Origin of the sequence: Streptomyces sp. NPDC050619 (assembly GCF_040654815.1) — a bacterium.
GTDB lineage: Bacteria > Actinomycetota > Actinomycetes > Streptomycetales > Streptomycetaceae > Streptomyces.
Map to the genome: position 1 here is coordinate 227,510 of NZ_JBFAIR010000008.1, position 57,671 is coordinate 285,180.

48 protein-coding genes and 2 pseudogenes (2 of these 50 running past the window's edge) are annotated in these 57,671 nt (G+C 71.1%); 33 read left to right on the forward strand and 17 right to left on the reverse strand.

Features of this window, described 5'->3' with window-relative positions; translation table 11 throughout:
* The 11 genes from AB0I77_RS16230 to AB0I77_RS16280 form a co-directional block, all read left to right on the forward strand.
* On the forward strand, positions 1-2,751 hold the 3' portion of the coding sequence (locus AB0I77_RS16230) for a GNAT family N-acetyltransferase (protein WP_363283193.1). It extends 96 nt beyond the left edge of the window; the window shows 2,751 of its 2,847 coding nt (coding positions 97-2,847); its start codon lies beyond the left edge, outside the window; its stop codon occupies positions 2,749-2,751.
* A gap of 124 nt (positions 2,752-2,875) precedes the next feature.
* On the forward strand, positions 2,876-3,472 hold the full coding sequence (locus AB0I77_RS16235) for a DUF5998 family protein (protein ID WP_363283194.1): 597 nt from the start codon (positions 2,876-2,878) through the stop codon (positions 3,470-3,472).
* Positions 3,472-4,734: a nucleotide pyrophosphatase/phosphodiesterase family protein gene (locus tag AB0I77_RS16240; protein ID WP_363283195.1), complete on the forward strand. Its 1,263-nt coding sequence runs from the start codon at positions 3,472-3,474 to the stop codon at positions 4,732-4,734. Before AB0I77_RS16235 ends, AB0I77_RS16240 begins: the two co-directional genes overlap by 1 nt.
* 49 nt (positions 4,735-4,783) lie before the next feature.
* Positions 4,784-5,434 carry a thymidine kinase gene (locus AB0I77_RS16245; RefSeq protein WP_363283196.1) on the forward strand — a complete coding sequence of 217 codons (651 nt, stop codon included), beginning with the start codon at positions 4,784-4,786 and terminating at the stop codon, positions 5,432-5,434.
* Positions 5,435-5,525: 91 nt separating this feature from the next.
* A complete protein-coding gene (locus tag AB0I77_RS16250) occupies positions 5,526-5,909 on the forward strand; it encodes a hypothetical protein (RefSeq protein ID WP_363283197.1) in 384 nt (127 codons plus the stop codon).
* A 113-nt stretch (positions 5,910-6,022) separates the two neighbouring features.
* Positions 6,023-6,541 carry a nucleotide exchange factor GrpE gene (gene grpE / locus AB0I77_RS16255; protein WP_363283198.1) on the forward strand — a complete coding sequence of 173 codons (519 nt, stop codon included), beginning with the start codon at positions 6,023-6,025 and terminating at the stop codon, positions 6,539-6,541.
* Complete coding sequence (locus AB0I77_RS16260; RefSeq protein ID WP_363283199.1) at positions 6,538-8,220, forward strand: Hsp70 family protein; 1,683 nt, start codon at positions 6,538-6,540, stop codon at positions 8,218-8,220. The genes grpE and AB0I77_RS16260 overlap by 4 nt, the downstream gene beginning before the upstream one ends.
* Positions 8,221-8,289: 69 nt before the next feature.
* On the forward strand, positions 8,290-10,932 hold the full coding sequence (locus AB0I77_RS16265; RefSeq protein ID WP_363283200.1) for a hypothetical protein: 2,643 nt from the start codon (positions 8,290-8,292) through the stop codon (positions 10,930-10,932).
* A gap of 2 nt (positions 10,933-10,934) precedes the next feature.
* Entirely contained in the window at positions 10,935-12,020 is a 1,086-nt protein-coding gene (locus AB0I77_RS16270) for a hypothetical protein (RefSeq protein ID WP_363283261.1), read from the forward strand.
* 5 nt (positions 12,021-12,025) lie between these two features.
* Positions 12,026-13,477, forward strand: coding sequence for a hypothetical protein (locus AB0I77_RS16275; RefSeq protein WP_363283201.1), 1,452 nt, complete (start codon positions 12,026-12,028; stop codon positions 13,475-13,477).
* A gap of 8 nt (positions 13,478-13,485) precedes the next feature.
* A complete protein-coding gene (locus tag AB0I77_RS16280; RefSeq protein WP_363283202.1) occupies positions 13,486-15,735 on the forward strand; it encodes a hypothetical protein in 2,250 nt (749 codons plus the stop codon).
* A gap of 3 nt (positions 15,736-15,738) precedes the next feature.
* Here AB0I77_RS16280 and AB0I77_RS16285 read toward each other — a convergent pair whose 3' ends face one another.
* The 6 genes from AB0I77_RS16285 to AB0I77_RS16310 form a co-directional block, all read right to left on the reverse strand.
* The gene (locus AB0I77_RS16285; RefSeq protein WP_363283203.1) at positions 15,739-18,342 is read right to left on the reverse strand and encodes an NACHT domain-containing protein; all 2,604 of its coding nucleotides are present in this window, start codon (positions 18,340-18,342) and stop codon (positions 15,739-15,741) included.
* 28 nt (positions 18,343-18,370) lie between these two features.
* The gene (locus tag AB0I77_RS16290; RefSeq protein ID WP_363283204.1) at positions 18,371-19,510 is read right to left on the reverse strand and encodes a hypothetical protein; all 1,140 of its coding nucleotides are present in this window, start codon (positions 19,508-19,510) and stop codon (positions 18,371-18,373) included.
* Positions 19,511-19,834: 324 nt separating this feature from the next.
* Entirely contained in the window at positions 19,835-19,990 is a 156-nt protein-coding gene (locus tag AB0I77_RS16295) for an ATP-binding cassette domain-containing protein (protein ID WP_363283205.1), read from the reverse strand.
* Positions 19,971-20,270 (reverse strand): hypothetical protein, encoded by a 300-nt coding sequence (locus AB0I77_RS16300; RefSeq protein ID WP_363283206.1) that lies wholly within the window; start codon positions 20,268-20,270, stop codon positions 19,971-19,973. Before AB0I77_RS16300 ends, AB0I77_RS16295 begins: the two co-directional genes overlap by 20 nt.
* Positions 20,271-20,320: 50 nt before the next feature.
* A complete protein-coding gene (locus AB0I77_RS16305; RefSeq protein ID WP_363283207.1) occupies positions 20,321-21,124 on the reverse strand; it encodes a VOC family protein in 804 nt (267 codons plus the stop codon).
* 158 nt (positions 21,125-21,282) lie between these two features.
* Positions 21,283-21,423: a hypothetical protein gene (locus AB0I77_RS16310; RefSeq protein ID WP_363283208.1), complete on the reverse strand. Its 141-nt coding sequence runs from the start codon at positions 21,421-21,423 to the stop codon at positions 21,283-21,285.
* Here AB0I77_RS16310 and AB0I77_RS16315 point away from each other — a divergent pair.
* Complete coding sequence (locus AB0I77_RS16315) at positions 21,422-22,273, forward strand: sulfurtransferase (RefSeq protein ID WP_363283209.1); 852 nt, start codon at positions 21,422-21,424, stop codon at positions 22,271-22,273. The genes AB0I77_RS16310 and AB0I77_RS16315 overlap by 2 nt on opposite strands.
* A gap of 134 nt (positions 22,274-22,407) precedes the next feature.
* On the opposite strand, the gene sepH is transcribed toward AB0I77_RS16315, so the two are convergent.
* From sepH to AB0I77_RS16330, 3 genes are all read right to left on the reverse strand, one after another.
* Complete coding sequence (gene sepH, locus AB0I77_RS16320; RefSeq protein WP_363283210.1) at positions 22,408-23,451, reverse strand: septation protein SepH; 1,044 nt, start codon at positions 23,449-23,451, stop codon at positions 22,408-22,410.
* Positions 23,452-23,800: 349 nt separating this feature from the next.
* Positions 23,801-25,120, reverse strand: a complete 1,320-nt coding sequence (locus AB0I77_RS16325; RefSeq protein ID WP_363283211.1) for a D-arabinono-1,4-lactone oxidase — start codon at positions 25,118-25,120, stop codon at positions 23,801-23,803.
* Complete coding sequence (locus AB0I77_RS16330) at positions 25,080-26,318, reverse strand: MFS transporter (protein ID WP_363283212.1); 1,239 nt, start codon at positions 26,316-26,318, stop codon at positions 25,080-25,082. The genes AB0I77_RS16325 and AB0I77_RS16330 overlap by 41 nt, the downstream gene beginning before the upstream one ends.
* A gap of 175 nt (positions 26,319-26,493) precedes the next feature.
* Here AB0I77_RS16330 and AB0I77_RS16335 point away from each other — a divergent pair, with 175 nt between their 5' ends.
* Both AB0I77_RS16335 and AB0I77_RS16340 read left to right on the forward strand, forming a co-directional pair.
* Complete coding sequence (locus AB0I77_RS16335) at positions 26,494-27,621, forward strand: ferrochelatase (RefSeq protein WP_363283213.1); 1,128 nt, start codon at positions 26,494-26,496, stop codon at positions 27,619-27,621.
* A gap of 8 nt (positions 27,622-27,629) precedes the next feature.
* The gene (locus AB0I77_RS16340; RefSeq protein ID WP_363283214.1) at positions 27,630-28,445 is read left to right on the forward strand and encodes an inositol monophosphatase family protein; all 816 of its coding nucleotides are present in this window, start codon (positions 27,630-27,632) and stop codon (positions 28,443-28,445) included.
* An 82-nt stretch (positions 28,446-28,527) separates the two neighbouring features.
* Here the strand turns inward: AB0I77_RS16340 and AB0I77_RS16345 are convergent, their stop codons facing one another.
* On the reverse strand, positions 28,528-28,701 hold the full coding sequence (locus tag AB0I77_RS16345) for a hypothetical protein (protein WP_351909625.1): 174 nt from the start codon (positions 28,699-28,701) through the stop codon (positions 28,528-28,530).
* 420 nt (positions 28,702-29,121) lie between these two features.
* Here AB0I77_RS16345 and AB0I77_RS16350 point away from each other — a divergent pair, with 420 nt between their 5' ends.
* The 4 genes from AB0I77_RS16350 (at position 29,122) to AB0I77_RS16365 (ending at position 32,643) form a co-directional block, all read left to right on the forward strand.
* Positions 29,122-29,775, forward strand: a complete 654-nt coding sequence (locus AB0I77_RS16350; protein WP_007385219.1) for a response regulator transcription factor — start codon at positions 29,122-29,124, stop codon at positions 29,773-29,775.
* A gap of 4 nt (positions 29,776-29,779) precedes the next feature.
* Positions 29,780-31,015, forward strand: coding sequence for a HAMP domain-containing sensor histidine kinase (locus AB0I77_RS16355; protein ID WP_363283215.1), 1,236 nt, complete (start codon positions 29,780-29,782; stop codon positions 31,013-31,015).
* Between the two features lie 406 nt (positions 31,016-31,421).
* Positions 31,422-31,718: a DUF4193 domain-containing protein gene (locus AB0I77_RS16360; RefSeq protein WP_005481602.1), complete on the forward strand. Its 297-nt coding sequence runs from the start codon at positions 31,422-31,424 to the stop codon at positions 31,716-31,718.
* A gap of 13 nt (positions 31,719-31,731) precedes the next feature.
* Positions 31,732-32,643, forward strand: coding sequence for a hypothetical protein (locus AB0I77_RS16365; RefSeq protein WP_363283216.1), 912 nt, complete (start codon positions 31,732-31,734; stop codon positions 32,641-32,643).
* Between the two features lie 24 nt (positions 32,644-32,667).
* Here AB0I77_RS16365 and AB0I77_RS16370 read toward each other — a convergent pair whose 3' ends face one another.
* Entirely contained in the window at positions 32,668-33,129 is a 462-nt protein-coding gene (locus tag AB0I77_RS16370; RefSeq protein WP_363283217.1) for a DUF3093 domain-containing protein, read from the reverse strand.
* A 58-nt stretch (positions 33,130-33,187) separates the two neighbouring features.
* Between AB0I77_RS16370 and AB0I77_RS16375 the strand changes: the two genes are divergently transcribed.
* From AB0I77_RS16375 to AB0I77_RS16405, 7 genes are all read left to right on the forward strand, one after another.
* Positions 33,188-33,772: a PaaI family thioesterase gene (locus tag AB0I77_RS16375; protein WP_363283218.1), complete on the forward strand. Its 585-nt coding sequence runs from the start codon at positions 33,188-33,190 to the stop codon at positions 33,770-33,772.
* Positions 33,769-34,320 carry a dUTP diphosphatase gene (gene dut / locus AB0I77_RS16380; protein ID WP_363283219.1) on the forward strand — a complete coding sequence of 184 codons (552 nt, stop codon included), beginning with the start codon at positions 33,769-33,771 and terminating at the stop codon, positions 34,318-34,320. Before AB0I77_RS16375 ends, dut begins: the two co-directional genes overlap by 4 nt.
* Position 34,321: 1 nt before the next feature.
* Positions 34,322-35,080 carry a DUF3710 domain-containing protein gene (locus tag AB0I77_RS16385; protein ID WP_363283220.1) on the forward strand — a complete coding sequence of 253 codons (759 nt, stop codon included), beginning with the start codon at positions 34,322-34,324 and terminating at the stop codon, positions 35,078-35,080.
* A gap of 133 nt (positions 35,081-35,213) precedes the next feature.
* Complete coding sequence (locus tag AB0I77_RS16390) at positions 35,214-35,906, forward strand: ABC transporter ATP-binding protein (RefSeq protein WP_363283221.1); 693 nt, start codon at positions 35,214-35,216, stop codon at positions 35,904-35,906.
* 196 nt (positions 35,907-36,102) lie between these two features.
* A complete protein-coding gene (locus AB0I77_RS16395; protein ID WP_363283222.1) occupies positions 36,103-36,819 on the forward strand; it encodes a response regulator in 717 nt (238 codons plus the stop codon).
* A 46-nt stretch (positions 36,820-36,865) separates the two neighbouring features.
* A complete protein-coding gene (locus AB0I77_RS16400; protein WP_363283223.1) occupies positions 36,866-37,264 on the forward strand; it encodes an OB-fold nucleic acid binding domain-containing protein in 399 nt (132 codons plus the stop codon).
* A 3-nt stretch (positions 37,265-37,267) separates the two neighbouring features.
* A complete protein-coding gene (locus AB0I77_RS16405; protein ID WP_363283224.1) occupies positions 37,268-37,987 on the forward strand; it encodes a DUF3159 domain-containing protein in 720 nt (239 codons plus the stop codon).
* Between the two features lie 154 nt (positions 37,988-38,141).
* Here the strand turns inward: AB0I77_RS16405 and AB0I77_RS16410 are convergent, their stop codons facing one another.
* The gene (locus tag AB0I77_RS16410) at positions 38,142-38,819 is read right to left on the reverse strand and encodes a TrkA family potassium uptake protein (RefSeq protein ID WP_363283225.1); all 678 of its coding nucleotides are present in this window, start codon (positions 38,817-38,819) and stop codon (positions 38,142-38,144) included.
* Positions 38,819-39,490, reverse strand: coding sequence for a TrkA family potassium uptake protein (locus AB0I77_RS16415; RefSeq protein WP_363283226.1), 672 nt, complete (start codon positions 39,488-39,490; stop codon positions 38,819-38,821). Before AB0I77_RS16415 ends, AB0I77_RS16410 begins: the two co-directional genes overlap by 1 nt.
* Positions 39,491-39,867: 377 nt before the next feature.
* Between AB0I77_RS16415 and AB0I77_RS16420 the strand changes: the two genes are divergently transcribed.
* From AB0I77_RS16420 to AB0I77_RS16430, 3 genes are all read left to right on the forward strand, one after another.
* Positions 39,868-41,916 carry an APC family permease gene (locus AB0I77_RS16420; RefSeq protein ID WP_363283227.1) on the forward strand — a complete coding sequence of 683 codons (2,049 nt, stop codon included), beginning with the start codon at positions 39,868-39,870 and terminating at the stop codon, positions 41,914-41,916.
* A gap of 114 nt (positions 41,917-42,030) precedes the next feature.
* A complete protein-coding gene (locus AB0I77_RS16425; protein WP_363283228.1) occupies positions 42,031-43,395 on the forward strand; it encodes a TRAM domain-containing protein in 1,365 nt (454 codons plus the stop codon).
* Positions 43,396-43,869: 474 nt separating this feature from the next.
* Positions 43,870-44,121: a hypothetical protein gene (locus tag AB0I77_RS16430; protein WP_363283229.1), complete on the forward strand. Its 252-nt coding sequence runs from the start codon at positions 43,870-43,872 to the stop codon at positions 44,119-44,121.
* 1,023 nt (positions 44,122-45,144) lie between these two features.
* On the opposite strand, the pseudogene AB0I77_RS16435 reads toward AB0I77_RS16430, so the two are convergent.
* A pseudogene (locus tag AB0I77_RS16435) lies at positions 45,145-45,452 on the reverse strand (transposase); the annotation flags it as partial.
* Between the two features lie 142 nt (positions 45,453-45,594).
* Between AB0I77_RS16435 and AB0I77_RS16440 the strand changes: the two are divergent.
* Positions 45,595-47,172 (forward strand): hypothetical protein, encoded by a 1,578-nt coding sequence (locus AB0I77_RS16440; RefSeq protein ID WP_363283230.1) that lies wholly within the window; start codon positions 45,595-45,597, stop codon positions 47,170-47,172.
* 460 nt (positions 47,173-47,632) lie between these two features.
* Here the strand turns inward: AB0I77_RS16440 and AB0I77_RS16445 are convergent, their stop codons facing one another.
* The gene (locus tag AB0I77_RS16445; RefSeq protein WP_363283231.1) at positions 47,633-53,056 is read right to left on the reverse strand and encodes a hypothetical protein; all 5,424 of its coding nucleotides are present in this window, start codon (positions 53,054-53,056) and stop codon (positions 47,633-47,635) included.
* Positions 53,057-53,560: 504 nt separating this feature from the next.
* Here AB0I77_RS16445 and AB0I77_RS16450 point away from each other — a divergent pair.
* Positions 53,561-53,820 (forward strand): annotated as a pseudogene (locus AB0I77_RS16450) (transposase); the annotation flags it as partial.
* 68 nt (positions 53,821-53,888) lie between these two features.
* Here AB0I77_RS16450 and AB0I77_RS16455 read toward each other — a convergent pair.
* Positions 53,889-54,065 (reverse strand): hypothetical protein, encoded by a 177-nt coding sequence (locus tag AB0I77_RS16455; protein ID WP_363283232.1) that lies wholly within the window; start codon positions 54,063-54,065, stop codon positions 53,889-53,891.
* 650 nt (positions 54,066-54,715) lie between these two features.
* Between AB0I77_RS16455 and AB0I77_RS16460 the strand changes: the two genes are divergently transcribed.
* A complete protein-coding gene (locus tag AB0I77_RS16460) occupies positions 54,716-55,513 on the forward strand; it encodes a hypothetical protein (RefSeq protein ID WP_363283233.1) in 798 nt (265 codons plus the stop codon).
* Positions 55,514-55,748: 235 nt separating this feature from the next.
* On the opposite strand, the gene AB0I77_RS16465 is transcribed toward AB0I77_RS16460, so the two are convergent.
* A complete protein-coding gene (locus AB0I77_RS16465) occupies positions 55,749-56,645 on the reverse strand; it encodes a carbon-nitrogen hydrolase family protein (RefSeq protein WP_363283234.1) in 897 nt (298 codons plus the stop codon).
* Between the two features lie 419 nt (positions 56,646-57,064).
* Here AB0I77_RS16465 and AB0I77_RS16470 point away from each other — a divergent pair, with 419 nt between their 5' ends.
* Positions 57,065-57,292, forward strand: a complete 228-nt coding sequence (locus AB0I77_RS16470) for a GNAT family protein (RefSeq protein ID WP_363283262.1) — start codon at positions 57,065-57,067, stop codon at positions 57,290-57,292.
* Between the two features lie 337 nt (positions 57,293-57,629).
* Positions 57,630-57,671, forward strand: the 5' end (the start) of a protein-coding gene (locus tag AB0I77_RS16475) for a tyrosine-type recombinase/integrase (protein WP_363283236.1). It continues 588 nt past the right edge of the window; 42 of the gene's 630 nt are visible here — the first part of the coding sequence; the start codon lies at positions 57,630-57,632; the stop codon falls past the right edge of the window.

Here is a 57,671-nt window from a genome sequence, read left to right on the forward strand (position 1 = left end):
GTTGATGACGCCGATCGCCTGGTCAGCTTCTACGAGCAGGTCTCGGACGAGTCGAAGTACTACCGCTTCTTCGCGCCCTACCCTCGCCTGTCCGCCAAGGACGTCCACCGCTTCACGCACCACGACTTCGTGGATCGGGTGGGACTCGCGGCCACCATCGGCGGCGAGTTCATCGCCACCGTACGCTACGACCGCATCGGCGCCGATGGCATGCCCGCGGCGGCCCCCGCCGACGAGGCCGAGGTCGCCTTCCTCGTCCAGGACGCCCACCAGGGGCGCGGGGTCGCCTCCGCGCTCCTCGAGCACATCGGGGCCGTCGCGCGCGAGCGCGGCATCCGTCGCTTCGCCGCCGAGGTGCTGCCCGCCAACACCAAGATGATCAAGGTGTTCACGGACGCCGGCTACACCCAGAAGCGCAGGTTTGAGGACGGCGTCGTACGCCTGGAGTTCGATCTGGAGCCCACGGACCGCTCGCTCGCCGTGCAGTACGCGCGCGAACAGCGCGCCGAGGCGCGGTCCGTGCAGCGGCTCCTGATGCCCGGCTCCGTCGCCGTCGTCGGGACCGGCCGCGCGCCCGGCGGCGTGGGCCGCAGCGTCTTCGACAACATCAGGGCCGCCGGGTTCACCGGCCCCCTGTACGCGGTGAACAAGGCCTTCCCCGAGGAGCGCAAAGACCTCGACGGGATCCCCGCGTACCGCTCGGTGCGGGACATCGAGGGGCCCGTCGACCTCGCGGTCGTCGCCGTGCCGGCGCGGTACGTCCCCGAGATCGTCGCCGAGTGCGGGGCGCACGGCGTGCAGGGACTCGTCGTGCTCTCCGCGGGGTATGCCGAGAGCGGCCCCGAGGGGCGCGAGCGCCAGCGGGAACTCGTCCGGCACGCGCGCGCGTACGGCATGCGGATCATCGGGCCGAACGCCTTCGGGGTCATCAACACCTCGTCGGACGTACGGCTGAACGCCTCGCTGGCGCCCGAGATGCCCCGTCCGGGCCGGATCGGCCTGTTCTCGCAGTCCGGCGCCATCGGCATCGCCCTGCTGTCCCGGCTGCACCGGCGCGGCGGCGGCGTCACCGGGGTGACCGGTGTGTCGACGTTCGTCTCCTCCGGCAACCGGGCGGACGTCTCCGGCAACGACGTACTCCAGTACTGGTACGACGACCCCGACACCGACGTCGTCCTCATGTATCTGGAGTCCATCGGCAACCCGCGCAAGTTCACCCGGCTCGCCCGGCGGACGGCGGCGGCGAAACCGCTGGTCGTGGTGCAGGGGGCGCGCCATGGGGGCGCGGCGCCGCAGGGGCATGCCGTACGGGCGACGCGGTTGCCGCACGCCACCGTGTCCGCGCTGCTGCGGCAGGCCGGGGTGATCCGGGTCGACACGATCACCGAGCTGGTCGACGCGGGCCTGCTGCTCGCGCGCCAGCCGCTGCCGACGGGGCCGCGGGTGGCGATCCTCGGGAACTCCGAGTCGCTGGGGCTGCTGACGTACGACGCCTGTCTGTCCGAGGGGCTCAGGCCGTTGCCGCCGCAGGATCTGACGACGGGCGCGTCGCCGGAGGACTTCCACGGGGCGCTGTCCCGGGCCCTGGCGGACGACGCGTGCGACGCGGTGGTGGTGACGGCGATTCCGACGCTGGGGGAGGGGCCGGCGCAGGACGGGGAGTTGGCACAAGCCCTGCGGTCCGCCTCCGCGCGGGCCCCCGGGAAGCCGGTGCTGGTGGTGCACGTCGAGCTCGGAGGGCTGGCGGAGGCGTTGTCGGCCGCGGCGAGCACGGCACCGCGGGCGAGTGCGCCGGTGGCCGGCTCCGTCGACCGTCCCCACCCCTTCCGCCCCCTGGACCGACTCTGCGCGACGACTGCGGAGGACCTGTCCGCCCCCGAGAACTCCTCCCGCCTCATCCCCGCCTACCCCGCCGCCGAACGCGCCGTCCGGGCCCTCGGCGAAGCCGTCAAGTACGCGCAGTGGCGACGGGAGGCCGCCGAGCCCGGGAAGGTCCCCGCGTACGAGGACATCGACGAGAAGGGGGCCGCCGCGCTGATCGGCGGACTGCTCGCGCGAGGGCAGGGGCTCACCCTCGGCGTCGACGAGACGCGCGAGCTGCTCGGGAAGTACGGCGTGCACGTCCACGGCGCCCTGCCCGCGCCCACTCCCGACGCCGCCGTCGCCGCCGCGCGCACCCTCGGCTACCCGGTCGCCCTCAAGGCCACCGCCCCCCACCTGCGCCACCGCGCCGACCTGGGCGGCGTACGCCTGGATCTCGCGGACGAGGAGCAACTGCGGCGGGCGTACGCCGAGTTGACCGGGCTGTTCGGGAAGCCCGAGGAGCTGCGGCCGGTGGTGCAGGGGATGGCGCCACGGGGAGTCGACACCGTCGTCCGGGCCGTCATCGACCCGGCGGCCGGGGCCGTGCTGTCGTTCGGGCTGGCCGGGGCCGCCTCGCAGCTGCTCGGGGACATGGCGCACCGGCTGGTTCCGGTCACCGACCGGGAGGCCGGCTCGCTGGTCCGGTCGATCCGGACGGCGCCGCTCCTGTTCGGCTGGCGCGGCTCGACGCCGGTGGACACACCTGCCCTGGAGGAGCTGCTGCTGAGGGTGTCGCGGCTGGTCGACGACCACCCGGAGGTCGTCGCGGTCACCCTGGAGCCGGTCGTCGTCGCCTCGCGCGGTCTGAGCGTCCTCGGCGCCTCCGTCCGGCTGGCACCACCGCCCGCCCGCGACGACCTCGGCCCGAGGACGCTTCCGGCGTACTGACGGCATGCGCGCACGTCGTACCGAGACTTGCCGCGAGTCCTACACCGAGTCCTATACCGAGTCCTGTACCGAGTCCGATTAAGACAGTCGTGAGCGTGCCTCGCAGTCAGTGGGTCCCCGTAGGATGGGCGTCATGGCCAAGACCAGTACGACGACCCAGGGGCTGCGCTCGGCGATCGAGCGCAGCGGCTACTACCCGGCCCTCGTGGCCGAGGCGGTGGAGGCCGCTGTGGGCGGCGAGCCCATGCGGTCGTTCCTGGTCCACCAGGAGACGACGTTCGACCAGAACGAGGTGCGGCGGCATGTGACCGTGCTCGTCCTCACCGGCACCCGTTTCATCGTCAGCCATACCGACGAGCAGAACGCGGACACCACCTCGCCGACGCCGTACGCCACCACCTCCACCGAGTCCGTGAAGCTCGGCCGGATCTCGTCGGTCGTGGTCAGCCGCGTGGTCGCCAACCCGGAGTCGTACACCCCGGGCACCCTGCCCCGCGAGGTCGTGCTGACCATCGGCTGGGGCGCCGTCTCCCGCATCGACCTGGAGCCCGCCGCCTGCGGCGACCCCAACTGCGAGGCGGACCACGGCTACACCGGCAACTCGACGGCGGACGACCTGAGCCTGCGCGTGAGCGAGGCCGGGGACGGCCAGGAGACGGTGCGCCAGGCGCTCGCCTTCGCGCAGGCCATCTCCGAGGCGACCGCGGACGTCACCCGCTGATGGCCCACCCGTCTCCCCCCGCCGCCCATGATCGAGGGCGCTCCGCGCCCGCCCCTCCTGATTCCGCCTCCGCCTGGGACCAGCACCAGCACCCACAGCCGCTCGCCCTCGACTCCGCGCCCGTCCCCGAGTACGGCACCGGCTCCCTCGCCGACCTGCTGCCCACGCTGGCCGCGGGCATGTCCGTACCGGGAACGACCGCCGCCATCCCGGAGCTGACCCCCGCCGACCGGAACTGCGTGTTCCTGATCGACGGCCTCGGCTGGGAGCAGCTCAGGGCGCACCCGGACGAGGCCCCGTACATGGCATCCCTGCTCGCCTCGTCACGCGGCGGCACCGGGCGTCCGATCACCGCGGGCTTCCCGGCCACCACCGCCACCTCCCTCGCCTCCGTCGGCACCGGCCGGCCGCCGGGCGCCCACGGCCTGCCCGGCTACACCGTCCGCAATCCGGCCACCGGCGAGCTGATGAACCAGCTGCGCTGGCAGCCGTGGACACCGCCGGCCGCCTGGCAGCCGTACCCCACCGTCTTCCAGCTGGCCGACCGGGCCGGTGTGCACGCCGCGCAGGTGTCCTCCCCCCACTTCCAGAACACCCCGCTGACCAAGGTCGCCCTCAGCGGCGGAACGTTCCTCGGCCGGCTGTCCGGCGAGGACCGCATGGACCTGGCGGCCGAGCAACTGGCCGCCGCCGACCGCGCCCTGGTCTACACGTACTACGCCGAGCTGGACGGCGCCGGCCACCGTTTCGGCGTCGACTCCGACACCTGGCGCGGCCAGCTCATGTACGTCGACCGGCTCGTCCAGCGGCTGGCCGAGCAGCTGCCGCCGCGCACCGCGCTCTACGTCACCGCCGACCACGGCATGATCGACGTCCCCTTCGACGAGCAGCACCGCATCGACTTCGACGAGGACTGGGAGCTGCGCGCCGGGGTCGCCCTGCTGGGCGGCGAGGGCCGCGCCCGTCACATCTACGCGGTGCCGGGCGCCCAGAACGACGTCCTGACCTGCTGGCGCGAGGTCCTCGGCGAGCAGTTCTGGGTGGCCTCGCGGGACGAGGCGATCGAGGGCGGCTGGTTCGGGCGGCCCGACGAGGTCGAGAAGCGGGTCTACGGCCGGATCGGCGACGTGGTCGCCGCCGCGCGCGACGACGTGCTGGTCATCGCTTCGGAGCGGGAGCCCAAGGAGTCGGCGATGGTCGGCAACCACGGTTCGATGACCCCTGCCGAGCAGCTGGTCCCGCTGCTCGAAGTACGCTCCTGACGCCGACATCGGCCGACTTCACCAAGAACTGAAAGGTGCTGGACTCGTCATGCCCGAGCTGGTGTTCTTCTCCGGAACGATGGACTGCGGAAAGAGCACTCTGGCGCTCCAGATCGGACACAACCGTTCGGCCCGCGGGCTCCAGGGTGTGATCTTCACGCGGGACGACCGGGCGGGGGAGGGCAAGCTGTCCTCGCGGCTGGGCCTGGTCACGGAGGCTGTCGAGGCCACCGAGGGCATGGACCTGTACGGGTATCTGGTCGATCAGCTGTCCAGGGGAGGCAAGGTCGACTACGCGATCGTCGACGAGGCGCAGTTCCTCGCACCGGACCAGATCGACCAGCTGGCGCGGGTCGTCGACGACCTGGGGCTCGACGTCTTCGCCTTCGGCATCACCACCGACTTCCGCACCAAGCTCTTCCCCGGTTCGCAGCGGCTGATCGAACTGGCCGACCGGATCGAGGCCCTCCAGGTGGAGGCCCTGTGCTGGTGCGGTGCCCGGGCCACGCACAACGCCCGTACGGTGGGCGGGGAGATGGTGGTCGAGGGCGCCCAGGTGGTCGTCGGCGACGTCAACCGCCCGGTGGAGGAGGTCGGTTACGAGGTCCTGTGCCGCCGCCATCACCTGCGCCAGGTGACCAGCGCTTCGGCGCATGCGGGCGCGCTGTCCCCCGACGTCCTGCCGGTCACCTCCACTTGACGGCGAGGTCCCTCCTTCGGATTCGGGACTTCGCGGGCCCGCCGTGCCCTACGCTCGACGCACGAACTAGTGGAAAACGGTGGAGGGCGTCGTGGACCCGATCGCACCTGAACTGCTCATGGCCCTTGCCTCAGGCACCGCCGGCGCGGCGGGACAACAGGTCTGGACGTCCCTGCGCGACCTGGTCAGGCGACGGCCGTCGGACGCGGAGCCGTACGCGGAGGGCGAGTTGACGGCCCTCGCCCAAGAAGCCGACAGCGCTCAGCGGGCCACGGAGCTGGCCGAGGCACTGGCTCTGCGCGCCCGGCAGGACCCCGCCTTCGCCGAGGCGCTCGCGGCCTGGCGGCGGGAGGCCGAGGCGCTGGAGGGCACGCGGACCGGAGCGGGCGATGTGCGCAACGTGATCTCCGGGGGCACTCAGAACACCGTCATCCAGGCACGGGACGTTCACGGTTCCATCAATCTCGGTGGCTGACGCTTCATCAATTCATCCATACCGGTGGCTGACACTTCACCAACCCGACGGCTGACGCCCCGTCAATCTCGATGGCCGACGGGCGATGCCCCTTTTGGTCTACTGTGAACGACGTGTCGGAACGTGTCGAACCCTGCGCGCTCGCAAGCGAGTTCACCGCAGCACTCGCCCGTCAGCAACAACTCGCCGAGCGCCGTGAGGAGATCGTCACCAGGCTGCACGACGAGGTGGAACGGCTGCGCCGGGGCGAGGTGGAAATGGCGCTCGATCTCGTGCGCCACTCCCTGATCAGGCTCCACGACCAGATCCTGCGCCAGGCCGAAGAGGTCACCGGCCCGCTCGAGGTCGACGAACTACGGGCCCTGCTGACCGCGTTGGCCGACGAGGCCGCGGACACCGTGGCCAGGACCGGCGTACAGCGGTACGTCCCCCGGCCGGGCGAGGCATTCGACCTGGCGTCGCAGCGTCCGGTGGGCCGCGCCGCCGCCGAAGGGCCCGAGGCGGACCGGACGGTGGCGCGTGTCGTGGCGGCCGGATTCCTTCAGGGGGAGCGGGTCGTGCGCAAGGCCGACGTCGTGGTGTCCCGGTGGGAACCGGAACCCGAACCCGAACCCGAATCGGATGCCCCATGAACGTCCCCGTCTCCGGCGGGCTCAACGGGCATGCTGTCAAGGACAACTGGCGAGACAACAGACCGGACGGGCGCACCGCGCGCGACCCGGTGGCGGGAGACCGTATGGCCGTGTACGGCATCGACCTGGGGACCACCTACTCCTGCGTCGCACGGATCGACGACGTCGGCAGACCGACCGTGCTGCGCAACCTCGAAGGGGCGGACACCACGCCGTCCGTGGTCTATTTCGAGAGCGCCGACAGCGTCGTCGTGGGGCAGAGCGCCAAGGACGCCACGGTCCTGGACCCCGAGCACGTCGTGCAGCTCATCAAGCGGGACATGGGCGAGGTGGTGCCGCGCGAGTTCCACGGCCGCACCTACACACCCGAGGAGATCTCCGCTCGCATCCTGCGCAAGCTCGTCGAGGACGCGAAGGCCGCCGGCGGTGACGACGCCCACGACGTGGTGATCAGCGTGCCCGCCTACTTCGGGCTCGCCGAGCGGGACGCCACCCGCAAGGCCGGCGAGATCGCCGGACTGCGCGTCCTCGACGTGGTCGCCGAGCCCATCGCGGCCGCGCTCGACTACGGCGCCCTGGAAGGCGACGAGGAGCGCGGGGACCGGGCCGTCCTCGTGTACGACCTGGGCGGCGGCACCTTCGACACCACCGTGCTCACCCTGCGCGGGCGCGAGCTGACCGTGCTGTGCACGGACGGCGCGAAGGAGCTGGGCGGCAGCGACTTCGACGACCGCGTCGTCATGCACCTGGTGGAGCGGTTCCGTGAGCGCTTCCCGGACGTCGACGACCCGCTGTCCGACCCCCAGTCCGAGACGCAGCTGCGCAAGGACGCCGAGGAGGCGAAGAAGGCGCTGTCCTTCCGCGAGCGCTACACCGTCCGCGTCATGCACCAGGGCAGGGTCGAACCCGTGGAGCTGACCCGGGAGCTGATCGAGGAGCTGACCCGCGACCTGCTCGACCGCACCGTCGACATCACCCGCCGCACCGTCGAACTGGCCGCCGAGCGGGGCGTGTCGGACTTCGACGACGTGCTGCTCGTCGGCGGCGCCACCAAGATGCCCGCCGTCGCCGCCGCCCTGCGCGCCCAGTTCGGCTTCGAGCCCAGGCTGCACAACCCCGACCTCGCGGTGGCCCGCGGCGCCGCGCTCTACGCCCTCGACCGCGCCGCGTACTTCGTCTCCAGCGGCGAACTCCCCGCCGAAGGGGCACCGGACGTGCCGGAGACCGGCCTCACCCACCGCCCGTACGAGATCTCCACCGTCGCCTCGCGCGGTTACGGCATCCAGGTCATCGACGTCGACAGCGGCCGGGAGTACGTCACCCACCTCGTGCACGCCAACGACACCCTGCCGGCGTCCGTCACCGACGACTTCTACACCATCCGCGACGGCCAGCGGCACGTCCGGATCAAGGTGATGGAACAGGCGGGCGCGGTGGAGTCTCAGGAGCTCGAGCACAACACGGAGGTCGCGCGAGGGACGTTGAAGATCCCGCCCGGCAAACCCGCGCACTGGCCCTTCCAGTGCGTGTTCACGCTCGACACCTCGGGGCTGCTCACCGTCGTCGCCACCGAGCGGGAGAGCGGCGAGCAGATCGAGATCTCCCTCCAGATCGGCGGGCTGTCCCAGGAGGCGGTCGACGAGGCGCGGGTCGCGATGAGCCGCCAGCGGATCGGCTGATCGCGGGGCGGACAGGGGAACGAGCGGGCAGGACAGGGGAACGAGCGGGCAGGACGGGGGAACGAGGCCGTGGCCTTCGACGAGTCGCGCTACCGGCGCGAGGTGCTGGACGCCGGGCTGCCCGTGACCGAGGACCTGCGCACGCGCTACCAGCTGCCACAGCGCCTCGACGGGCCCGCGGTCGCCGAGGCGGTCGCCACGGTCCGCGCCTGCTGGCGGCGCGGCCGATCCCGGCTCAAGTACCGCGCGGTCATCGAGCAGTTGGAGGCCGGGTACCTCATCCACCGGCCGCTGCTGGACGCGGCCGCCGCCGGGGACCCGGGACGACTGCGGGCCGCCCTCGAGGCGCACGGCCGGCGTGCCGAATCCGAGCGGGACCGGCTGCGCGCGGCCCTGGAGGAGGCCACGGGCGGGCTCGGCCTGCTCGCCGAGAGCACCATCGCGGAGCTCGCCGCCGCCCACCGGGTCCGCGAGGACCGGGTGCGGGACCTGTTGCCCGTCCTCGGGCTGCGGATCGCCGAGCCCGACCGCCTGCCGCGGTCGGTGCCGCACCCCGCGTACGCGCGCTGCGCCGGCCACCTGGAGGCGCTGGGGCTGCGGCACCTCGGCGACTTCCTCGCCACGGGCACGCCCGGCGGGCGGACCGAGCAGCCCGTACGCGTCTTCGGCGCGCCCCCGGCCGGCCCGTCGGTCGTCGAGGCGGCGGCGCGCCGCTGGGGCCGGCTGCCGCACGGGGCCGCGCACACGGCGGCCCAGTCCGTGATCGCCGCCGTCCGGGGCGTGCTGACCGAGCAGGGCCCCGAAGGACTCGCCCGCATCCTGCGCCATGAGCTGGCGACGCCGCTGCGGACGCGGCATGCCGCCCGCGCGACCCCGGCCACGCTCCTCGCGTACGCGGTGGAAGAACTGTCCGTCGCCGAACAGGACGCGCGGCGACTGGTGTTCGCCGTGCTGCACGAGGCGGCCGGGGATCCGGTGTCGCAGCGGCTGCGCCGCCTGGCCGCCGAGGGGCTGCTCGCCGAGGCGGCGGCCGTGGCGGACCGCTTGCCGCCGGGCTCGCTCACCGAGGACGTGCGCGCACTGACCGAGCACGTCCGCGGGAAACTCGCCGAGGCGCGCGGACTGGTGGACCACGCGCGCCGACTGCCGCCGGCCGAGGCGGACCGGGCCTGGGACCTGCTGGAACAGGCGGAGGCATCAGTCCGCGATCTGCCGGAAATCGACGCCGTGCGCCGCGGCCTCGCGGTCCACCCGGTGTCCGGCCTCACCGCGACCCCGGACGGCGCGGCCGTCACCGTCCGGTGGCGGCCCTCGCCGACCACGACGGGCGAGCCCGAGTACGTCCTGCTGCGCACCGAACGTCACCCGCCCCGCGACGCGACCGACGGCACGGTGCTGCCGCCCGCGTCACCGCGCGCCACCTCGTACGTGGACGGCTCGCCCCCGGCCTGCGTCCCGCTGTACTACGCGGTCGCTGTCCACCGAGCCGCCGAACCCGGCAGCGCGCCCTCGCCGCTCACGGTGGCCGGGCCCGTCGTGCACTGGCCCGAGGTCACCGACGCCGAACTGCGCCCGGGGGACCGGCAGATCACCGCCACCTGGACCTGCCCGGACCGTGCCCGCTCCGTCGAGGTCGTCCGCACCGCGCCGGACGGCGCGGAGGTGCCGATCGCCGCCCGCCGCGACGGCTTCACGGACGACGGGCTCGCCAACGGAACGACGTACGGCTACCGCATCCGCGCCGTCTACCGCACCGACGACGGACTGCCCGCGCGCACGGAGGGCGTAAGGCGCACCGCCACGCCGCTCGCGCCGCCCGAGCCGGTCACCGACCTGGACATCCGCCTCGTGGACGGCGACCTCCTGGCGCGTCTCGACCCGCTGCCCGCCGACGAGGTCCGCCTCTACGGCTTCGACGACGTGCCCCCGTGGCCGGCCGGCACCCGGCTGCGTACGGCGGAGCTCCCCGGGCCTCCGATCGCCGCGCAACCCGCCCCGGAAGGGCTGCGGTTCGCGCCGCCGGTCCGGCCCACCATGGTGCTCGCGGTCACGGTCGCCGGCGAGCGTGCCGTCACCGGAGCACACGCCGTGGCCGCCGCGTCGGCGCTCGGCACCCCCACGCTCACCCGGCACGGCGGCACGGGCGTGGCCGTCCTCTTCGACTGGCCGCCGGGCAGCGGCGACGAGGTCGAGGTCACCTGGTGGACCCCCGGCGAGGCGGGCAGGCAGCGGCGCACCGTCACACGCGCCGCCTACCGGCACGAGGGGGGCGTACGGCTGCCGGTCGCGGACGGCGCCGGAGTGGAGGTCGAGGTGCGGCAGATCGCCCTGTTCGGCGGGACGCCCGCACAGGGCCCGCCGAGCACGGCGGCATTGCCCCCGCGCACCGACCTCGACTACCGGCTGGAGCGGCACGGCCTGCCCGGACGGCGCACGGTCACCGCCGTGTTCACGGCACGCACCACCGTGCGGGCCGAGCGGCTGCTGCTGGTGCGCTCGCGCGGCCCGGTCTGGCCGCTGGAGCCCGCCGACGGGGACGTCCTCGCGGAAGCCGCCGACGTGACGCTCGGCCCCGGACAGGACGTGCGGCTGTCGGCACGCCTGGCCCGCGGCCCGGGCGGCCGGCTGCGCTGCTTCGCCGTCGGCGAGGCGCTCGTACTGCGCGACCCGCCGCAGCACACGCTCAAGGTCGCCGGGAGGGAGTGGACGTGAGAATGCCGTGGCGCCGCCGTACCTGGGTGTGCCCGCACTGCTTCCGGAGGATCTCCCGGGCGCAGATCGCGTACGTCTGCGCGAGCGGCGCCGCCTGCGCCGACGACCGGGCCCTCGCGTCCGCCGACCCCCTGGCCGGTTCGGCCGTGTGCGGCACCTGCGGCCGCACCGCCACCCGGCTGCGCTGCACCGTCTGCGCGGGCCGGCTGCCGGAGGGCTATCTGCGCACCCCCGGAAAGCTGGTGGCGCTCGCCGGACCGGTCAGCTCGGGCAAGAGCACCTACATCGGCGTCCTCGTGCACGAACTGCTGCACCGCCTCGGCGCCGAACTCGACGCCGCGCTGCTGCCCTGCGACGACGACACGATGGCCGACTACCACGAACAGTACGAACGGCACCTGTACGAGGAGCGGCACACCGTGCCCAAGACCGCCGAGCACGACGCCGGCCGGCCTCTCGTGCACCGCCTCAGCCGCACCTGCCGGGGCCGTTTCGGACGCGCCCGCGAGCGGGTGCTGACCCTGGTCTTCCTCGACACCGCGGGCGAGCACTTCACCTCGCGCGACCGTATGGAGACCCAGCTGCGCTACTTCCTCGCGGCCGACGCCGTCATCGTCCTCGTCGACCCGCAGGACCTGCCCGGCGCACCGGTGAAGGACGGCGACGGGGTACCGGGCCGCTCGGGCGACGTACTCGCCCGCGTGCTGGGCCACCTGGGCGGCGGCGGGAAGGTGACCGTGCCGGTGGCGGTCGCCCTCACCAAGGCCGACCTGCTGTGGCCGCACCTGCCGGACAACTCCCCGCTGCACCGCACCCGCCGCCCCGGCCCCGTCTTCGACGCCGACGACCGAGCCGCCGTCCACGCCGAGCTGCGAGCCCTGCTGCGGCGCTGGCAGGAACACCAACTCGACGCGCGGCTGGACCAGTTCTGCACCGACTACCAGCTGTTCGCGCTGTCCACGCTCGGTACCGCGCCCCGACAGGGCGGCGGCCTCGGACACGGCGGCGTCGTACTCCCGCACCGGGTGGAGGACCCCTTGATGTGGCTGCTGCACCGCTTCGGTGCCCTCGACCGGGGACGGGGGTGACCCCGATGGCAGGACAGGCGCACTACACATCCGCTGCGCCCTCGGCCGACGCACCCCACGGCGGCTTCCGCTTCACCGCCGTCTCCCCGACGGCCCGCCCCGCACTCGACGTCCTGCGCCCGCTGACGGCGTACGCGCGGCCTCCGGGCGCGGACCGGGACCGCCCCTTCCCCGTGGCCTTCGCCTACGACCGGCCGGGCGACGACGCGGCCGTGCTGACCCGCACCCGCTTCACCGGCGAGGACTACACCGGCCGCTGGGGCAACCACTTCTGCCACGCCTTGTACGCCGCCCCCGGCGAACTCGCCGGTGTGCGCCCCGTCGAGCTGTGGGACACCCCGCACTGGGCCCCGGCGCCCGACGTGGGCCAGAACCTGCCCGACCTCACCCCACTCGTCCCCGGCACCGCCGTCGGACCCGACCGCGTGGACCACCTGCTGGCCGGCCTCGGCGACCCCGGCGTCCGCCTCCTGGAGCGGCTGCTCACCGTGGCCCTGCGGGCGCTGGCCGGCGAGGGCCCCGGCGCCACCCTGGTCGCCGCGGACACGGACCGGGTCGTCGACTGGATCGCCGCCGTCTCCTACCCCCTGCCCGCCGGCCTGGCGGCCCGGCTGACGTTCACGACGTACACCGCGCGACCGCAGGACGACCATCGCCATCTGACCGGCACCCGGCCGGAGACCGGGGAGCGGGCAACGGGTCCGGTGTTCCACCTCGACCGGCTGGCCGCGGACGGCTGCCCGGAGCCGTCCCTGACGGCACGGTTCCTCGCGGGCGCGTTGGCGGGCGGGCGCCTCGACCTCCTGGACGCCGTCGCGGACCTGTGGGACGCGGGCCCCGGGGACGGCGCCGAGGCGGGCGTACGGCGACTGCGGGCCGGGTGCGCGCTGCTCGCGCCGGACGGCGACGCGGGGACCTTCGGCGGGGAGGGCGCCCGGCTCGCGGACTTCGTCCATGCCGTCGCGGAGCTACGGCCGCAGGAGGCGGGACTGGCGCCCGAGCGCCTCAGGGACGCCGCCGCGCGCCATCTCGCCGCCGGAACCGCACCGCTCGGCGACGTAAGCGCCGCACTCGCTCCGCTGCCCGAGCCGTACCGGCCGGCCGTCCTCGCCGGGCTGCTCGCCGCCCTCGAGGCCTCCGCCGAACTGCGGACCGCCGCTCTGGACACGGAGGCGTGCGCCTCCCTCGCCTCCCTCGCGGACGACGCTCCGGACCTGCTCGCCGCCACCCCCGCCACCGCGCTGCACGTGCTGCGCCGGGCCCCCGGGGAGCCACGACAGGCCGCGCTGCGGATCCTGCGGCTGTTCCGGCAGGGGCTGTGGGAGGAGACGGAGACCTACGAGGCCCTGCGCGATTTGGTGCGGGCCGAGGAGCCGGAACCGGAACCGGAGCCCGAGCGGGCGCCGCGACTGCTGTGGCGACGCGGGTCGGCCCGGTCGGCCCAGGACAAGGAGTGAGGTGAGTTGTGGCGAACCCCGTGATCCTGCTCCTGGCGATCGTCCTGTTCGTCGTCCTGGTCGTCGGCTACGGCGTCTTCATCACCCTGCCGCAGCTGGTGTGGACCCAACTGCGCACCGTCTGGCGGACCTTCGGTCGGGCGGCACCCACCCCGCCCGACCCGCACGCCGAGCCGGCCATCCCCGGCTACCTCCCCGTCACCGCCCCGCGCGACCTGCGCGCGACCTGGTGGGACGGACTCGAGCAGCACGAACGGCTGATGGGCGACGCCGAGCGGTTCATGGTCGACCGGGTGAGCGACGCCTTCCGCCGGTCGCAGCAGCGCGGGACCGGCGGGCAGGGCTGCCTGATGCTCTTCCTGCGCCCGGCCTTCCTGCTGACGGCCGTCGCTGTCGTGCTGACCGCGACCGCGCTGAGCATCCTTCCGCTGCTGTTCGCGCTGTCGGTGTGGGCGCTGTGCTGCGCCCTGTGGACCGTGTGGTGGGCGGTGTGGGCGGCGGTCGCGCGGACGGGCCGCGCGCTGCACGCGGGGCCGGCGCCGTGCCCGTACACCGACTGCGGGCGCACCATCCACCGCCCGGTCCGGCTGTGCCCGAGGTGCCGAGCCCGGCACCGCCGGCTGGTGCCGGGCCGGTACGGCGCCTTCCTCCACCGCTGTGGTTGCGGCACCCGCCTGCCCGCCGTCCTCGGCGTGCGCCGCCTGGACGCGTGCTGTCCGCACTGCGGGAAGGCGCTGCCCGCCGGATACGAACGGGCGCGGGTCGTCGTGCTCGTTGGGGGCTCGGGCGCGCAGCGCGGCGGAGTGCACGCGCAGGTGCTGGCCGAACTGGGCGCGTCCGGGGCCGAGCCGCCGCTGGTGCGCACGGACGGCGCGCCCGTCCTGTGGTTCGACCCGCCTGGTGACGCGTACGGCAGTCAGGAGTCGGTGGCCGCACTGGAGGTGCTGCAACGGGCCCACGGACTGCTCCTGGTGGTGGACGACCCCGCCGCGCACAGCGCCGCCGTGCACGCCGTGACCCGGGTCCTGCACGTCCTCACCGCCCTGCCCGCGCGCCGCCGACCACACCGTGTAGCCCTGCTGTACACCCGAGCCGCACAGGGCGACGACGCCGCCGTGCGGGCGCGACTGGACGCGACCGACGGCGGCCATCTGCTGCGCGCGCTCGACGCCACGGGCGTCCCGGTGCGCTGTGTTCCGGCCTCAACGCTCGCGGGGACGCTGTGGTGGCTTGCCGGCCGGGCCGCTACCGCGGGCTCCGGGGAGAGCATGGCCCCTCCGCCCGTGCGCCGACCCGAGAGCACGACGTTCCGCCTCCCCCGGCACCGCGCAGCCCGCCACACGCTTCTGCTCACCCACCTCGCGGGGTACCTGGTCGTACCGCTGGTCCTGGTTCTCCTCCAGGCGGGTGTGCTGCCGCCGACCGCCCTCTTCGGCCTGCCCGGGACGTACGACAAGTGGCGGCATCCGCTGACCGGTTCGGTCCACCAGATCGACCTCACCGCGGCGGCCACCCGGGACTGGCCGAAACTCAGGGCCAGTTACTCGGCGCCGGGGCATCCGCCGTCCGCCGTTCTGCCGGGCGACGAGGGCTACTGGTCGGTCAAGGGATCCCCGCAGAAGGGCAACTGGCTGAGGATGGACTTCGGCATGCCGCTGCCGCTGACCGAGGTGTCGGTGGACTTCGACCCGGACAGCGTCAAGGGGACGTTCGGGCCGGGCGTGGACGTGGAGGGCCAGGTCGGCGCCCGCACGATCACGTTCCCCCTGGACGGGCCGCGTCGCGAGCAGAAGCAGGGTGCCTTCTTCAAGAAGGCGTACGGCTACGACATTCCCGTCCCGTCCGCCGTCGACTCCGTCCGCATCGGCCTGGGCAACACGCTCGACAAGGACGACGACGAGCAGCAGCTTCGCCTGCGCGAGTTCAACGTCCGCTGGACGAGTTCCGACGCCTTGCGCCTGCACCCGACCAACGGCGGCCGGCTCGCCGTGGAGAACACCACCGCCCGCGAACTCGCCTTCACCGTACGGCCGCCCCTGCTGCCCGCGGGCTGGCGGGCCACCCTCGTCGGACGGCCGCCCCGAACCCTCGGCGCGCACGACACGTACGAGGCACGGTGGCGGATCACGGCTCCCCGGGGGACCACGGGCCGCGCCCCCATCGCCTACGCCGTCGACATCAGCGAGGACGACCGGACGGTGACGGCACGCTGCCTGGCCCTCCTCACGCCCTCGGCGGACGCCGAGCCGCTCTGCTGAGGCTCAGCGGCCACCGGTCGACGGTCTCCAGCGGGGCCCCGCGAAGTCGGCCAGGGCCGAGCCGAGTTGGGGATCCACGCCCGACGTGAGGCCTAGCGGCAGGACGAAGAACCACCCCTCGCCCATGCGGTAGCGGCGGGGCGGGCGCGGGGCGTCGGCGAGCAGCCGGACCTGGAGCGCGTAGAAGTGCGCGTCCCGGCCCCGGACGATCGCGCGGCGCACGGCGATCTCCTCGACGTGCCGCCACTCGTACGACCGTCGCCTGCGCCCGATCACGGAGGTGACGCCGTCGCGGGTCAGCTCCAGCTCATGCCGCCGCGGCGGCATGAGCAACCCGCCCACGGTGATCACGGCGCCGACGAAGGGCCAGAAGAGCAGCGCCAGCCAGGCGGACGGCTCGTGCCACTGTCCGGACACGCTGAAGCGGACGACGAAGACGCCCATGAGCGTGCCGAGCACGGTCCAGTGGGCCAGCGGCAGCCTCCGCGACCGGCCGCTGAGGAGGAAGTGGTCCGCGGTGCGTTCCACCGTGGAGTGACCCGAGTCCGCGAGCACGGGGGCCGTCTCGGGGCTGGGTGAAGCCGTTCCCCGTGCCTGAGCGTGCCGTCCCGCCAGATGGTCCTGGATCCTGCGATTGCGGAAGCGGTAGGTGCCTCCCGACAGTTGCAGCAGGCCCGCGGTGCGTGCGTCCCTGAGGAAGGTCATCAGCTGCCAGGGCACCCGGCCTGTCGCCGCGAGGGAGCACTTGGCGAGCATCCAGCGGCTCCACGGACTGAGCAGCACCAGCATCGCGGAGGCGCCCGCCCAGGCGCCGATCGCCGCTCCCCAGTCCCCGCTCCCGTCGCCGAGCCAGAAGTTCGCACCCGCACCGGCTCCGATGAGCGGGGCCACCAGCGTCAGTGTCGTGACGAGCGCACTCTGCTCGCCGCGCAGGAGTTCGTCGGGGGTGGCGGCGTCCACGGTGTCGGCGGGAGCCGCGTACACGATCATCAGCAGGATGGGCAGTACGCCGCCGACGGAGAACCAGACCAGGAGGGAGTCCGGTGTCACGAAGAAGTACAAGCAGAGGAGGAGGACGACCAGGGCGGGACCGCCCGTGAGAGCCGCGAGGCGGACCACAGGGCCCACGCGCGCGTGCCGGTCGAGGGAGCGCAGCGCGTGGATGAACAGCAGCGGGTTCGCGCTGCGTCGCGGCTCGGCGAGCCGCTGGCCGAACCAGGACGCGGTCACCGTCCGCGCGAGGGCGGCGAAGATGAGCCCACCGCTCACCGACGTCGTCACGCTCAGCTCGCCCAGCACAGAGCTCTCCGCATAGCCGGACATGCCCGCCCTGATGACGAGGGAGAGCAGGATGCCGGTCGCGAGCAGCGCGGGCAGGGCGAGCAGCCGGGGCAGCGTCGCCGCGTGCAGCCGCCACCAGGCAAGTTCGGACTCCTCGCGACGGCTCAGCAGCCGCGCCAGGTACGAGAGCCAGCCCTCGGCCCGCTCGGCGTCCCAGGTGCGGGGTGGGTGCAGCCGACCGGGTTGCGGGGGCCGCGGCGGAAACGCGGCGGACACGATCCGGTCGAGCAGGTGCGTCTCGACGTCCGCACGGGTCGGGAACCGCTTCCGGTCCACCAACTCCCCCGGGTCCGCCGGATGCTGCTCATAGGACCGGCGTACCAGCCACACCATCAGCGGACTGGACAGGGCCCAGGCGACCGGCGAGGAGGGTTCCTTGCGCAGGGTCTCCAGCAGGGGTGCCCAGGCCGCCCTGCGGGCCCGGGGATGGGCCCGGTGGAGGTAGTCCGCCACCTCGTCGGGGCGCAGCGGCAGCGACTCGATCACCGTCGCGTGCCGCAGGCCCCTGCCCTCCTGGTCGAGGCGCTCGTACTCGGCCGTGCGGGACACCAGTACGGCGTCCTCCAGGCTGCCGAGGCCGGCGTTGAGCGCGTCGAGGACCGCGGCGCGGCGGTGTTCGGGCAGTTCGTCGAGGCCGTCGAGGACGGGCAGCACCCGCCGCTCCTCGACGAGCCGGCGGGCCGGGTGGACGCCGTCCACGGGCGGCAGGCCGGGGTGGTCCTGCCTCAGCCGGTCGATCAGCCACTCGGTGAGCGACTGCCGCCGGGTGTCCCAGGACTCCAGCGACAGCACGAGCGGGACCGGCACGTCGTCCTCGCGCTGGGTGAGCCGGCGGGCGAGGAGTTCGAGGGTGAGCAGGACGGACAGCACGGTCTTGCCGGACCCGGCGGAGCCCAGCACGACCAGCCGCCGCCGGGGCCGCAGCCTGAGGAAGGTCCCGGCGATGGTGTCGGTCCCGGAGCCCGCGGGCACGTACTCCCCGGCGGACGCCACCCGCCGGCTGGGCGTCCAGCGCACGGGCAGCGGCTCCGGATCGGTCATGTCCCAGGCGTCGGCCTCGGCCCGCCACCGGTGCAGGAGACTGCGGGCGAGCCTCAGCTCGGCCGCGGCCAGCGGAGCGTCGTCATCGGGTGGCGGGGGCTCCATGCGCAGGGTCAGATTGAGATCGCCTTCGAGGATCCCGATCTGGATCAGGTACTCGGCTGTGCAGTCGACCGCGGTGTTGGTGATGTGCGGACCGTCGCCGGAACCCGTCTGCCTCGCCATGTACGTCCGCCCCCGTCGTGTGTCCGGCTCAGGATTCCGTCGGGTCACCGTGCAGGCGTACCGTGCTGAGCATCTTCATGATCGTCGAGTCCGGCACCTCGTCCTTCACGCCCGTGGCGCCGTAGAAGGTCCACGCGACGAGGTCGCCCGCGGAGTTCTCGAAGCCGAACGTGATGGCCTTGCCGTCGCTCGCGCACTCGCCCTTCTGAGGCGTGTTCCTGGACCGGGCCCAGGCGATGCTGCCCTTGACGCCGGACTTGGTCGTGTACGGCCTCGCCGTCCTGTCGCCGACGATGCTCTTCGTGTCCGGCTGCGTGTATCCGCCGTACACCCACTGGACCGACTGGTTGAGGGCGGCGTCGCCGGTGCTCTTGGCACCCCGGGCGCCCTTGGTGCCCGCCGCCGCCAGCCCGGTGTTCTCCACCCGTCCGTTGTTGTCGTCGTCGGACGAGCACCAGTTGTCCCGGAGGACTGCCGGTCCGCCCATGACGATGACGACCTTGCCCCAGTTCTTGGGGTCGCTGTAGTCGACCTTGCTGTCCTCGAAGCCGATCAGCGAGTCGGGCGACTTCAGGACCCAGTCCGGCGGCACGTCGAAGGCCGTGCCCCGCTTGGGGTTGACGACGGCCTTCCAGCCCGGGACGGTCGGCCGCTCGGTCGCGCCGGCGCTCGGACCGGCGGACTCCGGCGCCGAGGCCGTCGCGCTCTTCGAGGCGCTCGCGGACGCCTTCGTGTTCTTGCCGCCGCTGTGGGGGGTGTCGTCCTTGTCGCCGCCCAGCAGCAGCAAGCCGCTGACGCCGACGGCTACGACCACGGCCGTGGCAGCGCCGATCGCGACGCCCTTCGCCCGGTTCCCGGCACCCCCGCCACTGGGCCCTTGTCCTGACCACATGGTGAACAACCATAGTCCCGGGTGCACTTGAGGAGAGCCGTCCGGCAGGTGATCGGGGTCAGTTCCGTGCGGGGGACGGGCGGAGGAACCGGAGCGGGCCCACTCACCGGAGGGCGCGCGTGCGGGCACGTCCGCCGCCATGTGCCGCCATAGGCGCGCATACGCACCGCGCGCCGCCAACAGCTCGGCGTGCGCTCCCTGTTCGACGACCCGGCCGTGGTCGAGGACGACGATCCGGTCGGCGCGGGCCGCCGTGATCATCCGGTGGTGGACCACGATGGTGGTACGCCGCTCAGCGGCACGTGCGCCGGCCAGGGCGACGGCCTCCTCGTGGCCGGGTCGAGCGAGGCGGTGGCCTCGCCGAGCAACAGCAGGGCGGGGCCGACGAGTTCGGCGCGGGGTCGGCGCGATCAGCCGACGCCGACCGGCCGACAGTCGAGCGGCCCTCTTCGCCGACGGGCTGCCGGAAGCCGTACGGCTGGGCGGCGACCGCCTCCAGGGCACCGATCACCTCGGCGTCGCTCGCACCAGGCCTGCCGTAGCGGATGTTGTCGGCGATGTCACCGCTGAACAGGTGGGCCTCCTGCGGGACATAGCCGATCAGGCCGCGGTAGCCGAAGGCACAGGTCGTTTGCCGTCGACGAGGACGCTGCCCTCGCCGGGTTGGTGGAAGCGGGCGAGGAGTTTGACGACGGTGGACCTGCCGGCGCCGGTGGTACCGACCAGGGCGACCGTCTCACCGGACGCGATGCGCATGGCCGACCTCGCTGAGCGAGGGCCGCTCGGCGCCCGCCCTGGACTCCGGGCCGCCGCGGACGTCCTCGGCGAAGGTGCGGACCGGCCGGCCGACGCCGCAGCGGTACGTGCCCGCGGCTGCGGCCCGGTGCCCGACGACTCGGACGACCTCACGCCCATCCTGGTCGAGCGTCTGCCGGCCGACGACACCCTGCGCGCGTCCGGCCGGGACACGGCCCGCGAGATGGCGGCGATGCCGAGCCCGGCGGAGACGGTGCAGCCTGGTCGAGCTCGCCCGCACCCAGGGGCAGTTGCGGTGAGACCCGGTACGGAGCTACTGCCCCGGGAGGCTCAGTGCGGGCTCTCGATCAGGAAGAACCGGGCCCCCTCGGGATCCGCCACCGCGGCCACCCGGCCGTGGTCGCTGTCCTGGGGCGGCTTGACGACCTGGCCTCCGAGATCCACGACCCGGCCGGCCGCCTCGTCCGTGTCGGCCACTTCGAAGTACGTCATCCAGTGCGGGCCCCGGTCACGGGGCAGGGCGTTGCCCACGCCGCGGATACCGGCGACGGGGCGGCCGGCGATGTGCAGGGTGACGTAGTCGAAGTCGGCGGAGACCACCGGCTCCTCCTCGTAACCGAACACCGTCTCGTAGAACTTGGTGACGCTGGTGGACTCGAAGGTCAGCAACTCGTGCCAGGCCGGTGTGCCGGGCACCCCGGCGACGGACGTGCCGCGGTGCGCCGCCGCCTGCCACACGCCGAAGACCGCGCCCGTCGGGTCGGAACCGATCAACAGCCGCCCGGCCTCGTCCGCGTCCAGCGGGCCCACCCCGACCGTGCCGCCGCACAGCCGTACCGTCTCGGCCGTCAGGTCCACGTCGTCCGAGGCGAGATAGGGCGTCCACGCGACGGGCAGGTGCCGGTCCTGCGGCAGCCGGCCGATGCCCGCCACCTCCTCGCCGTCGAGCAAGGCCCGGACATAGGGGCCGAGTTGTCCCGGCCCCGGCTGGAACTCCCAGCCGAACAGCGATCCGTAGAAGTCCTGGGTCGCTGCCATGCCGTGCACCATCAGACTCACCCAGCAGGGCGTGCCGGGCGCGTGCCGGGCGTTTGTCTCGCCGTTCGGGCCGGCCGACCCCCTTGCCTCGGTCATCGTCACTCTCTCCTCGGCCGCTCACGGTGGCCGTGTCGCTTCCGCTCTGAGGGACCCCGTGCCGATGCTCGCACCACCCGTGGTGCCGCGCGCTCCGGGCGCGCCGCCGTGCGACGGCCGGTGCCCGCAGAATGCCCGCTGTGCACTTTCCCGTCCGTTTACGCGCGATGGCCGACGGGTGTCGATCGGTTGTACAGCATGTGCCCGATCCCGTACGCCTCGTGATCGGGCCTGTCCGGCGGAGCAGAGTAGCCGGACATCGACGACGCGGCCACCCCGTGCGCGAGGATGGTGGCCATGAACGCCATCATCTCCGCATCCGAACTCGCGAGCGACCTGGCGGGGGACAGCCCGCCGGTCCTGCTCGACGTCCGCTGGCAGCTGAGCGTGGCCAAGGCGGCCGGTGAACCGGCCTTCGACGGCCGGGCCGAGTACGCGGCCGGGCACCTTCCCGGCGCGGTCTACGTGGACCTGGACCGGGAGCTGGCCTCCGCGCCCGGCGAGCACGGCCGCCATCCGCTGCCGGACCTCCCGGAGTTCGGCGCCGCGATGCGCCGCGCGGGCGTGTCGTCCCGGACTCCGGTGGTCGTGTACGACGGCGGACAGGGCTGGGCGGCCGCCCGCGCCTGGTGGCTGCTGCGCTGGACGGGTCACCCGGACGTGCGGGTCCTCGACGGCGGGTTGCCCGCCTGGCAGGGGGAGCTGTCGGTGGACGTACCCGAGCCGGCCGAGGGCGACTTCGAGCCGTCGCCGGACGCGGCCGGGCTGCTCGACGCGGACGGGGCCGCGGCGCTGGCCCGCTCCGGGGTGCTGCTGGACGCGCGGGCCGGGGAACGCTACCGGGGCGAGATCGAGCCGATCGACCGGGTCGGCGGACACATCCCGGGCGCGGTGTCAGCTCCCACGACCGACAACGTCGGGGCGGACGGCCGCTTCCTGCCCGCCGAGGAACTGGCCGCACGCTTCAAGGCCTTCGGTGCCTCGGACGGCTCGCAGGTCGGCGTCTACTGCGGCTCCGGCGTCTCCGCCGCGCACGAGGTGCTGGCCCTGGCGGTGGCGGGAATCCCGGCCGCGTTGTACGTGGGCTCCTGGTCGGAGTGGTCCGCGGACCCGTCACGACCCGTCGCCGTGGGCCCCGACCCGCAGTAGCGGCACAGCCGGAGGGCCCGCACCGGCGACGGATGCGGGCCCTCGTCAAAGACTCGTACAGCTCGTACGGACTGTTGTACGACCGACTACTTCTGAGACCGACTACTTCTCAGGCCGACTACTCCTGCGACTGACTACTCCTGCTTCTTGCGTCTCGTCCCGAACACGATCTCGTCCCAGCTCGGGACCGCCGCCCGGCGGCCCGGGCGGACGCCGTCCGCCTCGGCCTGACGGTCGGTGGAGCCGGTCAGACGGTCGCGGTGGGCTCCGACGGAACGCGGCATCAGGACGTCCGCGTAGGCGGAACCGGCCGAGGCCGCGGGGGCCGGGGGCTCCTCCGCCTCGGGTTCGAGTGCGGGCTCCTCCTCCGGAGGGGACTCCACCGGGCGCTCCGGGACCACCAGGTCGCCCCGGAAACTCGGCACCGCCTCCAGCAGGCTGGTCAGCGAGTCCCGCTCGCTCGTGCTCTCCTCCGCGGCGGGCTCGTCGAGCGACGACGCCGGCAGGCTCGGCCGTTCCCGGTCGAGGGCACGGTCCAGCGGACGGTCGCGCGGCAGCCGCGCGATACGCGGTACGAACGGGAAACTGGGCTCCGCCGCCGCGAGGTCCTCGGACTCGCCGATCAGCGAGCGCGCCTCCTCGTCGACGGCCTGCACGAGCCGCCGGGGCGGGTCGTACGTCCAGCTCGCCGAGTGGGGTTCGCCCGCGACCAGGTAGACCAGCAGGACTTCCCAGGTGCCGTCGTCGCGGCGCCAGGAGTCCCACTGGACGGAGTCCTTCTCGGCGCCGCGCAGGGTCAGCCGCTCCTGGACGGCCTCGCCCAGTTGCGGGCCCGCGTTCTCGCCCGGGCGGCGCACCGGAGTCTTCCGGGCCCGCTCGGCCATGAACGCGCGCTCGGCCAACACGGGACCCTCGAAACGCCGTACGCGATCGACGGGGATGCCAGCCATCTGTGCGACCTCTTCCGCGGTCGCGCCGGCGCGTATACGTGCCTGAATGTCTCGGGGGCGGAGATGGCTCTCCACCTCGATCTCGATCTGGCCGAGGCGGGGACGGTCGCCGCGTACGGCGGCACGCAGACGCTCGTCAATCGGAAGCGTGTACTCCGTGCTGTCCGCAGCCTTCAGCACCAGCCGTGTGCCGTCATTCGAGACGGCCACGACACGCAGTTCGGGCATGGGGACCTCCCGGGTGGTGCCTGCCGACGTCACGTGCGTCGCTGCTTCCGCTAGTGAGTGTGGCCTGCCCGGGTGCAGCCTGCCACAACCTTGCCGAGTCGCCCGGCGTGTCGGGCACGGGCCCTGGATCGCCGTTATGGCACGGTTACCTATTCGCAACGCTAAGTGACCAACTCCGTCACCCTGTGCAACTAGCCCCCTCCTGGCGTTCCTTGAAGGCCACGGACGCCCTGGCGGGAGACCTGACCCAGGGCTCGCAACAGTACTCCATTTGGGCCACGTGCGTGGATTGGCACGCCGCCCGACTTTCTGGACTTGGGCCTTTTCCGGGGAGGGGGTGACCCCTCCGCTACGGCCCCAACACCCTGCGCAAGTAGTCGTTCTGGAATCGGCGCTCCGGATCCAGCCGGTCCCGCAGCGCCCTGAACTCGCCGAAGCGCGGGTAGACGCCGGCGAAGTAATCGGTGTCCCGGGTGTGCACTTTGCCCCAGTGCGGCCGTCCCTCGTGCGCGGTGAAGACGCGTTCCGCGGCGGTGAAGTAGGCCTGGTAAGGCGTCCCTTTGGCCATGTGGACGGCGATGTACGCACTGTCGCGGCCCGAAGCCGTGGACAGCGTGATGTCGTCGGCCGGGGCGGTGCGCACCTCGACCGGGAAACTGATCCGGAGAGCGGATCGGTCGACCATCGCCTTCAGTTCGCGCAGCGCCTCGGTCACGGCCGCGCGCGGGACGGCGTACTCCATCTCCACGAAACGCACACGGCGCGGTGATGTGAAGACCTTGTGGGGAATGTCGGTGTAGGTCCGCGCGGACAGGGCCTTGCTGGAGATCTGCGCGATCGACGGGATCGTGGCGGGCACCGCGCGGCCGACCCAGTTGGCCGCCTGGAACACGCCGTTGGACAGGAACTCGTCCTCGAACCAGCCCACGAGCCGGCCCACCGGCTTCTCCGGGCCCGCGCTGCGGTTGTTGCGCTTGGTGTTGGTGCTGCCGGTGTGCGGGAACCAGTAGAACTCGAAGTGCTCGTTCTCGGCCCACAGTTCGTCGAACTCGGCGACGACCCGGTCGAAGGGCATCGGCTCCTCGCGGGCCGTGAGCAGGAAGATCGGCTCCACGGCGAAGGTGATCGCGGTGACGACACCCAGGGCCCCGAGGCCTATGCGGGCCGCGGCGAACACCTCCGGGTTCTCCTTCTCGGAGCAGCTCAGGACCGAGCCGTCCGCCGTGACCAGTTCCAGGGCCCTGATCTGGGCCGCGATCGAGGCCGACTCGCGGCCCGTGCCGTGGGTTCCGGTGCTGGTGGCCCCGGAGACCGTCTGCTCCATGATGTCGCCCATGTTGGTGAGCGACAGGCCCTCCCGGGCCAGGGCCATATTGAGCCTCTTGAGCGGGGTTCCGGCCTCGACCGTGACCGTCATGGCATCACGATCAATGTTGCGGATACCGGTCAACAGTTGAGGGTGGATCATCACACCGTCGGTGGCGGCGATCGACGTGAAGGAGTGCCCGGTACCGACGGCCTTCACCTTCAGACCGTCCTCGGCCGCCTTCCGCACCGCCTCGGCGAGCTCCTCGACGGAGGCCGGAGTGACCTCCCGCGCGGGGTGCGCGGCGACATTGCCGCCCCAGTTACGCCACGTGCCGTTCTTCCGGCTCGCTGTGCTGCTCAACGGTCCCTCCCCGACGCGGAGCCGGCCTGCTGAGCCGGCGGTACCCGAGGAAACCGACCGCGACCGCGACGGCCCCGGACACCGCCGGAACCCCGTACCCGGCCCGCGCGCCGGCGGCGTCGATCACCCAGCCGGCCACGGAGGAACCGAGCGCGACCCCGACCGCGAGCCCGGTGCTCACCCAGGTCATGCCCTCGGTCAGTTGCGCGCGTGGTACGTGCTGCTCGATGAGGGACATCGTCGTGATCATCGTGGGAGCGATGGACAGGCCCGCAACGAACAGCGCCACGGCCAGAAACGGCAAGTTTCCGACCAGTAGGAGGGGGATCATACTCACGGCCATCGCACATATGCCCAGCAACCAGCGAGGTTCGGCTGCCCCCTTGAAGCGCAAAAGCCCGAACACCAGCCCCGCCACGCAGGAGCCCGCCGCGTACAGCGCGAGGACGACGCTCGCGGCGCTCTTGTGTCCCTGCTCGTCGGCGAAGGCCACGGTGACCACGTCGACCGCGCCGAAGATCGCGCCGGTCGCCACGAAGGTGCCCACCAGAACCTGGAGGCCGACGGAGCGCAGCGCCGAGCCGCCGCCGCGGTGCTCACGCGGATGCGGGGCAGGCTCGGTGGCGCGCTGGGCGGTCAGCCAGAAGACACCGGCGGCCAGGAAGCACGCGGCGAGTAGGGGACCCGCCTCCGGGAACCAGGCCGTGGACAGGCCGATGGAGATGATCGGCCCGAAGATGAAGCAGACCTCGTCGATCACGGACTCGAAGGAGTACGCGGTGTGCAGCTGCGGGGTGTCCCGGTACAGGGCCGCCCACCGCGCGCGGGTCATCGCGCCGATGCTGGGCACGCAGCCGATGCCGGCGCTGAACACGTACAGCGTCAAGTCCGGCCACTCGTAGTGCGCGGCGAACAGCAGCCCGGCCGCCGCGGCAAGTGCGATCAGCGTCGCCGGCCGCAGCACCCGCCGCTGCCCGTACCGGTCCACCAGACGCGAGACCTGGGGGCCCGCCGCCGCGGCGGCGAGCGCCATGGTGGCCGACAGGGCACCGGCCAGGCCGTACCGCCCGGTGAGCTCGGAGACCATCGTCACCACGCCGATGCCCATCATCGACAGCGGCATACGGCCGAGGAAGCCCGCGACGGAGAAGCCCTTGGAGCCTGGGGCGGCGAACAGGGCGCGGTAGGGGCTGGGCACGGGGTCTCCGGTCGGAGTAAGGCGTGAATGCGGCTTATACAGCTTACGAGTCGGGCGACGCCGAACGAACCACGTCGTACGCACCACGTCGGGTGCACCACGTAGGGCGGATCGGGAACCCGGGCGGTCACCCCGCCGTTTCCCGGCTGTCAGTACCGGATGACAGGATCGACCCATGCCAGACGCGCTCGATGCCACCCCCTACGACGCCCTGCTCCTGCTCTCGTTCGGCGGCCCGGAAGGGCCGGACGACGTCGTCCCGTTCCTGGAGAACGTGACGCGGGGGCGCGGTATCCCCAAGGAACGACTGAAGGAAGTCGGCCAGCACTACTTCCTGTTCGGCGGGGTCAGCCCCATCAACGACCAGAACCGCGCTCTCCTGGACGCCCTCCGCAAGGACTTCGTGGAGCACGGCCTGGACCTTCCGATCTACTGGGGCAACCGCAACTGGGCGCCCTACCTCACGGACACCCTGCGCGAGATGGTCACCGACGGCCACCGCCGCATCCTCGTCCTCGCCACCAGCGCCTACGCCTCCTACTCCGGCTGCCGGCAGTACCGCGAGAACCTCGCCGACGCGCTCGCCGCGCTTCAGGCCGAGGGCCTGGAGCTGCCGAAGGTCGACAAGCTGCGGCACTACTTCAACCACCCGGGCTTCCTGGAGCCCATGATCGACGGCGTCCTGCGCTCCCTCGCCGACCTCCCCGAGGACGTCCGTGACGGCGCGCACATCGCCTTCACCACCCACTCGATCCCGACCGCGTCCGCGGCCACCTCCGGCCCGGTCGAAGGCCACGGCGACGGCGGTGCGTACGTGAGGCAGCACCTGGACGTCGCGCGGCTGATCGTCGACGCCGTCCGCGAGCGCACGGGCGTCGACCACCCCTGGCAGCTCGTCTACCAGTCCCGCTCCGGCGCCCCGCACATCCCGTGGCTGGAGCCGGACATCTGCGACCACCTCGAGGAGCGGCACACGGCCGGGGTCCCGGCCGTCGTCATGGCCCCCATCGGTTTCGTCTCCGACCACATGGAGGTCCTGTACGACCTCGATACGGAGGCCGAGGCCAAGGCCGCGGAGCTGGGCCTGCCGGTGCGCCGCTCGGCCACCGTCGGCGCCGATCCGCGCTTCGCCGCCGCGATCCGCGACCTCACCCTGGAGCGTGCCGCCGTCGAGCGCGGCCAGGAGGTCACCCCGTGCGCCCTGGGCGCGCTCGGCGCCGACCACAACCTCTGCCCGGTGGGCTGCTGCCCGGCCCGCGCCCCCCGGCCCGCCGCCGCGGGCGCCGACAGCCCCTACGCCTGAGGAGCCCCGTGACCGACCCCCTGCACTCGGAACTGCTCGAGCTGGCCCAGGAGGCCGCCCGTCGCGCGGGCACGCTGCTGCGGGACGGCCGCCCGGCCGACCTCGCGGTCGCCAGGACCAAGTCGAGCCCGATCGACGTGGTCACCGAGATGGACATCGCGGCGGAGAAGCTGATCACGGACCTGATCTCCGAGCACCGCCCGCACGACGGCTTCCTCGGCGAGGAGGGCGCCGCCACCGAGGGCAGGAGCGGTGTCCGCTGGGTGATCGACCCGCTCGACGGCACGGTCAACTACCTGTACGACCTGCCGACTTGGGGCGTCTCCATCGCGGCCGAGCAGGACGGCGAGACCGTCGTGGGGGTCGTCGCCGCCCCGATGCGGGGCGAGACGTATCACGCCGTCCGTGGCGGGGGCGCCCGCGCGACCGGCGCCTGGGACGGCGAACGGGAACTCGTCTGCCGTCCCGCGCCGCCCCTGGAGCAGGCCCTGGTCTCGACCGGCTTCAACTACGTCACCGAGGTCCGCGTCCACCAGGCCGAGGTCGCCCGCAAGCTGATCCCGCTCCTGCGCGACATCCGGCGCAGCGGCTCGGCTGCGGTCGACCTGTGCGACGTGGCCGCCGGGCGCCTGGACGGCTACTACGAGCGCGGGCTGCACCCCTGGGACCTCGCCGCGGGCGACCTGATCGCCCGGGAGGCGGGCGCCGTGACCGGTGGACGCCCCGGAGAGCGCCCCTCGCACGCTCTGACGGTCGCGGCCACCCCGGGCGTCTTCGAGCCTCTCCAGCGGCTCCTGGAGGACTTCGGCGCCTGGCGGGACTGACGAACGGCAGGCCCTGGCGGAGCCCGTGAGAAACAGCGGGACCCCGGCGCTGGATTCGCCGGGGTCCCGCTGCCCTGCCTGATCAGACGCTGGTCGCGCCGACCTCCACACCGTGCTCGGCGGCGAGGCGGCGCAGGTCGTCGAGCTCTGCCTGCTCCACCTCGACGAGGAAGTCGTCGCCCTCGTCGCGAGCCCGCGTGAGATCGGACTCGGTCGCCCTTATGCGCTGCAGAAGTCCTGCGGTGAATGCGTCCATGCTGCGCCCCCTCGTCCTGGGTCGTGGGTCGGTGGCACGGGGGTGTGCCGTTCGGAAGGGGCGATCACGTCTCCTGCAGGTGCCCAGCGCAGCCTCCCGTGCTGGGCGGCGACGGTGCCGGACACCCACGCCCGCTCTGCGGAAGCGGATCGCACAGTGCCGCATGGTGGTACGGCACATGCAGAGCGTGATCGCGGGGTGTAAAGCCGTCCTCCCCCCGCTCCCTTCCACGGAAACCTCAACCGGAAGAGAAAATCTCGCATTCCCGGCCTCACACCTGTCCTTCAGGCCGCTCTCACCCGCCTTACAGCCGACTTATGGCCGAAAAGGGCAGGATGGAGGTCAACACACTGACCAAGCTCCCCTGCCCGCGTGCCCCCAGAAGAGCTACGCGGGTGGACATCAGGAAGGACAAGCGACGTGCGCGTACTCGTCGTCGAGGACGAGCAACTGCTCGCCGATGCGGTGGCCACCGGACTGCGCCGGGAGGCCATGGCCGTCGACGTCGTGTACGACGGTGCGGCTGCCCTGGAGCGCATCGGCGTGAACGACTACGACGTGGTGGTCCTCGACCGCGACCTCCCCCTCGTGCACGGCGACGACGTCTGCCGCAAGATCGTCGAGCTCGGCATGCCCACCCGCGTGCTGATGCTCACGGCGTCCGGCGACGTCAGCGACCGTGTGGAGGGCCTGGAGATCGGCGCCGACGACTATCTCCCCAAGCCCTTCGCGTTCAGCGAGCTGACGGCACGCGTGCGTGCCCTCGGCCGGCGCACCAGCGTGCCCCTGCCACCCGTCCTGGAGCGTGCCGGGATCAAGCTCGACCCCAACCGCCGCGAGGTCTTCCGCGACGGCAAGGAGGTCCAGCTCGCGCCCAAGGAGTTCGCCGTCTTGGAGGTCCTGATGCGCAGCGAGGGCGCGGTCGTCTCCGCGGAACAGCTCCTGGAGAAGGCGTGGGACGAGAACACCGACCCGTTCACCAACGTCGTGCGGGTCACCGTCATGACGCTGCGCCGCAAGCTCGGCGAGCCGCCCGTCATCGTGACCGTCCCCGGCTCCGGCTACCGGATCTGATCCCATGGCCGCGACGCCCGCGCCCCCCGCGGCGCCTCCCAAGCCCACCTGGGACCCCAGGAGGCCGGAACCCCCCTTCCCGTGGCTGCGCCCGACCATCCGGATAAGGCTCACGCTGCTGTACGGCGGCATGTTCCTGATCGCCGGCATCCTGCTGCTGTCGATCATCTACCTGATCGCCGCCAACGCGCTGAACGTCGGCAATGACCTGCCCTTCAAGATCGTCTCCGGTCAGGTGACCAGCGACAAGTGCAGTATCGGCTCCAGCACACCGACCGCGGCCGAGCTCAACCACGCGCTCGGCGAGTGCGTGGGGGAACAGCGCCAGCACGCCCTGGACAACCTGCTCAGCCGCTCCCTGCTGGCCCTGCTCGGGCTCGCGATCATCGCCTTCGCCTTCGGCTACGCCATGGCCGGCCGCGTCCTGTCCCCGCTTGGCCGGATTCTGCGCACCGCGCGCGCGGTGGCGGGTTCGGACCTGTCCCGCCGTATCGAGCTGGACGGCCCGGACGACGAGATCAAGGAGCTGGCCGACACCTTCGACGACATGCTGGAGCGGCTCCAACGGGCCTTCACCGCCCAGCAGCGCTTCGTCGGCAACGCCTCGCACGAGCTGAGAACACCGCTCGCGATCAACCGCACGCTCCTCGAAGTGCACCTGTCCGATCCGAACGCGCCCATGGAGCTCCAGCAGCTCGGCAAGACGCTGCTGGCCACCAACGAGCGCAGCGAGCAGCTCGTCGAGGGTCTGCTGCTGCTCGCCCGCAGCGACAACCAGATCGTCGAGCGCAAGCCGGTCGACCTCGCGGAGGTGGCCGAGCAGGCCGTCGACCAGGTGCGCGCCGAGGCGGATGCCAAGGACGTACTGATCCGCGGCGAGCAGAAACCCGCGGTCGTCCAGGGAAACGGCGTCCTGCTGGAGCGCATCGCCCTGAACCTCGTGCAGAATGCCGTGCGGTACAACGTGGCGGAGGGCGGCTGGGTCGAGGTGACGACGGACGTCCAGCACGGCCAGGCGGTGCTCGTGGTGTCCAACACGGGCCCGGTCGTGCCGGCGTACGAGATCGACAACCTCTTCGAACCCTTCCGGCGACTGCGTACCGAGCGCACGGGCAGTGACAAGGGCGTCGGCCTCGGTCTGTCCATCGTCCGGTCCGTGGCCCGGGCGCACGGCGGGCATATTTCGGCGCAGCCGCGCGAGGGAGGTGGCCTCGTGATGCGAGTCACCCTGCCCATCTGAGATCATGGCCCCCGCACAGGACCCGGCACATGGGCATGTTCGCTTTGCGCGGAATTTTCGGGACACCCCCCGAGCAATCTCATGTGTGATCGATCACAAGGCCGATTTTCCAGCCATCTACTGTCCGTGATCATGTAATGGCCGGAAGGCCGGGAAAATCCGGGTTTTCGGGGGTCCTGATCACGGGAAGTACACGGTGAGGCGCCTTTGAAGTGCGGGATTCGGACCGTGTACGGTCCCGATCGCCATCCAACCCGATCACTCATGAGGAGTCCGGTTGGGTGTCGATTGAGTAACAGACCTTGATGTGAGGCAAAATCTCCGCCTCGGGTCGGGCACAAGTCCGGCCTCTCACGCGTTACGTGCGCTGAGACACCTACAGACACCCAGAGGGGGAGAGCGCGACATGGCAACGGATTACGACACCCCACGCAAGACCGACGACGACGTCGACTCGGACAGCCTTGAAGAACTGAAGGCCCGCCGGAACGACAAGTCGACGTCCGCCGTGGACGTCGACGAGTTCGAGGCCGCAGAAGGCCTCGAACTGCCCGGCGCGGACCTCTCGAACGAGGAGCTGGCCGTCCGGGTACTGCCCAAGCAGCAGGACGAGTTCACTTGCATGAGCTGCTTCCTGGTGCACCACCGCAGCCAGCTGGCCCGCGAGAAGAACGGTCAGCCGATCTGCCGCGACTGCGACTGAGGGCGGGTCGGCCGTGACTGGCTCGACCCCACCTCGGAAGCGCCGTTTTCCTCTCGGGAAGGCGGACCAAGGGCCGTCCGACGGCCCGCACGGCGCGCGTGACGACGAGCGGGGCTCATCCGACACAGGATCGGCCTCGCTCGAACCGGCGGCCGGCCGGGCTGACCTCCCGGCGCCGGCCGCGACCCCCGCGCCCGTCGCATGGCGGCGGGCCGCGGTGATCCGGGACAGGGCCAGGGAAGGCGCCCGCAAGAGCGGCAGCCGCGCCAGGGCAGGCCTCGCGTATCTCGCCGACCGGATCATCGACATCGCCCCGCGGATTCCCGTACGTGACCTGGCGACGCTCCGCAGGCACTTCCCCGGGCTGGGGCCCGAAGAACTCGCCGACAAACTCGTGCTGGGCGCGTCGAGCGCGACGGCCACGGTCGGAGCGGGGATCGGTGCGGCCGCGATGATGCCCGTACCGCCCGCGATGCCCACGGAACTGGCCGCCGAGGTCACCGGCGTGGCCGCGATCGAACTGAAGCTGATCGCCGAGCTCCACGAGGTCTACGGCGTGCGACCGCCGGGCAATCTCAAGGAGCGCAGCACCGCGTATCTGAACTCCTGGTCGGGGGAGCGCGGGATCGACGTGGGCAAGCCGTCGACCGTGAGCGCGGCGATGAACAGCCACATGAAGCACCAGCTGCGGCAGCAGATCATGAAGCGCATGGTGCGCAATCTGCCGAACCTGATGCCGTTCATGGTGGGGGCCGCCGTGGGCGCGGTCATGAACCGCCGGGACACCAGGAAACTCGCCGAGCGGATCCGGGCGGATCTGCGCAAGTCGCAGGTGCCGTGGGACGCGCTTCCCGCACTGCCGCCGCTGGAGACCCCGCCGGATCCGCTGGACGTGGGGGACGCTCCGAAGGAGCTGGAGCAGTGACCCTCGCTGGGTGAAATACGGGCTCTATACGGCCGCTCGTGCCGCTGTCAGAGCCTCCGACAGCCGCTCCGGCTCACGGGTCGACAGGTACAGGTACGGCGTCGGGTCCTCCGGGTCCGTGACCTGAACGCGCAGGGCGGTGGGGATGTAGGCGCGCAGCAGCAGGAAGGCGCGGGTGTCGGCCTTGTAGGTGCGCCAGGCGCGGGCCTCCTCCGGGTCCAGGACCTCCGCCTCGCCCAGGGCCGACACCGGGATCTTCGCCTCGCCCGCGATCAGGAAACCGCCCACGACGCGGATGCGCTGCGAGCCGTACGAGCTGGCCACGACCGCCGCCGCGGCGGTGCCGCCGACCAGGCCGCCGAGCATCGGCAGCGTGCCGAAGGGCAGCAGGATCAACGCCATCGAGACCCCGACCAGGAAGGAGATCAGCCACCAGGAGCGGGGTGCGGTGAGGCGTTCTTCGTACGGGGTGGCGGAGGGCTGCATGGAGCCAAGCTTGGCATGGTGTCCGAACACCGCGGACGCGCGGGTAAGGTCTGCGGCTGTGAGTGGTACTTCCGCGGCTCTCAAGCCTCCCGCCGACGCCGTGAAACCGGTGCGACACCCTGACGCTCCCGCGCCCGGCGAGCTTCTCGGTGCGCACTACACACACTGCTTCGGCTGTGGCGGCGGGCAGTCGCACGGGCTGCATCTGGCGGCGCGGGCCGGCGAGGGTGTCGCCCTCACCGCCGAGTTCACCGTGCAGCCCGCCCACCAGGGCGCTCCCGGTCTCGCGCACGGCGGGGTGCTGGCGACCGCTCTCGACGAGAGTCTCGGCGCGCTGAACTGGCTGCTGCGGACGATCGCCGTGACCGGGCGGCTGGAGACCGACTTCGTGCGGCCCGTACCCGTCGGTACGACGCTGCACCTGGCGGCCGAGGTGACCGCGGTGGCCGGGCGGAAGATCTACTCGACGGCCACCGGGCGCATCGGCGGCCCCGGCGGGCCCGTCGTGGTCCGCGCCGACGCGCTCTTCATCGAGGTGAAGGTCGACCACTTCATCGAAAACGGCCGCCCGGAAGAGATCCGGGCCGCCATGGACGACCCGGACCAGGTCCGGCGTACCCGTGCCTTCGAGGTGAATCCGTGAGCCGTGAGTCCGTGAACGTGCTGATCCGGCGCGTCGACCCCGACGTACCGCTTCCGACGTACGCGCATCCCGGTGACGCGGGAGCCGATCTGCGCACCACCGAGGGCCGTGAACTTGGGCCGGGCGAGCGGGCCGTGCTGCCGACGGGGGTGTCTGTCGCCCTCCCCGAGGGGTACGCGGCCTTCGTGCACCCGCGATCCGGTCTCGCCGCCCGCTGCGGTGTCGCTCTCGTGAATGCCCCGGGGACGGTTGATGCCGGGTACCGTGGGGAGATCAAGGTGATCGTGGTGAATCTCGACCCGCGCGAGTCCGTGCGGTTCGAGCGCTTCGACCGGATTGCCCAACTGGTCGTCCAGCAGGTCGAGAGGGTCCGCTTCCAGGAGGTCGCGGAACTTCCCGGCTCGGCGCGGGCCGAGGGGGGCTTCGGGTCCACCGGAGGCCATGCCGCGGTGGACGGCGAGCGCGGCACAAACGGTCATGCCGCCATGGGCGGCGCGACGGGTGGGAATCGATACGCTTCGGTCGTATCCGACCGGGAAGGACAGTGACGTGTTCGGACGTCGCAAGAAGAAGGGTGCCGCCGAGGACGCGGCCGGCGAGGCCGAGCAGGTCGTCGACAGTGTCGACACTGAGGCGGACGAGGTCGAGCGCGAGCGCGTGCGGCTGGAGCCGGAGCCGCGGCCCGACGGGCCGTGGGACAGCTCCGAGGTCCGTGACCCGGCCGAGGGCCGGGTGGACCTGGGCGGTCTGTTCGTGCCCGGAGTCGACGGCATGGAACTGCGGGTCGAGGTCGCGGGCGACGCGATCGTCGCGGCGACCGTGGTGCTGAAGGACAGCGCCATCCAGCTTCAGGCCTTCGCCGCTCCCAAGCGCGAGGGCATCTGGGGCGAGGTGCGCGAGGAGATCGGCTCCGGCATCACCCAGCAGGGCGGCATCATCGACGAGGTCGAGGGTCCGCTGGGCTGGGAGCTGCGCGCCCAGGTGCCGGTACAGCTGCCGGACGGCACGGGCGGCTTCCAGGTGGTGCGGTTCGTCGGTGTGGACGGCTCCCGCTGGTTCCTGCGCGGGGTGATCTCGGGCCAGGGCGCGGTGCAGCCGCAGGCGGCCGGGCTGCTCGAGCAGATCTTCCGGGACACGGTGGTGGTGCGCGGCGAGGGCCCGATGGCGCCGCGCGACCCGATCGTCCTGAAGCTGCCGAACGATGCGCAGATGGTCCCGGAGGGCGTCCAGCAGGAGGAGGCGGGCTCCCGCTTCTCCGGTGGCATGGGGCAGTTGCAGCGCGGGCCGGAGATCACCGAGGTCCGCTAGCAGGAGTGGGACAAAGGGCCGTACCCCTCGCCCTTGGGTTCGGCCCTTCGTCGTGTGGGGACAACCCGGCCGAACCGTTGAACTGCCGGGCGCCGGACGGCGATACTGGCGCCCGGTCCACGGGGGAGGACGCATGACTGAGGTGGTCACCGAGGCCATGGTGCGTGTCGAGAACGTCCGCAAGTCCTACGGCGACGCGGCCGCCGTCGTCCACGCCCTGCGCGGGGTGTCCTTCGAAGTGCCGCGCGGCGAACTCGTCGCCCTCAAGGGGCGTTCGGGGTCCGGGAAGACCACGCTCCTCAACATCGTCGGCGGGCTCGACGCGCCGGACGAGGGGCGCGTCACGGTCGACGGGCTCGACCTCGCGGAACTGGGCGAGGACGGTCTGCTGGCCCTGCGCCGGGACCGCGTCGGGTTCGTCTTCCAGTCCTTCGGGCTCATCCCGATCCTCACCGCCGCCGAGAACGTCGGCGTGCCGATGCGGCTGCGCCGGACCGACCCGCGCGAGCGCGAGGAGCGCGTCGGGCTGCTGCTGTCCCTGGTCGGCCTCTCGGACCACGCGGAGCAGCGCCCCGGCGAGCTGTCCGGCGGTCAGCAGCAGCGGGTCGCCATCGCCCGGGCCCTCGCCAACAGCCCCTCACTCCTCATCGCCGACGAGCCGACCGGCCAGCTGGACGCGGAGACGGGTCACGCGGTGATGGAGCTGCTGCGTGCGGTCGTACGCAGTGAACAGGTCACCGCGCTGGTCGCCACGCACGACGCGAACCTGCTGGACCTGGCCGACCGGGTGCTGGAGCTGGGCGACGGGGAGATCGTCCCGGAATGACCCGTCAGCGACGTCAGGGCTGCGTCAAGGACGCCCTCCGGGCTGCCCCTGGCCCCTTTTGTCGCGATTATTGGCCGTAAGGTCGACGCTGCGTGGGCGATATTGACCGGAAGTCCACCATGGTCCTGACGCCTCGGGCGGCGGGAGCCAGTCCCGAGGAGCTCCTCGACCCCTGACGACCGGAAAGGCAGGCCGCATGCTGAGCCCGACCGCGGGGACGCCCCAGCCCCCTACGCGGGTGCTCGTGATCGACGACGAGCCGCAGATCCTGCGCGCCCTCGTGATCAACCTCAAGGCGCGCAGGTACGAGGTCGACGCGGCCCGCGACGGTGCCAGCGCCCTCCAGCTCGCCGCCGCCCGCCACCCGGACGTGGTGGTGCTCGACCTGGGCCTGCCCGACATGGACGGCGTCGAGGTGATCAAGGGCCTGCGCGGCTGGACCCGGGTACCGATCCTGGTGCTGTCCGCCCGGCACTCCTCCGACGAGAAGGTCGAGGCGCTGGACGCGGGCGCCGACGACTACGTCACCAAGCCCTTCGGCATGGACGAGCTGCTGGCCCGGCTGCGCGCCGCCGTCCGCCGGGCCGAGCCCACCGGGGGCGGCGAGGACGAGGTGCTGGTCGAGACCGGCGAGTTCACCGTCGACCTGGCCGCGAAGAAGGTCCGGCGGCAGGGGAAGGACGTACGGCTGACGCCCACGGAGTGGCATCTGCTGGAGGTGCTGGTGCGCAACACCGGCCGCCTGGTCGGCCAGAAGCAGCTGTTGCAGGAGGTGTGGGGGCCGTCGTACGGGACGGAGACGAACTACCTGAGGGTCTATATGGCCCAGCTGAGAAGGAAGCTGGAGGCGGACCCGTCGCACCCCAAGCACTTCATTACGGAGCCGGGGATGGGGTACCGGTTCGAGCGCTAGCACCGGGGGGTACGTAGCTGTCGGTGGGCCCCGGTACGCTTCAGATATGAGTGCTGTCCCTCGTTCCGAGAAACCGGCGGGCCGGTTCCGGCGCATGCTCGACCGGTTGTCCTCCTCGCAGGAGGACCTGGAGTCCGAGGAGCTGCGGGAGGACGCCCAGACCGCCGGCTGCACGCGCATAGGTGACTGCCACGACCGACAGGTCGTCACGGTTACTGGTACCTTGCGCACGGTCACCCTGCGGCCGCGCGCGGGAGTCCCGGCGCTGGAGGCCGAGCTGTTCGACGGCTCCGCCGCGCTGGACGTGGTGTGGCTCGGCAGGCGCTCCATCGTGGGGATAGAGCCGGGGCGCAAGCTGATCGCATCCGGCCGGATCTCGATGAGCCGGGGCCGCCGGGTGCTGTTCAATCCGAAATACGAACTCAGACCCCTCGGACGGGAGTAGCCGGTGACGTCGCTCGACAAGCCGACCGAAGACACCGAAGACGCTGCGCGGGATGCCCGGGCGGTGACCGAGGCCGCGCTGTTCGAAGCCTTCGGCGGCGTGCGGGGCATGGTCGAGACAGTGCTGCCAGGCCTGCTGTTCGTCACCATCTACACGATCAACAAGGATCTGCACCTGTCGGCGATCGCCGCGCTCGGTGTGTCCCTGCTGCTGGTCGTGGTGCGCCTGGTGAAGCGGGACACCGTCAAGCACGCCTTCAGCGGTGTCTTCGGCGTCGCCTTCGGTGTCGTCTTCGCGATGATGACGGGCAATGCCAAGGACTTCTACCTGCCCGGCATGCTCTACACGCTGGGGCTCGGGCTCGCGTACATCATCACGACCCTGTGCGGCGTCCCGCTGATCGGCCTGATCCTCGGTCCGGTCTTCAAGGAGAACCTCTCCTGGCGCACCCGCAACCCGGGCCGAAAGAAAGCGTACGCCAAGGCCAGTTGGGCCTGGGGACTGATCCTGCTCGCCAAGTGCGCGATCCTCTTCCCGCTGTACTGGTGGGCCAACACCGCCCAGCTGGGCTGGGTTCTGGTCGCCCTGAAGATCCCGCCGTTCCTGCTGGCCGTGTGGCTGACCTGGGTGTTCCTGGCGAAGGCGCCCGCGCCGATCGACGTGTTCGCGGAGATGGAGGCGGAGGAGAAGGCGCGGGAGTCTGTGGGGCGGTCGGCCGAGTAGGCACCCGGCGTTGGTGCCGCCGTCCCTGGGGGCTGCCGCCCCCAGACCCCCGCTGTCGGCTCTGAACGGGCCTCGTCCTCAAACGCCGGACGGGCTGGGTATGCCAAGGGCGCCCCGGATCTTCAGGGCGCCCTTCGCCGTAACCCCGGCCCGCTCAGCTCGGCGCCTCCTCCCGGCGCACCGACAGCAGATCCTCCAGCTGTTCCTCGCGGGCCTGCGCGGCCACGAAGAGGAGTTCGTCGCCCGCCTCCAGGGAGTCCTCCTGGGACGGGGTGAGGACGCGGGTGCCGCGGATGATCGTCACCAGGGACGTGTCCTCGGGCCACTCCACGTCGCCCACCTGCGTGCCCGCCAGGGCGGACTCCTCCGGCAGCGTCAGTTCGACCAGGTTCGCGTCGCCGTGGCTGAAGCGCAGCAGGCGGACCAGGTCGCCGACGCTGACCGCCTCCTCGACCAGGGCCGACATCAGACGCGGGGTGGAGACGGCGACGTCCACGCCCCAGGACTCGTTGAACAGCCACTCGTTCTTCGGGTTGTTCACGCGGGCGACGACGCGCGGAACGCCGTACTCCGTCTTCGCCAGCAGGGAGACGACGAGGTTGACCTTGTCGTCGCCCGTCGCGGCGATCACCACGTTGCAGCGCTGGAGCGCCGCCTCGTCCAGGGACGTGATCTCGCAGGCGTCGGCGAGCAGCCACTCCGCCTGCGGAACGCGCTCGACCGAGATGGCGGTCGGCGCCTTGTCGATGAGCAGGACCTCGTGGCCGTTCTCCAGCAGTTCGCCCGCGATCGAGCGGCCCACCGCACCGGCACCGGCAATGGCGACCCTCATCAGTGACCGCTCTCCTCTTCGGGACCCTTGGCGAACGCCGCCTCGACCTTGTCGACCTCGTCGGTGCGCATCATCACGTGCACCAGGTCGCCTTCCTGGAGCACCGTCTGCGAGGTGGGCAGCATCGCCTCGCCGAGCCGGGTCAGGAACGCCACCCGTACTCCGGTCTCGTCCTGGAGCCGGCTGATCCGCTGGCCGACCCAGGACGCGGAGGCGTGTACCTCGGCGAGCTGGACGCCGCCGGTGGGGTCGCGCCACAGCGGCTCCGCGCCCGAGGGCAGCAGGCGGCGCAGCATCTGGTCCGCCGTCCAGCGGACGGTCGCCACGGTCGGGATGCCCAGGCGCTGGTAGACCTCGGCGCGCCGGGGGTCGTAGATACGGGCCGCGACGTTCTCGATGCCGAACATCTCGCGGGCCACGCGTGCGGCGATGATGTTCGAGTTGTCTCCGCTGGAGACGGCGGCGAAGGCGCCGGCCTCCTCGATGCCCGCCTCGCGCAGGGTGTCCTGATCGAAGCCGACGCCGGTGACGCGACGGCCCCCGAACCCGGAGCCCAGTCGTCGGAAGGCGGTGGGGTCCTGGTCGACCACGGCGACCGTGTGCCCCTGTTGCTCCAGGGTCTGGGCGAGAGCGGAACCCACTCTCCCGCAGCCCATGATGACGATGTGCACGACCGTCCTTCCGGTGTCAAGAGTTACTGCTCAGCCCCATCAGGGTCTCAGACCGAGGCCCAAGCTACACATGTGCGGTGGGGCGTCGGCACCCCTGTGCACGGTTGCTTCGCACGGGGGTCAGCGGCGGCTGATACTGCGGACGCTGGCCAGGGTCAGGATTCCGAGGCCGACGAGGGCGGCTGCGGCGCCGATCAGCTCTGCGGTCGCGTGCATGGAACCTCCGGGGGACGGCGACAGACGGGGTTTGTCATATAGGCATGGGGACCGTCGCGGGCACGGAATCCGCAGCGCGCCCCCCGCGTGAATTCACCCGTGAGGCAGAAGGGGGGTGGCGGGTGGGCGATCCCCTGTTCGACGCCTTAGGCTTCTCTGTTGTGTCCAAACTGACCGACGTGCCCAAACGGATTCTCATCGGGCGCGCACTGCGCAGTGATCGGCTGGGGGAAACGCTCCTGCCGAAGCGCATCGCCCTACCCGTCTTCGCTTCCGACCCACTCTCATCGGTGGCGTACGCGCCGGGAGAGGTGCTGCTGGTCCTCTCCATCGCGGGCGTGTCGGCGTACCACTTCAGCCCCTGGATCGCGCTCGCGGTCGTCGTGCTGATGTTCACCGTGGTCGCCTCCTACCGGCAGAACGTGCGCGCCTACCCGAGCGGCGGTGGCGACTACGAGGTGGCCAACACCAACCTCGGCCCCAAGGCGGGCCTCACGGTCGCCAGCGCCCTGCTGGTCGACTACGTCCTCACCGTCGCCGTCTCGATCGCCTCCGGCATCGAGAACCTCGGCTCGGCGATCCCCTTCGTCGTCGAGCACAAGGTGCTCTGCGCGGTCGCGGTCATCGTGCTGCTCACGCTGATGAACCTGCGCGGGGTGAGGGAGTCCGGAAAGCTCTTCGCCATCCCGACGTACGTCTTCGTCACGGGCGTCTTCATCATGATCGCGTGGGGCGCGTACCGCGGACTGGTGCTCGACGACAGCATGCGGGCGCCGACGGCCGGCTACGAGATCAAGGCCGAGCACCAGGGTCTGGCCGGTTTCGCCCTTGTCTTCCTGCTGTTGCGCGCCTTCTCCTCGGGCTGTGCCGCCCTCACCGGCGTCGAGGCGATCTCCAACGGCGTCCCGGCCTTTCGCAAGCCCAAGTCGAAGAACGCGGCGACCACGCTCGCGATGATGGGCCTGCTCGCCGTCACCATGTTCTGCGGCATCATCGCGCTGGCCGCGGTGACCAAGGTCCGCATGGCCGAGAACCCCGCGACGGACCTGCTGAACAACGGCGTCGCGCTGGGCACCGACTACGTCCAGAACCCGGTGATCTCGCAGGTCGCCGAGGCCGTCTTCGGCGACGGCAGCTTCATGTTCGTCGTGCTCGCCGCGGCCACCGCGCTGGTGCTGTTCCTGGCCGCGAACACCGCGTACAACGGCTTCCCGCTGCTCGGCTCGATCCTCGCGCAGGACCGTTATCTGCCCCGCCAGTTGCACACCCGCGGCGACCGCCTCGCCTTCTCCAACGGCATCGTGCTGCTCGCGGGCGCGGCCATGCTGCTCGTCGTCATCTACGGCGCCGACTCGACCCGGCTGATCCAGCTCTACATCGTCGGCGTGTTCGTGTCCTTCACGCTCAGCCAGACCGGCATGGTCCGCCACTGGAACCGCCACCTGGCCACGGAGAAGGACCAGGCCAAGCGCCGCCACATGGTCCGCTCCCGGGCGATCAACACCTTCGGCGCCTTCTTCACCGGCCTGGTGCTGGTGGTCGTGCTGGTCACCAAGTTCACGCACGGCGCGTGGGTGGCGCTGCTCGGCATGATGATCTTCTACGCGACGATGACGGCCATCCGTAAGCACTACGACCGGGTCTCCGAGGAGATCGCCGCCCCCGAGGGCCCGAGCGACGACAGCGTACGGCCGTCGCGTGTCCACTCGGTCGTGCTGATCTCCAAGCTCCACCGCCCGACGCTGCGGGCGCTGGCGTACGCCAAGCTGATGCGCTCGGACACCCTGGAGGCGCTCAGTGTCAACGTCGACCCGGCGGAGACCAAGGCGCTGCGCGAGGAGTGGGAGCGGCGCGGGATCGACGTACCGCTGAAGGTGCTCGACTCGCCGTACCGCGAGATCACGCGGCCGATCATCGAGTATGTGAAGAGCCTGCGCAAGGAGTCGCCGCGTGACGCGGTCTCCGTGATCATCCCCGAGTACGTGGTGGGCCACTGGTACGAGCAGCTGCTGCACAACCAGAGCGCGCTGCGACTGAAGGGCCGTCTGCTGTTCACGCCGGGGGTGATGGTGACCTCGGTGCCGTACCAGTTGCAGTCCTCCGAGGTGGCGAAGGCCCGGGCCCGCAAGCGGCAGGAGTGGAACGCGCCGGGTGCGGTGCGGCGCGGGCCGGCGCAGGAGCGGCCGAAGGAGCCCAGCGCGAAGGACTGACCGGGGCGGCCGGGACGTAGAACTGACCGGGGCGGCCAGGACGTAGACTGGTGGGCTGTTGTCCTCTGGGCCTGTCGGCCCGTTCCTTACTCGATGTTGTGGAGTCACCCCGCCATGCAGGCAGAACCGAACAAACCGCAGGCGGAGCCGCTGGCCGGGTCGCCGGCCGGGTCGCTGGTGGGGGAGGAGTACGAGGTCGAGGTCGGCCCCGTCGCCCACGGCGGGCACTGCGTCGCCCGCACCGACGCCGGGCAGGTGCTGTTCGTGCGGCACACGCTGCCCGGTGAGCGGGTCGTGGCGCGGGTGACCGAGGGCGAGGAGGGCGCCCGGTTCCTGCGGGCGGACGCGGTGCGGGTGCTGGAGGCGTCCAAGGACCGGATCGAGGCGCCCTGCCCGTACGCCGGCCCCGGCCGCTGCGGCGGCTGCGACTGGCAGCACGTCAAGCCGGGCGCGCAGCGCCGCCTCAAGGGCGAGGTCGTCGCCGAGCAGCTTCAGCGGCTCGCCGGCCTCACGCCGGAGGAAGCGGGCTGGGACGGCACGGTGCTGCCCGCCGAGGGCGACAAGCTGCCGGCGGGCCAGGTGCCGCAGTGGCGGACGCGCGTGCAGTACGCGGTGACCGACGACGGCCACGCGGGCCTGCGCCGCCACCGCTCGCACGAGGTGGAGCCGATCGACCACTGCATGATCGCCGCAGCCGGGGTGAGTGAGCTGGGCATCGAGAAGCGCGACTGGACGGGCATGGAGTCCGTCGAGGCGATCGCGGCGACGGGTTCGCAGGACCGCCAGGTGATCCTGACGCCGAAGCCGGGCGCGCGCCTGCCTCTGGTCGAGCTGGACAAGCCGGTCTCCGTGATGAGGGTGGAGGAGAAGGACGGCGGCGTCCACCGCGTCCACGGCCGCGCCTTCGTCCGCGAACGGGCGGACGGCCGTACCCACCGCGTCGGCAGCGGCGGCTTCTGGCAGGTCCACCCCAAGGCGGCGGACACGCTGGTGACGGCCGTCATGCAGGGCCTGCTGCCGCGCAAGGGCGACATGGCGCTGGACCTGTACTGCGGCGTCGGCCTGTTCGCGGGCGCCCTCGCCGACCGCCTCGGCGAGAAGGGCGCGGTCCTCGGCATCGAGTCCGGCAAGCGCGCGGTGGAGGACGCCCGGCACAACCTCGCCGCCTTCGACCGGGTGCGGATCGAGCAGGGCAAGGTGGAGGCGGTGCTGCCCCACACCGGCATCACCGAGGTCGACCTGATCGTCCTGGACCCGCCGCGGGCCGGGGCGGGCCGTAAGACGGTGGCCCACCTGTCCTCGCTGGGGGCACGGAAGATCGCGTACGTGGCGTGCGATCCGGCGGCGCTGGCGCGGGACTTGGGGTACTTCCGGGACGGGGGGTATCGGGTGCGGACGTTGCGGGTGTTCGATCTGTTTCCGATGACACATCATGTGGAGTGCGTTGCCATCCTTGAACCGGTCGCAAAGGGCGCCTGACCTGCGGTTTCGTGCGTGCGCATTATGTGCGGTGTGGGCGTTACGGGCGATATCTTGACGCTGAAATGACGCTCGTGACGCTCAAATGACGCTCGTTCTGACGGCGTGTCACCTGACTGATCGTGTAGGTCGTGCCAGTTGGAGGGCGCGTTCCCGCGGGCTGTCTTTGCAGAAACTTGAAGACATTAAGCCGAGTTCCTGCATGCCGTAGTTCGGCGGGCCGGACGTTGGCGGAGCGGGCGCTCAAGAGGTCGGTCCGTAAGGGCTCCAGTGCCCGAGGAAGGGCCTTAAGTCGTCGGCTCGCGGTTCGGGGACGTCGGGCAACCGGGGTGGTGAGCTCAGCGGGTCGAGGTGCTCGACGGTGGTCGCTGCCCAGCTGATCCATGCTTCAGCGTCGATTCTGGCCTGCCCCGACGGCATGGCCTCGACTCGCGCGCGCACAGCGCTCACGTACTCGGTCAATCGGGTGGCGTGGTGCCAGGCCGCTTCCTGCGCTTCGAGGTGCCTGATGCGGTACACCTCCGCGTACCGGATGCGGGCTTCTTCCATGGCGGCTTCCCAGCGGATGCGCTTCTGGCGTGCCGCTTCGATCTCGTCCTGGCGTCTGCGTTCAGCGGCCTCGCCGCGAAGAGTGACCTCTTGGGCGATCTCGGCGAGCTGCTCTTCGAGGGAGTGGCCGGGGGTGTCGGCCCCATTCGCTCGCCCGGTGCGGCTGGCCGCCGCTGAGGACGAAGCGGAGCCGTTCGGACGGGGTGTGGTCGAAGCGGGGGATCCTGACCCAGGAGTCCTTCTTGGCCGCGGCGAGTTCCTTCTGGGTGGCGACGTGCTCGGTTCGGTCTTGCTCCTGGAGAACAAGGAACCCCACGGTCTGGCCCCGTGCGGTGATGGTGAAGTGGGGAGGTGCGCTGCGGCGGCGATGAGGCGGGGGAGCGAAGCCGGTCCGTCCAGCAGAAGCGGAATGTCCTGCGGTCTCGACAGCGGTGATGAGCGCTTGGATGAGCCGGAGGGCACGTCCTTGGACGGGCTTCGTGAGGCCCAGCGGTTGGGTTTCGCTCTGCATGGCCTGTACCACGGCGTGCGGACGCGCGAGCCGCGACGGCACGGGGATGGGTTCGAGGACGGCAAGGCGCCAGGCGGGGATGTCGACGAGCTTGATCTCGTACCCGCCACGGCACCAACCCCCGTATAGCTCCTTCCTCTCCGGGACCCTTGTGGACCTACGTGCCGCAGCGACGCGGGACGGCCACTTCTCCAAGTCCGGACCGCTGCCGCTCTTGACGATCCGGCCGCCGGCGTCCGCAAGCTCCTGCAGCAGCTGCTCCGTGAACGTCGTACGAGGCTGTGATGGAGGGCTTGGCGTCCGCCCGGTGGCCGGAGTTTCGTGCGATTGGGGGGACCGGCGTCGTGGAGCGGTGGCCTGGGTCCCCGGCGGGCGTGACCCGCGGGGAGGGTAGGTGCCGTGCGCCAGGTAGTGCTGGCCTGCACCCGTCAGGGCGACGCTCCACTGCCCGCCCTTCCGGGAGACAGTGACCAAGCCGCGGTTGTGCAGTGCCTGACACGTGGTCTTGTAGGAGCTGGTCTTCCACAGGCCAGCAGGACATCCGGCCCCCACCAACTGCAGCACTGACAGTTGCCGCTCATTGACCTGCCGCTCCAATGTCCTGCCTTCGACTTGAGGTTGACGTACGACGGCGGCATGTTGTCAGTTCCGTTGGTCAGCGACGGGCGGTTCGAATCAGTTCGCTCGAACGAGTTCGCCTTGTCCGCTAGGACCACATCGGGCCGAGTGCGAGGCCGCCCCCACGGGCGGGGAACCCGCAGGCCGGCCATCACGTCGGGGAAGGCAGGTGCATCGCCGGCCTGCCCGGCAGTCAGGGCGAAGACCAAGGGGCCGGCACCGGTCGTCGGACGCGAGGTGGACCTTCGCCGTTAGGCCCCCGCGGGACCGGCCGATGGCATGGTCGGGCGGTTCACCGGCCGGGGCCCTTTTTACGGGCTCCGGACGCGTGCTGATGCGCGCGCACGATCGTGGAGTCCACCGAGATAGCCCAGTTCAGGTCCTCATCGGCATTGCTGAGCGGTGACCAGATATCTGTGCGGGCGATCCGGTGCGGCTGCGATAATGAGGAACGAGCAGCAGATGCGGCCGTGGGAGCAGCAGACGCGCCCGCCTGACAGGAACATGCGATCCGGGGGACCGTGCCGAAGAAACGCAACGCCGCCCAGCGCATCGGGGCGATCGGAGAGGACCGGTTCCGGCTCTCCTGCCAGGAGAACTTCATCATCTCCAACAAGGTCGAACACGACTTCGGGTTCGACTTCCTGTGCCAGGCGGACCTGGCCGCGGGCTTCGGCCGGACCGGACCGGTATCCGGAGTTTTCGTCGGCTTCAGCGTCCGCGCGACGGATCGGGACGACGGGCGGATCAGGCTGAACCAGGCGGATGCCGAGTGCCTGCTGGCGGCCCAGTTCCCGACCGGTCTCGCCCTGGTGAAGCTGAACGGGCCGAAGTCCGCGGCCGTCTATTTCCGAATGATGGACGCCGCCTTCATCGTGGAGCTGTCCCAGTTTTTGGCGTCCGCCAAGAAGTCCAAGCACTTCACCCCCAAGGACATGCGGCCCGTGGCGGAGATCCGGGACGCGATCGGGGAGGTCAGCGCCCCCGGCTACCTTGAGCAGGTGCGTGCCGACGCTGCCCGGAAGATTGCCGAACCGATCACCGGACCTGTCCAGATCCAGATTCACCGCGATGCCGACAGCCAGGCAACCCTCATCGCATCCCTGGACCTGTACGCGTGGTTCGAGCAAGGAACACCCGCTGAGCAGGAGGCGCTCTACCTGGCCAACTTCGGTGAACCGGTGCGACGTGACCAGAGGATGCGCGAACTCGCGCTGAGCGGCAAGGCCATGGGGGGCCTAGCGCACCTGCCCCAGCCGTATGTGCTGGCCGGTTTCGTCATGGACCATCCCACCCGGGTGTGCGTCCAAACCACTCCCGTGTCCGCGGAACTGCCGGTGCTGCGTACCGCCAACGAGCAGCACTTCGGTTACGTCTACCCTGCGGGCTTTGCCCTGACCGTTTCCGCCCGGGTCGAGCGGGACGGTCAGTACGTGCACCTGATGCGGGCGCTCGCCGACCCGGACAGCGACGCTCTCCTTGGCGACCATCCGGTCCTGCTTGACTTCCTCACCACCTGCCACCCCGAGTCGGTCTTCTGTTTCGACGACGGCGACGGACCGCCTCTCGATGTGACGTGCTTCGAGAGCTTGGGCGATCTGGCCCGGTGCGCGGCGGCCTACCGCGATGCCCAAAGCTTGGACGGCTGGGACGCGGTGCCTGTCATGGTCAAAGACATGGCCAGCACGGAATCCCGGAACTCCCTGATGTTCCTCGGCTCGGCAGCCGACCCGCAGACCCAGCCGATCCCCCGGGGACTCCTCCTGGCGGCGCCGGAGGTGGAGGAGGAGGACTGCGGCACCGCGTCCGGGACCATTAACGTCCCGGTTGTCTGCAACCTGGCCCACTCCAGCCTCGTCGCCTGGTTCTCCGGCCGCGGATCTGTGCTACTCCATGATGGTGATCCGTGCGGATTCAAGGTGCCCGCCTTCCGCTTGGACACCGTCGAGGTGCTTCCCCGGGTGCCGAGCCGGTCCCTGTTTCCACGAGTCCTGCTCGGGTCGCGGACGCTGATCTGTGACGAAGGACGGTGGCAGGAGAGCGACGTCGACACAGGGCAATGGGCAGACGACGTTCGCCTTCGTTTCCAGCTGGACTAGGCCGATTTGCGCCTCCTTAACGGGCGGGCGAGGTGGCGCTGACGTCAGGGCGGCCGACGGGCGTGGGGGGGCTCAGGACTTGCGTTGAGCAGCAGGGCCAAGAGCGTTGCCACGGCCACGCCTGAGCCGATGGCGACCAGGTCTCCTCGGGAAGGCGGTCCGTTGTGGGTGCGCACCGGGATCACACCCCGACTGGCGGAGCCTAAAGCAGGCGGCCGACGCCTCGGTGGTTCCGGTTCCCGCGCGGCTTACCTCTCCTCATCCGATCGTCGCCGCGCTCAGAGACATGGAGGAGCGGCTCGTGATCCGCCGATTGCTGATGATCAACGCACGAGTTGAGTTCCCCACCACCCGACCATGATCAACCATCCAACCCCACGTCTCACCGCCAACCGTGCGCGAACTCGTTGCATTTGACGTTCGGCCCCGACTCATCTCGCGCTGGAGTTGAACGTCAAGGTCACAGCAGGTACGAGAAGCGCAGTGCCCCGCCCTCCTCGCGGTAGCGGCCCCGGCCGCGCTTTCCGTAGGGGTTGGGGAGCATCTGGATGGCCATCTTGTGAGGGGTGAGGGCGTGTGTGACCACCAAGAGGCGCCAGCGGCCGTTGCCCGCATGCTGGCGGGCCGCGCGGACCTCGCTTTCTCCCAGCTCGAAGCGGCCGCCTTCGCCCCCGGTCGCCTTCACTTCGTACAGGTAGGGCCGGCTGCCGGAGCCGACCCGGAAGTCGAAGCCGAGGCCGTCGTCGCCGGACGGGCCGGGGAAAACTTTGCGGCGGTTGCCCGACACCCAGCCGGTCTCGTCCATGCGGTCCGGGTAGCACGCACACAGCCACTGGTACGCGTACCACTCGCCCACGTACCCGATGGCCTCCCGCTGGGCCATGGTCAGCCCGCTGTCCGTGCCGCCTCCGTACCGCCGCCCGCGCGTGCGACCGGTGGCCTGGGTGCGCCCGGTCTGGGGACGGGGGTCCGTGAAGCGGAGCGGCCCGGCGGCGGTGATGCCCGGCGCTGAGCCGCTTTGCAGGACCCGGTCAAGTTCGCGGGTGAGGGCGGTGAAGTCGCCTGAGTGCACGTCGAAGTCGCGGCCGCCGACGGAGATCGAGCGCCGTTCGCGCTCCCGTTCGCGGCGCTCGTGTTCCGCCGCGTTGCGCACCCGGTCCAGGTCGGCCCCGGACAGTCCGTGCCGTTCGGGTTCCGTCGCCACCGCCATCCCGTCGGGCCACTGGCCGAGGGCCGCCAGCCAGCCGACGACGTCGTTGGGGGACAGGGGCCGGAAGTCGAGCGCGCCCACGGCCTCCAGCCGCGCGGTGACCTCCTCGGCGGGCTCGGCTGCGGTCAGGGCCGCGGGCAACGGGTGGCCGGCCGCCCTGACCAGGACCGCGAGGTCGACGGCCAGGCCGGTGATCGTACGGAGGTTCGCGCCGCGTACCTGGTCGGGGGCGGGCAGGCGTTCGCCCGACCGGGGCAACGGCACCGGGCGGCCCAGGCGCAACGCCAGCTGCTCCTCCACGTGCGCTTCCAGGCTCCCCGTGTCGGCCGTGTCCACGGCGTACTCCCATGCCTCCGGCGCGGCGATCCAGTCCAGGGCCCGGACCGAGGGCCAGTCGGGCATCGGACGGCGCGCGTCGAAGTCCTCCAGCACCGCCCAACGCAGCCGGTTGACGAGCTCCTTCCTACGCAGGTCCAGGTAGGTGCGGAGCGCTTCCTCGTGCTCGGCGGCGTGGCTGATCGGTTCCAGGGGTGGGCTCATCGCGCGCAGGGTGTCGTTCAGCTCGGCGAATCCGATGCCCAGGTCGCGCCGCAGTTCGTCCGTACTGCGGGCCGCGCGGGCCCTGGCGATGAACTCGGGTACGGGGACCGGGAGCTCGGCGGCGTACTCCTCGAGGTGAGTCTGGAATTCCCGGGTGTCGCCCGGCGGCGGTAGGAACAGCGAGTTCGCCGCCTCCGCGCCGAGCAGGTGGACGAGGAAGGGCCGGCAGCGCTCCAGGACCACGCCGATGGCCCCGTCGATCCGGCGGCTCGTCTCCTCGACCTGATGGACCGTGACTTCCAGGGCGTCGGCGAGCTCCTCCTGGCCCGGGTCGCGCAGGTCGGCGTGGTGGGTAGCGAGCTGGTGGGCGGCGAGGCGCAGCCGGTCGCCGAACTCCCGCCGTCCCAGCAGCTCGGCGACCGCCACCACGATGCGGGTGGTCTCGGGCCAGCCCGGCTCGCCTGCCGGGGCGAGGACGAGCGGATGCTTCAGATCGGGCAGCGGCAGGACTCCGCCGAGGCGGCCCGGCAACGTCACGGGCCGGCCGTCGAGCTCGATGTTCCAGGAGCGGTAGCGGTGCAGACGTACGCTCCGGACCAGGGACGTCAGCTCGCTCAGCTCGGCCTCGCTCGCCCGGGGGCCGCGCGCCAGGTGGTCGGAGAGGACACCCACGGCCAGGGTGAGCCAGGGCAGTTGCTGGACCAGTGGCTCTCCCATGGCCGCGGGGTCCACCCGTGCGCCGTCGATGGTCACCGTGAACATCAGGTCGTCGGTGTGCCGGACGGCGACGGGGTGTTCTGCCGCCAGCAGCTCGGCGGCCTCCACCGAGACACCGGGAAGGGTGAGCAGGGGGCGCGCCATCTCCCGTACCAGCAGGGGCGTCAAGCCGTCGCGTTCACCGCTGACGTAGAGCACGGTCCCGGCATCACCATCGCCATCGCTCTCCCCGCCGTCCAGGGCGGACAGCGGTACGCTGATCAGCCGGTCCGCGGACTCAGCGAGCAGACTGGCGCCCTCGGGCAGTGCGGGACGGGGATGCCGTACGAGGTGCCTCCAGGCGCGTTCGTTGGCACGCTGCGCGGCGGGCCGGTTCTCGGCCCCCAGCGCGCCCTCCGCCGCAAGACGTCCCAGCGCGGCGATGAGGCGGGCGCTGTCCCGGGGGTCGTCCCAGGTCGGCAGCTGCATTTCCCGCAGGCGGTCGCCCGCCTTCCCGCGTTCCAGGAGGTGGCGCAGCCGATGGTCGACGGTCGGCGCGTACGAGGGCTCCTCCTCCAGCCCGGGCGGGCAGTGCCAGGCATCGGCCGGCCGGACGAACCGGACGGCCCGGTCGCGGCCCCGCACCGGGAGCCACGGCTGCTCCCGGACGAAGGCGCCGAGCGGGGTCGTGACCCGTTCCCTGTCCGGGGAACTCTGGCTGCCGGCACTGGTCCAGACACTGGCGAACCTCGCGTCCTCCCAGCTGGCCAGGCCATGCAGGACAAGCCGTGCGTACGCCAGCCGGGCCTCCTGCCCGAGGCGTCCGACGACGTCCTGGCCGGGGAGCCGCCAGGCTGGGGTTCCCCGGTATGGCGTCCGGGGGTAGTAGACACCGGGCCAGTAGACGTAGGGCGCCCACTGCTCCTGCACCTCGGCAGACACCTTCGCCATGCGGACCAGCTGCCGAGCGCTGAGCCCCTGGCCTTGCTCTACCCAGCTCGAGGCGTCGGAGGACCTGACCGGGACTAGCCCGTCGGCCACTCCGGCCTCCAGCAGGAACGCCCGCCACTCCTCGGTCTCGCCCCGCTTGGCAAACTCCTCGGGCGCGGCAAGGAGGCGTCCAGCGATCGCCTTGAGGCTCTTCGACACGTCCTGCCCGGTGGCGACCACCGTCGCCAGGTCCTCACCAGCGGACGCGCGGCCCCAGCCCCGGCCGAAGACGGCGCCGCTCGCTCTAATCAGCCGGCCGTCCGCCGACGGTACGTACAGTCCGAGCGAGGAGATCTCCGTCCCGCTCAGCGAACGCCGCGGCTGCCACAGCCGGAAGACGAACCGCAGGGTCTGGAGCCGCAGCCGGAGATCGGTGCTCGCGCTGAGCGCCTGCCGTACGTGATCCAGCAAGCCCTTTGTGTCGTACGGCCGGACGAGCCCCTCTTGCTCGAGGAAGGCGACGGCGGATCGCCCTCGCGTACGCTCGCCGGAGTCCTTCCAGACCAGCCCTGGGTGTAGGGAGAACAACCGCTTGCCGAGCAGGGCGGGGACGGACGGGGCCTCGGTCTGGTTCGCCTCTGTACGCACCGGCTGGAAGAACGCCTCACGGCGGACACCCTGACTGCTCGGCTTGCCCTGTGTACGCGCGCTCGTGCCCGTACCCGCCCTGCCGAGGGGACGGTTGGTGTGCCGCAGTGTGCAGTCCTCCGCGAGCAGCAACTGCCTGCCGTGCAGGACGTGCCCGTCGTCTTCGAAGAGGGCAGCCAGATCCTCGTAGAGCGCGCTCCACTGCTTGGGGGACTCACCGGGCCGGGGTAGAGGAAGGCCCCCGACGATCCGTTCCACGTACTCGGCGAGGATCTCCGGGCCCGGCTCCCACGGGCACGCGAGGGCCTTGCATAGGGTGGCCAGCCGTTTCAGCCGGTCACCGCCGATCCCGGGATCAGCCACCACGATCCCGGCCTCGTGCGCGCGGTGTGCCGTGAGGACGGTCAGGTCGAGGTCCGGCCACAGGACCGCGCTCCGGGGCGGGGCCCAGCTCGTCTCCGGCACGGCGCCGTCCGCGGCGAGGACAGGCACGAGCGGTACGTCGGCGAGTTCGCTCCCGTGCACACGCAGAGCCGCCGCGCGGAGCCGCCCCGCCGAGCCCTTCTCACTCTCCCAGCTCACCAGGTCCACGGCCAGCTGCTGCATGGACGGCTCGGGCACGGTACGCAATACCGCGGCGGCGGCCAGACAGGTCTCGGCGACCGCGTCGAGCAGCAGCACGTTGAGGGGGTTGTCGGAGGGAAGCCCGGTGCGGTCGAACTTGGTGAAGAACGGGGCGTTCACGTGTCCCGGGAACGGCGCGGCCTGGTCCTCACCCATCGGCAGGAAAGTGTAGATCTGCCCGCGCCGCGGTCGGCGCGGGGCGGGCAGCGGGAGTGCGACTTCGACGACGGCGGACCGCTTCCACTCCTGCCATGTGTCGTCGAGGAGCCCAGCACCCACGGCCTCGGCGAGAGTGCTGTTCAGCCGTTCCTTCTCCACGGTGCCCCGCACTACGAGAAAGGTGCCGGACGGCCCCAGGTCCACGGTCGCGCAGGAGACGGGGAATCCGTGCCCGGTGCCGTCCTGTGCAACCGCGAAGCGCTCCTCGGAGCGGGTCAGTTCGTGCCGCTCGAGCGTCTCGTGGCGGTCGTCCAACTCGCCTGCCTCGCCACCGGCGGACCGCCGTTCCAGCGTCAGGCCAGCGAGCCGGTCGAGGAACAGCATCACGGGTACCTTCGCCCCCGCGAGCTCGCGCATCCGCACCCGGACCTCGGCCCGGGCAGCCTCGCTCAGCAAGGGCAGCCGGACGATGGTTACGTACCCCTGGGCGGCGAGCTGCCGACAGGTCGCGGGCACATCGTCCAGCGGCAGGGGCGCTTGGAGCGGCGGATACTTGGCAGCCACCTCGTGGGCGTTGTCCTCACCGGCGAGGAACTCCTCCACGTCGACCTTCTGCGCGAAGCGGAAGCAGTACCCGTCCATTTCCGGGCCGAGCGGGCTGTCCGGGTCTGCGCTGTAGATCTCGGGCGCGTCGCTGATCAGCAAGATGCTGCGGAACCCGACGCCCTTGTTCCCGATGCCCTCACCGACCTCCTTCGCGCTCTGCGCGAGCTCGCAGACCCGCTCGACGTCCCGCCAGGTGAAAGGCGTCCCGCCGTTGGCGACGTACAACGTCCCCCACTCGCCCTCCGCCTCGTCCAGCAGGACGTGGACCCGTCCGTCGCGGCGGTCCCTCGGATGCGCGTCGTAGCCGTTCTGCAGCAACTCGAAGAGCGAGCGGCCGGCGTACTCCCGTGCGCTCGTGTACGACACGGCGTTCACCTGCCGTGCCATGCGCAGGACTTGCTCCGACCGGGCCCCCTCCAGCACGGACCGGCCGTACTCCCGCAGCTGCTCGGCCCGGGCGTTCCTCGCCATGGTTCTCCCCTCACCTCAGCGTGATGAGGACGGTATCCCGCCGCACTGACATCGGGGGGCGCGAGGACCACCGTGTGGAGGGCTGCTGTGACTGGTCGAGATAGATGACGCCTGGTCGCGGAGACTGACACCGACTCGTCGTCGGCGCGACTGTCGAGGTGCTTCAAGCTGCTGACCGGCAGAACTGCCAACGTGCCGGTGACAGGTGGGCCGAACAGCATGAGCAGGTGCCAACAACGACGACCAAACGGTACCAACTACCGCGACCAGAGCGGAGCATCGCGCCTGGTCGTCAGGCTCCGCCGGTGACAACTATCTCGACCAGTCACAGCTGCTCGGAGCTGAGCTTGACGTTTTGATCCGCCGTCGAACGGGCTCGAATTTGTTCAGGGTTTCCCCTGTTCACGGCGTGTCGGTGAGGCCGGGGCCTGACCCTGCGAGGAGAGGCTGGCGCGGCGCGTGGAGGCCACCTCGTGGAACGGGTTGAGCACGGGGTTCAACGGGATGCGTTCGCATCGGTGTGCATTCCGGACCGAGTTGTACTCCTGCCTACTTTCGCGCGGCGATGCCCTGTTCGAACTGTGCGACGCGTTGCTGTGCACGGACGACCTGGTCCGCACGCTCGGGGACCTGGCCCTCGCCCCCGAGCACCGGCGTGGACACGTGCCCTCTACTCCGGGCTGAACCAGGGCCGGATCGATGTCGCTCGGCTGCGTCGGGCTCTGGTCGGGGTGCCGTTGCCGCGGGCAGCTGACGGCCGCCTGCCACACCTTCGGCCGGTGCCTAGCTAGCCACGGAGAGCACGTCTGCTGGCCTACCTGAGTGTGCTGGTTCAGCTTCGCCGTGCCGCGTCCGCTTTCCGCACCATCTTCGCCGCGTGGTCAGCCGAGTCGGCCAAGTTCCGGAGTGCGCGGGAGACCCGGCTGAGGAACTCCACAACGTGGTCGGTGAGGGTGTCCTGCTTGGTGCTGGTGCTGGTGCTGGTGCGGAAGGTGGTGCTCTGGGCCACGGTCGGCTCCTCGGGAAAGGGGTGCTGGGTGTGCTGCGCCCACTGTGGCACCGGGGACTGACATGTCGGGCGGAAACACGACACCCCTCACCCGAACCGGGCAGGGGGTTTTCGCACCAGGTGACGCAGCGAGGGGCAGTCAGCGGTGATCGATAGATCACGCCTCATGCTTCCTGCGGCACGAGAAGTGCTCGGGCAGCCCTTCGGGTCCTGGAAGGCTTGCGGGCTGACCGCAGCCGAAGCGGCAGAGCGGGATCGCTTGACCCGACGCGTCGACCGGAACCCTGGCGGCCTCGGTTTCCCAGGGGCGGGACTCAAGGACGATCGCGCGGCTGCCACGTCTCTGCTTCGGTTCAGCCCGCACCTCCGAAGCTGGACGGTCCTCGGTGCACCTGTCGCGCCGGTCCCCTTGTCGTACGGATGGCTGGCGCTCCTTGCCGTCCAGGACAGGCCCGTTCGCCTCAAGGTACTGCTGCCACTGCTGCGCGGGGAGCCAACCGTGGTGGCCGCCCCGCTGGAACGGGATCCGCTCACCGGCCGCAGCTTCCACGATGAACCGGGTAAGGGTCAAACCGCCTTCCCCTGTGAAAGTGCTCGACTGATGGGCGGGCACGAGGACGCGATGCCAGCCCCCGCAGTACCCGGCGTCGGTGGGGTTCTCCGGGTCGTACGGCTTCTCCGGGCACCGGGTGAGCGCGCCGTTTTGGCTGCACTGGCCCTCCTCCAGGACGAAGTTGCCGTCCTGGACCGCGATGGGGTTTCTGCACGCGGATGACGGAGGCCGGCAGGTTGGGCGTGCGGACGTAAGGGACGGTGCCGATGCCTGCGTGGTCGGGGTCGGCGAAGTCCCAGACCGACTGAACACCGCCGCAGCGCCGGAACCCCTCCCGTGCACGCATTCCGCGGGCTGTCTGGGCGCTCAGCTGAGGCTCGTAGCCCAGGACGATGCCGTTGGCGCCGTTGATGCGTACATCGAGGCGCGCGTGCCCGTCGGCGGTCTGCGACTCGATGTCGGCGTGGAAGCCGTGATCTTCGGAGTCCTTCGCGACGCGCTCCTTGCGGGCGAGGTGCTCGTCGGACTCGTGGCTGATGGGCTTCTCCCCGGGTTTCCGGTAGTGGGAGGCAAGCCATACGCCGTCACGCTGGACGAGGTACATGGGGACGCGCCGGCCGCGGAGGTCCCGGCAGTCGGGGCAGATGAGCCCGCGCTTTTCGACGGGGACACGTCCTCGCATGCGCAGGAGCACGTTCAGGAGGTCTTGGCCTTGCGGGACGCCGAGGTCGGCGCGGTCCAGGTCGAGGTTGCGGCCTGCCGGTTCGTAGTAGACGGGGTTACGGAAGAGGTCTTCGTCGCTGTCGATCTGAAGGTCGTCGTCCATTGGTTCTCCCCGCAGCCGCCACGAGTAGGACTCACAACGCTACGGGGAGGGTCTGACAATCGGGGCTGAACTGCGGAAACAGGGCGCACTGAGAGACACAGGGGGCAGTGGGCCTACAGCGGGTCAGGTCCGCGCAGCTCGCAGCGCTTCCTCCGGATCTTCTTCGCTCGTAGCTCCTGTGCGGTGAACGGGGAGGGAAGACCAGCCAGCAGTTTCACCTAGGTGCGGGACAGACTGAAACCGAGGTGTTCGCGGCGCACCGAGCCATCCCGTGCGCGCGAACCCCTCGGATTCTGTTTCTGAGCTAGAAGGCCGCTGTCCGGTCTTCGCTGCGCGGGTCGCTCACCTGATGCTCCGTGTAGATGCCCGAGCGCGCCTCACGACGCCAGGAACGCCCGTAGGTCACTGCGTCGGCGGCGGCCTCGGAACTGTCGTCGAGGTTCACGACGGCTACCGATGGCGAACCGTCCGCGCGGCACCGCGCAAGCCAGTCACCGTTGGGAGCGACGATTCCGGACGGTGCGCTGTGCTGTGAGGGTACTGACAAGCTGACCCAGTAGCTGTTGACCGTGGCGTGACCTTGGGCTTGGGCAGCGGTGTTCCCCAGGGTGCCGCTTGTAGAGAACAGGACGCAGCCGACATCCAGCTTCTCGTATTCTGCGAACAACTCCGGGTAGTGGATCTCCATGCCGAGCAGGCAGCCGAAGCGCACACCGTCGACCTCGAAGGTCACCGGTGAGACGCCCGGCGAGTACATGTACGAGACCTTCGTCTTCGACAGCAGGCGCTCGTCATAACGCGTGACGACCTCGCCGCCGTCGGAGATGACATAGAGGCTGTTGTGCGGACGGTTCGGGCCGCTCAAGCGGTGCACCGATGCGATCACCGTCCACAACCGCAACTCGCGGGCCAGCTCGGCGATCGCAGCCAACTCCGATTGGAGCACCGGCCACTGGCACCGATCCCAGTCCGCCGGGCCGACCGCGTCCGGGCCGTCGACGGACATGACGAACTTGCTGGGAAAGCAGATCGCGCCTTCCGGAAAGTGCACGATCCTCGCTCCCTGAGCGCTGGCCTCGCGCATCAGAGCACGGACCTCACGCCCGCTTTCGCGCAGCGCGTCAACGTCTCGGGGGTCATCGCGTACGGGGGTCTGCGCTACGGCAAGCCGCACGCTCTTGGGATTCCTTGCTTCCGACATGACGTCTCCTGATGGAGTCGGAAGGAAGTGCCGGAGGGCGGACGTGTAGGACTCGCCGGTCTTGGCGGCGCGGGCACGCACCTGGTGCTTGAAGTTCCTACGGGCTGTCATCGCGGCCTTCCACGCCTTGAGCGACGGCTCCCCAGCAACCTCGCCCGAGGCGATCGGGCTGCAACAACGACCTGAGACGCTGGTCCCTTTGCCTCCGATAGGAGACCGTGCTGGGGACGGTCACGGGAGGTTCGGCGTAGGCCACGCAGTCGGCCATCATGCCGTCAGTCGCAGACTCCGTCAACATCCTTCAACACGCCCAGCGCACCGTCGAATGGCCGACTGCTGGAGAGAAACACCTCAGTTCAACACGCTGAACTTGACAGAGGAATTGTCGGTGACAGCCGGGCAACGTCGCGGTGAGCGTGGTGAACCGGCGCCATCGGACCGGATGGGTGTCGTACTGGACGATGCCAACAGCCCGGGGCCAGGGCCTCGCATCACGGGCCTGCCGGTCGCTGACTCGTTGGGCCTTCGACGAAGTTGACCTGTTCCGGCTGGAGTTGTGCCATCGGGCCAACAACCTTCACCAGGGAGCGGTCATTGAAGGAATCGGCGAACTGACACAAGGAATACGCAATAGAGCAGGCGCTTAGAAGGCGCCTGCTCTGTTCTCTGACGTCGACAGCAAGGCGAGCGCGCCGGTAGCGGCGCTCCTGCGTGATGCTGGGGTGTTCTGATTCGCCGACGGCAGACACATTGAGGGCGCGACGGACTGGAATGACGCGGCGAAGCAAGCAAACCTAGAGCGGTCCGGAACAGCGCGGCTACGCCCTGCTGTTCCGCATACACCTGGATGCCGTGAGCGCCGTGTCGGGCGAAACATAGCCGACGATCGCCGGTTAGCCAAACCGGCGATTCCGCAGACCATTGAACCTGTCGCGCTGACCCCCGCGTGACGCATTCCGTTGTTTCCCCGAGGAGTTCAGAGCTATGTATGTCGAGGTCATGGACGAGGAATGGTTGTATTCCGAG

Coding starts and splice junctions, on each gene's coding strand:
- AB0I77_RS16285 (WP_363283203.1), bottom strand. CDS start 18,342: ATGGCGAGGCAGACGGGTTCCGGCGACGGTCCGCACATCACCAACACC.
- AB0I77_RS16410 (WP_363283225.1), bottom strand. CDS start 38,819: ATGAGGGTCGCCATTGCCGGTGCCGGTGCGGTGGGCCGCTCGATCGCG.
- AB0I77_RS16445 (WP_363283231.1), bottom strand. CDS start 53,056: ATGGCGAGGAACGCCCGGGCCGAGCAGCTGCGGGAGTACGGCCGGTCC.
- AB0I77_RS16360 (WP_005481602.1), top strand. CDS start 31,422: ATGGCAACGGATTACGACACCCCACGCAAGACCGACGACGACGTCGAC.
- AB0I77_RS16400 (WP_363283223.1), top strand. CDS start 36,866: ATGAGTGCTGTCCCTCGTTCCGAGAAACCGGCGGGCCGGTTCCGGCGC.
- AB0I77_RS16240 (WP_363283195.1), top strand. CDS start 3,472: ATGGCCCACCCGTCTCCCCCCGCCGCCCATGATCGAGGGCGCTCCGCG.
- AB0I77_RS16345 (WP_351909625.1), bottom strand. CDS start 28,701: ATGGACGCATTCACCGCAGGACTTCTGCAGCGCATAAGGGCGACCGAG.
- AB0I77_RS16245 (WP_363283196.1), top strand. CDS start 4,784: ATGCCCGAGCTGGTGTTCTTCTCCGGAACGATGGACTGCGGAAAGAGC.
- AB0I77_RS16355 (WP_363283215.1), top strand. CDS start 29,780: ATGGCCGCGACGCCCGCGCCCCCCGCGGCGCCTCCCAAGCCCACCTGG.
- AB0I77_RS16395 (WP_363283222.1), top strand. CDS start 36,103: ATGCTGAGCCCGACCGCGGGGACGCCCCAGCCCCCTACGCGGGTGCTC.
- AB0I77_RS16270 (WP_363283261.1), top strand. CDS start 10,935: ATGCCGTGGCGCCGCCGTACCTGGGTGTGCCCGCACTGCTTCCGGAGG.
- AB0I77_RS16260 (WP_363283199.1), top strand. CDS start 6,538: ATGAACGTCCCCGTCTCCGGCGGGCTCAACGGGCATGCTGTCAAGGAC.
- AB0I77_RS16235 (WP_363283194.1), top strand. CDS start 2,876: ATGGGCGTCATGGCCAAGACCAGTACGACGACCCAGGGGCTGCGCTCG.
- AB0I77_RS16425 (WP_363283228.1), top strand. CDS start 42,031: ATGCAGGCAGAACCGAACAAACCGCAGGCGGAGCCGCTGGCCGGGTCG.
- AB0I77_RS16335 (WP_363283213.1), top strand. CDS start 26,494: ATGCCAGACGCGCTCGATGCCACCCCCTACGACGCCCTGCTCCTGCTC.
- sepH (WP_363283210.1), bottom strand. CDS start 23,451: ATGCCCGAACTGCGTGTCGTGGCCGTCTCGAATGACGGCACACGGCTG.
- AB0I77_RS16295 (WP_363283205.1), bottom strand. CDS start 19,990: ATGCGCATCGCGTCCGGTGAGACGGTCGCCCTGGTCGGTACCACCGGC.
- AB0I77_RS16465 (WP_363283234.1), bottom strand. CDS start 56,645: ATGTCGGAAGCAAGGAATCCCAAGAGCGTGCGGCTTGCCGTAGCGCAG.
- AB0I77_RS16315 (WP_363283209.1), top strand. CDS start 21,422: ATGAACGCCATCATCTCCGCATCCGAACTCGCGAGCGACCTGGCGGGG.
- AB0I77_RS16310 (WP_363283208.1), bottom strand. CDS start 21,423: ATGGCCACCATCCTCGCGCACGGGGTGGCCGCGTCGTCGATGTCCGGC.
- AB0I77_RS16305 (WP_363283207.1), bottom strand. CDS start 21,124: ATGACCGAGGCAAGGGGGTCGGCCGGCCCGAACGGCGAGACAAACGCC.
- AB0I77_RS16390 (WP_363283221.1), top strand. CDS start 35,214: ATGACTGAGGTGGTCACCGAGGCCATGGTGCGTGTCGAGAACGTCCGC.
- AB0I77_RS16370 (WP_363283217.1), bottom strand. CDS start 33,129: ATGCAGCCCTCCGCCACCCCGTACGAAGAACGCCTCACCGCACCCCGC.
- AB0I77_RS16275 (WP_363283201.1), top strand. CDS start 12,026: ATGGCAGGACAGGCGCACTACACATCCGCTGCGCCCTCGGCCGACGCA.